Annotated in this window: 46 protein-coding genes and 3 pseudogenes (1 of these 49 running past the window's edge); 29 read left to right on the top strand and 20 right to left on the bottom strand. The window is 56.7% G+C overall.

The window, feature by feature from the left end:
• Positions 1–280, bottom strand: a pseudogene (locus tag CWM52_RS16925) (transposase); the annotation flags it as partial.
• Between the two features lie 193 nt (positions 281–473).
• Here CWM52_RS16925 and CWM52_RS16930 point away from each other — a divergent pair.
• The gene (locus CWM52_RS16930; protein WP_227521308.1) at positions 474–695 is read left to right on the top strand and encodes a DUF1493 family protein; all 222 of its coding nucleotides are present in this window, start codon (positions 474–476) and stop codon (positions 693–695) included.
• Positions 696–876: 181 nt separating this feature from the next.
• Here the strand turns inward: CWM52_RS16930 and CWM52_RS16935 are convergent, their stop codons facing one another.
• The gene (locus tag CWM52_RS16935; RefSeq protein ID WP_100685163.1) at positions 877–1,350 is read right to left on the bottom strand and encodes a GNAT family N-acetyltransferase; all 474 of its coding nucleotides are present in this window, start codon (positions 1,348–1,350) and stop codon (positions 877–879) included.
• 100 nt (positions 1,351–1,450) lie between these two features.
• Positions 1,451–1,978 (bottom strand): cytochrome b561, encoded by a 528-nt coding sequence (gene cybB, locus CWM52_RS16940; RefSeq protein ID WP_100685164.1) that lies wholly within the window; start codon positions 1,976–1,978, stop codon positions 1,451–1,453.
• Positions 1,979–2,200: 222 nt separating this feature from the next.
• Here cybB and CWM52_RS16945 point away from each other — a divergent pair, with 222 nt between their 5' ends.
• Positions 2,201–2,554, top strand: coding sequence for a DUF1294 domain-containing protein (locus CWM52_RS16945; RefSeq protein WP_100685165.1), 354 nt, complete (start codon positions 2,201–2,203; stop codon positions 2,552–2,554).
• A gap of 60 nt (positions 2,555–2,614) precedes the next feature.
• On the opposite strand, the gene CWM52_RS16950 is transcribed toward CWM52_RS16945, so the two are convergent.
• Positions 2,615–3,304, bottom strand: coding sequence for a VIT1/CCC1 transporter family protein (locus tag CWM52_RS16950; protein ID WP_100685166.1), 690 nt, complete (start codon positions 3,302–3,304; stop codon positions 2,615–2,617).
• Positions 3,305–3,459: 155 nt separating this feature from the next.
• On the opposite strand from CWM52_RS16950, the gene CWM52_RS16955 reads away from it, so the two are divergent.
• Positions 3,460–4,368 (top strand): cation diffusion facilitator family transporter, encoded by a 909-nt coding sequence (locus tag CWM52_RS16955; RefSeq protein ID WP_100685167.1) that lies wholly within the window; start codon positions 3,460–3,462, stop codon positions 4,366–4,368.
• A gap of 495 nt (positions 4,369–4,863) precedes the next feature.
• Here the strand turns inward: CWM52_RS16955 and CWM52_RS16960 are convergent, their stop codons facing one another.
• The 3 genes from CWM52_RS16960 to CWM52_RS16970 all read right to left on the bottom strand — a co-directional run bounded on the left by CWM52_RS16960 (position 4,864) and on the right by CWM52_RS16970 (position 7,372).
• Positions 4,864–5,670 (bottom strand): M14 family metallocarboxypeptidase, encoded by an 807-nt coding sequence (locus CWM52_RS16960; protein WP_227521309.1) that lies wholly within the window; start codon positions 5,668–5,670, stop codon positions 4,864–4,866.
• A gap of 382 nt (positions 5,671–6,052) precedes the next feature.
• Positions 6,053–6,463 (bottom strand): DUF2000 domain-containing protein, encoded by a 411-nt coding sequence (locus CWM52_RS16965; RefSeq protein WP_100685168.1) that lies wholly within the window; start codon positions 6,461–6,463, stop codon positions 6,053–6,055.
• A gap of 54 nt (positions 6,464–6,517) precedes the next feature.
• Entirely contained in the window at positions 6,518–7,372 is an 855-nt protein-coding gene (locus CWM52_RS16970; protein WP_100685211.1) for an AraC family transcriptional regulator, read from the bottom strand.
• 301 nt (positions 7,373–7,673) lie between these two features.
• Between CWM52_RS16970 and CWM52_RS16975 the strand changes: the two genes are divergently transcribed.
• The gene (locus CWM52_RS16975; protein WP_100685169.1) at positions 7,674–8,702 is read left to right on the top strand and encodes an LLM class flavin-dependent oxidoreductase; all 1,029 of its coding nucleotides are present in this window, start codon (positions 7,674–7,676) and stop codon (positions 8,700–8,702) included.
• Positions 8,703–8,764: 62 nt separating this feature from the next.
• Here CWM52_RS16975 and CWM52_RS16980 read toward each other — a convergent pair whose 3' ends face one another.
• Positions 8,765–9,100 carry a gamma-glutamylcyclotransferase family protein gene (locus tag CWM52_RS16980; RefSeq protein ID WP_100685170.1) on the bottom strand — a complete coding sequence of 112 codons (336 nt, stop codon included), beginning with the start codon at positions 9,098–9,100 and terminating at the stop codon, positions 8,765–8,767.
• A gap of 254 nt (positions 9,101–9,354) precedes the next feature.
• Here CWM52_RS16980 and gap point away from each other — a divergent pair, with 254 nt between their 5' ends.
• A complete protein-coding gene (gene gap, locus CWM52_RS16985; RefSeq protein ID WP_100685171.1) occupies positions 9,355–10,353 on the top strand; it encodes a type I glyceraldehyde-3-phosphate dehydrogenase in 999 nt (332 codons plus the stop codon).
• 88 nt (positions 10,354–10,441) lie between these two features.
• On the opposite strand, the gene CWM52_RS16990 is transcribed toward gap, so the two are convergent.
• The gene (locus CWM52_RS16990) at positions 10,442–11,236 is read right to left on the bottom strand and encodes a YdcF family protein (RefSeq protein WP_100685172.1); all 795 of its coding nucleotides are present in this window, start codon (positions 11,234–11,236) and stop codon (positions 10,442–10,444) included.
• 547 nt (positions 11,237–11,783) lie between these two features.
• Here CWM52_RS16990 and CWM52_RS16995 point away from each other — a divergent pair.
• Together CWM52_RS16995 and CWM52_RS17000 are read left to right on the top strand one after the other, a co-directional pair.
• On the top strand, positions 11,784–13,058 hold the full coding sequence (locus CWM52_RS16995; protein ID WP_100685173.1) for a Glu/Leu/Phe/Val family dehydrogenase: 1,275 nt from the start codon (positions 11,784–11,786) through the stop codon (positions 13,056–13,058).
• A 326-nt stretch (positions 13,059–13,384) separates the two neighbouring features.
• The gene (locus CWM52_RS17000) at positions 13,385–14,044 is read left to right on the top strand and encodes an O-methyltransferase (RefSeq protein WP_100685174.1); all 660 of its coding nucleotides are present in this window, start codon (positions 13,385–13,387) and stop codon (positions 14,042–14,044) included.
• 605 nt (positions 14,045–14,649) lie between these two features.
• Here the strand turns inward: CWM52_RS17000 and hrpA are convergent.
• Positions 14,650–18,552 (bottom strand): ATP-dependent RNA helicase HrpA, encoded by a 3,903-nt coding sequence (gene hrpA, locus CWM52_RS17010; protein ID WP_100685212.1) that lies wholly within the window; start codon positions 18,550–18,552, stop codon positions 14,650–14,652.
• 201 nt (positions 18,553–18,753) lie between these two features.
• On the opposite strand from hrpA, the gene azoR reads away from it, so the two are divergent.
• On the top strand, positions 18,754–19,359 hold the full coding sequence (azoR, locus tag CWM52_RS17015) for an FMN-dependent NADH-azoreductase (protein ID WP_100685176.1): 606 nt from the start codon (positions 18,754–18,756) through the stop codon (positions 19,357–19,359).
• A gap of 141 nt (positions 19,360–19,500) precedes the next feature.
• On the top strand, positions 19,501–19,836 hold the full coding sequence (locus CWM52_RS17020) for a hypothetical protein (protein WP_416308812.1): 336 nt from the start codon (positions 19,501–19,503) through the stop codon (positions 19,834–19,836).
• Between the two features lie 25 nt (positions 19,837–19,861).
• Here CWM52_RS17020 and CWM52_RS17030 read toward each other — a convergent pair.
• The 3 genes and pseudogenes from CWM52_RS17030 to CWM52_RS17040 form a co-directional block, all read right to left on the bottom strand.
• Positions 19,862–20,149: pseudogene (locus tag CWM52_RS17030) on the bottom strand (phenylacetic acid degradation protein PaaY); the annotation flags it as partial.
• 157 nt (positions 20,150–20,306) lie between these two features.
• Positions 20,307–21,197 (bottom strand): oxidoreductase, encoded by an 891-nt coding sequence (locus tag CWM52_RS17035; RefSeq protein WP_100685213.1) that lies wholly within the window; start codon positions 21,195–21,197, stop codon positions 20,307–20,309.
• A gap of 190 nt (positions 21,198–21,387) precedes the next feature.
• Positions 21,388–22,887 carry an aldehyde dehydrogenase family protein gene (locus CWM52_RS17040; protein ID WP_100685177.1) on the bottom strand — a complete coding sequence of 500 codons (1,500 nt, stop codon included), beginning with the start codon at positions 22,885–22,887 and terminating at the stop codon, positions 21,388–21,390.
• A 231-nt stretch (positions 22,888–23,118) separates the two neighbouring features.
• Between CWM52_RS17040 and feaR the strand changes: the two are divergent.
• The 4 genes and pseudogenes from feaR to CWM52_RS17060 all read left to right on the top strand — a co-directional run bounded on the left by feaR (position 23,119) and on the right by CWM52_RS17060 (position 26,869).
• A pseudogene (gene feaR / locus CWM52_RS17045) lies at positions 23,119–24,030 on the top strand (transcriptional regulator FeaR).
• Between the two features lie 567 nt (positions 24,031–24,597).
• The gene (locus CWM52_RS17050; protein WP_100685178.1) at positions 24,598–24,807 is read left to right on the top strand and encodes a hypothetical protein; all 210 of its coding nucleotides are present in this window, start codon (positions 24,598–24,600) and stop codon (positions 24,805–24,807) included.
• A 192-nt stretch (positions 24,808–24,999) separates the two neighbouring features.
• Positions 25,000–26,445, top strand: coding sequence for a sugar porter family MFS transporter (locus CWM52_RS17055; RefSeq protein ID WP_100685214.1), 1,446 nt, complete (start codon positions 25,000–25,002; stop codon positions 26,443–26,445).
• A complete protein-coding gene (locus CWM52_RS17060; protein ID WP_100685179.1) occupies positions 26,435–26,869 on the top strand; it encodes a PTS sugar transporter subunit IIA in 435 nt (144 codons plus the stop codon). Before CWM52_RS17055 ends, CWM52_RS17060 begins: the two co-directional genes overlap by 11 nt.
• Positions 26,870–26,958: 89 nt before the next feature.
• Here the strand turns inward: CWM52_RS17060 and CWM52_RS17065 are convergent, their stop codons facing one another.
• The 3 genes from CWM52_RS17065 to CWM52_RS17075 are packed head-to-tail and all read right to left on the bottom strand — an operon-like array spanning position 26,959 to position 30,111.
• Complete coding sequence (locus tag CWM52_RS17065; protein ID WP_100685180.1) at positions 26,959–27,282, bottom strand: YdbL family protein; 324 nt, start codon at positions 27,280–27,282, stop codon at positions 26,959–26,961.
• Between the two features lie 7 nt (positions 27,283–27,289).
• Entirely contained in the window at positions 27,290–27,475 is a 186-nt protein-coding gene (locus CWM52_RS17070) for a YnbE family lipoprotein (RefSeq protein ID WP_100685181.1), read from the bottom strand.
• Positions 27,472–30,111: a YdbH family protein gene (locus CWM52_RS17075; protein ID WP_100685182.1), complete on the bottom strand. Its 2,640-nt coding sequence runs from the start codon at positions 30,109–30,111 to the stop codon at positions 27,472–27,474. The genes CWM52_RS17070 and CWM52_RS17075 overlap by 4 nt, the downstream gene beginning before the upstream one ends.
• A gap of 212 nt (positions 30,112–30,323) precedes the next feature.
• Between CWM52_RS17075 and CWM52_RS17080 the strand changes: the two genes are divergently transcribed.
• The 3 genes from CWM52_RS17080 (at position 30,324) to hslJ (ending at position 32,508) form a co-directional block, all read left to right on the top strand.
• Positions 30,324–30,824, top strand: a complete 501-nt coding sequence (locus CWM52_RS17080) for a DedA family protein (protein WP_100685183.1) — start codon at positions 30,324–30,326, stop codon at positions 30,822–30,824.
• A 146-nt stretch (positions 30,825–30,970) separates the two neighbouring features.
• A complete protein-coding gene (locus CWM52_RS17085) occupies positions 30,971–31,960 on the top strand; it encodes a 2-hydroxyacid dehydrogenase (RefSeq protein ID WP_100685184.1) in 990 nt (329 codons plus the stop codon).
• Positions 31,961–32,085: 125 nt separating this feature from the next.
• Positions 32,086–32,508, top strand: a complete 423-nt coding sequence (gene hslJ, locus CWM52_RS17090) for a heat shock protein HslJ (protein WP_100685185.1) — start codon at positions 32,086–32,088, stop codon at positions 32,506–32,508.
• On the opposite strand, the gene CWM52_RS17095 is transcribed toward hslJ, so the two are convergent.
• Positions 32,505–32,771, bottom strand: coding sequence for a DUF333 domain-containing protein (locus tag CWM52_RS17095; RefSeq protein WP_100685215.1), 267 nt, complete (start codon positions 32,769–32,771; stop codon positions 32,505–32,507). The two genes, hslJ and CWM52_RS17095, sit on opposite strands and share 4 nt — an antisense overlap.
• Before the next feature lie 312 nt (positions 32,772–33,083).
• Between CWM52_RS17095 and CWM52_RS17100 the strand changes: the two genes are divergently transcribed.
• From CWM52_RS17100 to ttcA, 8 genes are all read left to right on the top strand, one after another.
• Positions 33,084–34,082 (top strand): LacI family DNA-binding transcriptional regulator, encoded by a 999-nt coding sequence (locus CWM52_RS17100; protein WP_100685186.1) that lies wholly within the window; start codon positions 33,084–33,086, stop codon positions 34,080–34,082.
• A 45-nt stretch (positions 34,083–34,127) separates the two neighbouring features.
• Positions 34,128–35,813: a glycoside hydrolase family 13 protein gene (locus tag CWM52_RS17105; protein ID WP_100685187.1), complete on the top strand. Its 1,686-nt coding sequence runs from the start codon at positions 34,128–34,130 to the stop codon at positions 35,811–35,813.
• Positions 35,800–37,197 carry a PTS transporter subunit EIIC gene (locus CWM52_RS17110; RefSeq protein ID WP_100685188.1) on the top strand — a complete coding sequence of 466 codons (1,398 nt, stop codon included), beginning with the start codon at positions 35,800–35,802 and terminating at the stop codon, positions 37,195–37,197. Before CWM52_RS17105 ends, CWM52_RS17110 begins: the two co-directional genes overlap by 14 nt.
• A gap of 128 nt (positions 37,198–37,325) precedes the next feature.
• Complete coding sequence (locus CWM52_RS17115; RefSeq protein WP_100685189.1) at positions 37,326–38,903, top strand: carbohydrate porin; 1,578 nt, start codon at positions 37,326–37,328, stop codon at positions 38,901–38,903.
• A 265-nt stretch (positions 38,904–39,168) separates the two neighbouring features.
• Positions 39,169–42,696 (top strand): pyruvate:ferredoxin (flavodoxin) oxidoreductase, encoded by a 3,528-nt coding sequence (gene nifJ / locus CWM52_RS17120; protein ID WP_100685190.1) that lies wholly within the window; start codon positions 39,169–39,171, stop codon positions 42,694–42,696.
• 705 nt (positions 42,697–43,401) lie between these two features.
• A complete protein-coding gene (locus CWM52_RS17125; RefSeq protein ID WP_100685191.1) occupies positions 43,402–43,626 on the top strand; it encodes a KTSC domain-containing protein in 225 nt (74 codons plus the stop codon).
• Between the two features lie 66 nt (positions 43,627–43,692).
• Positions 43,693–44,127 carry a universal stress protein UspF gene (gene uspF, locus CWM52_RS17130; protein ID WP_100685192.1) on the top strand — a complete coding sequence of 145 codons (435 nt, stop codon included), beginning with the start codon at positions 43,693–43,695 and terminating at the stop codon, positions 44,125–44,127.
• Between the two features lie 206 nt (positions 44,128–44,333).
• The gene (gene ttcA / locus CWM52_RS17135) at positions 44,334–45,269 is read left to right on the top strand and encodes a tRNA 2-thiocytidine(32) synthetase TtcA (RefSeq protein WP_100685193.1); all 936 of its coding nucleotides are present in this window, start codon (positions 44,334–44,336) and stop codon (positions 45,267–45,269) included.
• Between the two features lie 43 nt (positions 45,270–45,312).
• On the opposite strand, the gene dbpA is transcribed toward ttcA, so the two are convergent.
• From dbpA to zntB, 3 genes are all read right to left on the bottom strand, one after another.
• Positions 45,313–46,686 (bottom strand): ATP-dependent RNA helicase DbpA, encoded by a 1,374-nt coding sequence (dbpA, locus tag CWM52_RS17140; RefSeq protein WP_100685216.1) that lies wholly within the window; start codon positions 46,684–46,686, stop codon positions 45,313–45,315.
• Between the two features lie 14 nt (positions 46,687–46,700).
• Positions 46,701–46,886: a hypothetical protein gene (locus tag CWM52_RS27025; protein WP_100685194.1), complete on the bottom strand. Its 186-nt coding sequence runs from the start codon at positions 46,884–46,886 to the stop codon at positions 46,701–46,703.
• 279 nt (positions 46,887–47,165) lie between these two features.
• Complete coding sequence (gene zntB, locus CWM52_RS17150; protein WP_100685195.1) at positions 47,166–48,149, bottom strand: zinc transporter ZntB; 984 nt, start codon at positions 48,147–48,149, stop codon at positions 47,166–47,168.
• A 474-nt stretch (positions 48,150–48,623) separates the two neighbouring features.
• Between zntB and CWM52_RS17155 the strand changes: the two genes are divergently transcribed.
• The 5 genes from CWM52_RS17155 to CWM52_RS17175 form a co-directional block, all read left to right on the top strand.
• Positions 48,624–49,370 carry a DeoR/GlpR family DNA-binding transcription regulator gene (locus tag CWM52_RS17155; RefSeq protein ID WP_100685217.1) on the top strand — a complete coding sequence of 249 codons (747 nt, stop codon included), beginning with the start codon at positions 48,624–48,626 and terminating at the stop codon, positions 49,368–49,370.
• A 13-nt stretch (positions 49,371–49,383) separates the two neighbouring features.
• Complete coding sequence (locus CWM52_RS17160) at positions 49,384–50,466, top strand: oxidoreductase (protein WP_100685196.1); 1,083 nt, start codon at positions 49,384–49,386, stop codon at positions 50,464–50,466.
• A gap of 453 nt (positions 50,467–50,919) precedes the next feature.
• Entirely contained in the window at positions 50,920–52,599 is a 1,680-nt protein-coding gene (locus CWM52_RS17165; RefSeq protein ID WP_206057721.1) for a ShlB/FhaC/HecB family hemolysin secretion/activation protein, read from the top strand.
• Positions 52,599–53,147: a toxin-activating lysine-acyltransferase gene (locus tag CWM52_RS17170; protein ID WP_100685198.1), complete on the top strand. Its 549-nt coding sequence runs from the start codon at positions 52,599–52,601 to the stop codon at positions 53,145–53,147. Before CWM52_RS17165 ends, CWM52_RS17170 begins: the two co-directional genes overlap by 1 nt.
• On the top strand, positions 53,140–57,671 hold the 5' portion of the coding sequence (locus CWM52_RS17175) for a polymorphic toxin type 25 domain-containing protein (RefSeq protein WP_100685199.1). It continues 3,688 nt past the right edge of the window; 4,532 of the gene's 8,220 nt are visible here — the first part of the coding sequence; the start codon lies at positions 53,140–53,142; its stop codon lies off the right edge, out of view. The genes CWM52_RS17170 and CWM52_RS17175 overlap by 8 nt, the downstream gene beginning before the upstream one ends.

Raw genomic sequence — 57,671 nt, forward strand, 5'->3', positions numbered from 1 at the left:
CGCTTCTGGTCTGTCGTCAGTACTTTCGCCCCAGAGCCACCTGAAGTGCCTCCTTGTCCAGCATGGCTTCGGCAAGCAGCTTCTTGAGTCTTGCGTTCTCTTCCTCAAGCGACTTCAGGCGCTTAACCTCGGGCACCTCCATACCGCCATACTTCTTACGCCATGTATAAAAGGTGGCATCGGAAATGGCGTGCTTGCGGCAGAGCTCACGGGCAGAAACCCCGGCTTCAGCTTCGCGGAGGATACTGATGATCTGTTCGTCGGAAAAACGCTTCTTCATGGGGATGTCCTCATGTGGCTTATGAAGACATTACTAACATCGCGGTGTATTAATCAACGGGGAGCAGGTCATATACAGTGGACTTCGTTCTAATGGAAAGAGACTATGAAGCGGAGGTTATCGGGTACATTATGCAGCGATACCCGATAAGAATTCATTGGTTTAAACCAGGCTTTAAACAAGTTACTAAGGAATGGACTTTACAGGGCGATTTTTGGTTTTTCCTGAAGATGCTGAAGATTTTTTGTCAGACATATTCGAGCATTTCAACATTGACTATTCAACGTTTGAAAGCACAAATTACATCGAATATGAGTACCCTTTCTGGCAAAAAAAAACAGATATAAAAATCAAACCGCTCACTGTTGAGATGATTATAGAATCAGCCAATGCCGGACGCTGGTTATACGACTAATACCCCGCTTTACTGCAGTCATTGCCCGAGGCCATTTACAGCTCGGGCTTTTCCCTTCTCTACGCGCAGCAATCACGAAAATGGTCTATCGATTTTATTCGGAGAGGGACGATATTTTATTAAGCAAAGTGGCAAACTGAAACATCACTTTAAACCGTAGCACAGCGGCGAGCCGTTGCTATCAGTCGAGCTGAAGCACCATCTCCACACAGCGTAACTCCGCCTTCGCCAGCGTTGACGGCAGCAGCTTTTCGCGCACGGCGACAAAACCGTGGCGCAGATAAAAACCGGCCGCATTCGGCGTCGCTTCCAGCGTCAGACGACGGAAATTCCGCCGCCGCGCGTCGGCGATAATGGCCGTCAAAATCATGCCGGCGCAACCTTTTCCGCCCCATTCCGGCAACGTAAAGATGGCTTCCACACTGGCCGCGCGGAGATCAAGATAGCCGGTTGCCACCGGCTGCCCGCCCTCTTCTTCAACGACATAAAAGGGGTTATCGCACACCGCATGGAGATACCCTTCCGGCATCGTATCCGGCGTCCAGGCCTCCAGAACCGCGGCTGCGTAACTCTCGCGACAGCCGTTGCGGATGGCCTGATTGCGGATTATCCATAGCGCAGGCGCCTCATCCGGCGTAGCAAGTCTGACTTTCATATTGTTCCCCTTTTCCTCAGTCCGTATCAGTTCTACCACAGCCTGCGGCGAAAGGAATAAAAAAAACCCGCTCGGAAGCGGGTCAATTGGTCGGGCGTGATTAGCGCTTACGCGGCATCATCCGCAGCAGCGTATTATCTTTCCACAGATAGTGGTGCAGCAGTGCGGCCAGCGCGTGCGCGCCGATAATAAAGTAACCGGTGTTCGCCAGCAGGCTATGCACGCCCTTCAGTGTATCCACCAGCTCAAACTGACTTTGCGCCGCAAAGGGCATGGTCAGGCCGAAGGCGAACCACGGATTGCCGCGGTAATACATCATCACCATGCCGACAATCGGCTGGGCGATAAACAGCAGATAGATAATCAGATGGCCCAGGTGAGCAAAACCGGTCATCATCGGTGACGGTTTTGGCACAATCGGCGGCGCCGGGTATTTCAGCCGGACCAGCAGGCGCGCGATCATCAACACGAGGATAGCTACCCCGCAGGAAACGTGAATCATATTAATGACCGGACGGTCACTGCGGGGGAAAAAGCCCCTCAGCTCCATGGTGGCATAGGCGCCGACCACCAATAAAAAGACCAGCCAGTGGATACCTGTCTGCAGGCCAGTGTATTTATCGCGCATGGTAAACCCTTAACAAAACTGTGATGCCGACAACATAACGACCTTTTATTAAAAATTCATTAACTTTTACGTACTTATAAGAAACAATTGTCGATAAACATATATTCCCAGAAGAAACAATGAAGTCACCTCTTCTCCGCGCCGCTATCGCCGGGGTGTTTTCCGCCCGCCGGTTGCGTATAATTCGCCCTCAACATTCACCGAACGCGGCTGGCTAATGGTATGAATCTCAATCGCTTCTGTTATTTACTCCTGGTCTGCGCGGCTACCGGTAGCCTGTTCGCTCCGCACCCTTACGTCACATGGTTCCTGCTGGTCAGCGTACTGACGCTGGTGATTTACGGCATTGATAAAATGGCGGCGCGCAAGGCCTGGCGTCGGGTGCCGGAATCGACCTTGCTGATATTCGGGTTGGTCGGCGGATGGCCTGGCGCGATAGCCGGTCAACAGATCTTCCGCCATAAAACGCAAAAGCAGCCGTTTAAAACCTACTTCATCATCAGTGTGATATTGAGTCTCCTGGCGACGCTGGCGCTCTGTCAGTTCGCCCCATTCTCTCCTTTTAACGCCTCGTGAACGCCAGCGTCTCACCGGGAGATAAAGCGCGTGTCGGGATAGACGGCGTAGAGGACGCGCTCAGGCCATCACCTGTCCGGCGAGAGAACCGGCCCCCATTGATATAGCCATGGCCATTGCGCTCCAGAAAGTGATTCTTATTATTGCCTTTATCGCAGAGGCATTACCCGCAACGGAGGAGATATAGCCAAGAATAACCAGCGAAAAAAGCGTGGAGAGAATAACCAACGGCAAAACCAGACCTGCAGGCACTAACCATGCGATGATGACCGGTAGCAGCGCGCCGGCGGAAAAGCTGAACGCTGAAAACATCGCGGCCTGCAGCGGCTGCGCAGAATTTGTCTCCGTCAGCCCCAGTTCCTCCCGGGCATGGGCATCCAGCGCATCCTTCGCCATCAGTTGTTCCGCGACCTGGCGTGCCAGGGCCGGTTCCAGTCCTCGCTGTCTGTACAGCGAAGTCAGCTCCTGCACCTCTTCCTCATAATTTGCCGCAAGCTCTCTTTTTTCCTGACTGAGCGCCGCATGTTCGCTATCCGCCTGCGATGAGACGGAAACATATTCGCCGGTTGCCATCGACATCGCGCCCGCAACCAGTCCGGCCACGCCGGCCAGTAAGATCCCCGACGACGATGTGCCCGCCGCGGCGACCCCGAGCACCAGACTGGCAGTCGAGACGATACCATCATTCGCCCCCAGCACTGCCGCTCTCAGCCAGCCTACTTTTCCGATACTGTGTCGTTCCAGATGCATGTTGTTTTCCTTTTACTCAGGAAATGAGTCATTCCGGCATCGCCGATATATAAAAATCGCCTCATCCGCAATTTATTCTTTCATCATTAACCTTACATTAAGATTGCGCCAGTATAATCCCGTACCTGAGATTATTTATTTAAGCGGACTGTTTTATGCGGAATGATAATGGGTATCATGAACGTTCAAAAGTAGCGCAAAAAAGCACATTAATCAGTGCGCTGGTTAATATTATTTTGTCGCTCATGCAAATTCTTAGCGGTATATTTTCCGGCTCTCAAGGTTTAATTGCTGATGGTATTCATTCTCTTTCTGATTTAGTGGCAGATTTTGTGGTGCTGCTGGCCAATAAAAAGAGCCGTAAACCCTCGGACAGTGACCACCATTACGGTCACTGGCGGTATGAGAACGGTGCTTCAATGATTCTCGGCATGATGCTGATGGCCGTGGGCGCCGGTATGCTGTGGTCGGCTGGCGGGAAATTACTCCACCCTGAGTCACTCTCTGAGGTGCATGTTACCGCTCTGTGGGTCGCGCTGACCGCGCTCGCTATCAAGGAAACGCTGTTCCGCTATATGCGCAGGGTGGCCATTCGTCTCCAGTCCTCCCTGCTGATGGCCAATGCATGGCATGCCCGCTCTGATGCCGCTTCATCGGTGGTTGTCGCTATCGGTATTACCGGGACACTGGCCGGGTATCCCTGGTTTGATCCGGCGGCGGCTTTGGTGGTCGGGTTACTGATCCTGCGCATGGGCTACTCATTCGCTGCCGACGCCATGCATGACCTGATGGACCGCGCGGCGGATACCGATAAGGAACATGAAATCAAAGCGCTTCTGCTGTCTACGCCGGGGGTCGCCGGGCTTCACGATCTGAAAACGCGTAAAGTGGGAGATCTCATCCTTGTCGATGTGCACCTGGAGGTGCCGGAACACCTCTCGGTCAGGGATGGTCACGACATAGCGGTAGCGGCACGGGAGCGGGTTTTACACCAGCACGGGGTACTGAATGTGATGGTGCACATTGATCCCTTTCCAGTCGCAAAGTTATATCACGGGGCGTAGTACGCAGACGCGCTCAGGTCTGCTCCCCGCACAGGGTTTCCGAAGACGTGCAGAGCAGGCTCCTGTCCGATTGCGAGGGTATCTGAATCAGCATGACGGAAATCCCCCCAGAGCCGTTACCTTACCGCTCAGGAGTCTGGCCATCACTTTTGCTCACATGGGATTTTATGGCGCGACCCGGGCAATAAAAGTATTAACTGGCACAATAAAGATAAACTGAATAACAGCCGTCATAAATACAGAAATATGAATACCCGAAATCATAATTCATTATCTGTTTATTACCCTTAATAATTGGCTTAAACAGTCGCCATTTGGCCCCGTTGATATCGTCAAAAGCCAGCGTTTGATTTCATAGCAACTGGCAAACGCTGATTATTATCATGACGATTTTATTGTGGTGATGGCAACAGGTCATTTGCGCCAGGCCCCTGCGATAAAGACCAATCAGAAGACCCGCTGGCAGACCGGGCGATATCCGCCCGCTCGGATAAATCACGGCGATAATGCAAATTCGATGGCCCGACGGACGGTGACAACCTGCGCCCGGGTACACTCCTGCGGGGACGTTTTCGCGCTATCGGGATAGACTTCGGTGGTGGTGGTAAACGGCGCGCCGGTCATGGTCGAGCACAGATGCCAGGCGCTATTGTCATACTCTACGATGCCATGACCGATGACCGGATAACCGAGCACGGTCTCACCGGGGAGCGACGGGGCAATGTGCGTCACCTGCGCAACGGCGCAAATCAATGCGCTCTGGAAATCCCGTCTTGAATTGCGCTCGTCGCTGACCAGGTAGAAGCCATCGGGAATATTCTCCGGTGTATACGCCACGCCGTCTCTGGCCGCTCGCGCGGGGCTGAACTCGCTCTCGTCCGTATCGGTCGTTTCATGCAAATCCACATGCACGGCAAACCGCCCTTTCAGCGGGGAAATGAGTCTCATCAATGCCCGTGACTCCTCCGCGGCGCCCTCCGGGAAAAATTGTCGGTTAGGGTCGACGGCATCGTAGTTCCAGCGGGAAATACGCTCATAAGCCCAGGGGCTGACGCAGGGAACAACCAGTAAATTGATTTTTCCCGCATACTCATTCTGATACTCAGTTAAAAACGTCAGGGCGCCCATCACGCCGCTGGTTTCATACCCGTGGACGCCGCCCGTAACCAGCGCCACCGGCAGAGTCTCGTCCCAGTTTGTTGATTTTACCGCCCTCAACGGATAAACATCATCGGCGTAATGCAGTTCGCCATACTGAATGATGTCGTAGCGGTGCTTCAGGCCATCTAGCACCTCTGACACATCGCTCTGATAGCTCCTGGAGCGGGTCTGATTCTGCCGCCACTGTTGTATTTCGTCTGCTGTCCAGGGTTGCCCCGGGGTACCGATTGGATAAAACTGATTCAGGGTCATATGTCGCTCAGAGAACAAGAGTATCGGGTGCGGGAAAAGAGATGCAGCGTACCACCGGGAACCGCCGATGCAAACAGACAGGGCCATCTGGCCGTTGGCTAATTGCTCAATCTCAGAATTAAAGCCCATATCGCCGCACGGGCACCAGCGACTGCGGGCCGCTCAACACCAGATTCCCGGCGCAGCAGACTGAATACGGGGGCGGCCGCGGTTCCTGCCGCCCAGGCGGCAGCGACCCGGGCAATCCGTCCCCGTTGCAACAGCGGACAAACTAACCGTGGAGCGACAAGCCTTTGATCACTTTATCGACCATTTTTTTTGGGCCACGGATCCCGATACCGACCAGATCCAGATTCTCCGCATCGGCGGCCATAAACACCTCACGATTGGCCTCATCATGTCCGGTGGCAAACATGGCGTGAATGTAGGGGATTATCGTGACTTCCCGCTCCAGCGCTTTGCGATGCGCGACCTGTAATTTTTCCCGTCCGCCCTCAAAGATCAGCATCGGCTGGCCGGACATGTTGCCATACTGCCGGCCCAGCGCATCGATATAGGGCTGGCCGAGGATCTCGGGAGCCGCGGAGGCAATCCCCGTCGCCAGAAATGCCACCACATTCAGTCGCTGCCATGTCGCTAAATCATCGCGCACGATATAGGCAATCTTCGTGTCAAACGTCATCAAAATACTCCTGTCTGTTCAGCGAAAAATTTATCTTCGCGCAAGCACAGGGCGTCAGTATAGAACGTTTGAGCAGCGGCTCTGAAAGGCAAGCGGAGACATCCGGTAAGCGCGTCGGAACCAGCGACCTAAATGGCTTTGATCGGCAAAACCGGTCTCTGACGCAACCTGCGACACCGGGAGTCCCCCGGCCAGCAGCCGTCGCGCGGTACGCAGGCGCAACCTGACCAGATACGCATGAGGCGTCTGCCCGAAGGCCGCCTTAAATTGCCGGCTCAGGCGGAAGCGGTCGATACCGCTGATCTCCGCCAGCTCATCGAGACCGGTATTCCAGGCAAGATGGTCGTGCAGATAATCGCGGACCCGGTTCATCCTGACCAGGGAGTCAGTCATCGCCGTTGCCGGCTTCATGGTAATGTGCGGCGTCAGGTGCGCCACCAGACTATCCAGGCTCTCATCGCACGCCAGCCGCCCCTCCCCCTGATGAATGGCGGCAAAGGCCTGCGAGATGGCCATGATCAATGGGCGATCGTCGGTCAGCGTATGGCGAAAGGCGGCTTCCAGTAGAGAGATATCGCCCATGCCGCGCTTATCCAGACTGTCGGCCATCCAGCGCTGCGGGATGTAGAGCATGGCATAGGTGAATCCGCCGGGCTGCGGGGCATGGCCATCATGCACCACCCCTGGCTCAATAAGGATCGCTTTCCCCGGCGAGCTGGTATGCACCGCGCGGTGGCAACTGAACCGCTGTGCCCCCTGCAAAGTGACCCCCAGCAGCAGTTCCTCGTGGTCATGGCTGTCGTAGGCATGGCCTTTAAAGTGCGCGTTAACGCTTTCAATACCTGTTACGGCATCCCGGCGAAAGTCGACCCAATCGCCGGATGTCGCCGGCTCCGTTTTTCCTGACATAAGCACACTCTGGCAGCGTTGGCGGGACCATAAGCTTAACAGGGAACTGAGCGGCGAATTAGCCTGAAATGCGCCGCACATTACCGGGAAGCCTCGACGCACCGCCCTGCCAGTCTCTGCCGGGTAGAGCGTCCGGCGCTTCGTTCAATCAATTTATTTGATGCATTATGTTAAACAAACGTTATTTATTCTCCGCGGGGAATACGTAAAGTAGTGACTATCCTCAACGGGAACCGGTGGCCTTCAACAAGCCCGGCGCCCGTCTGCTAAATATTTCCCTGAAAACCAGGATAACGACGTCATGAAAAAGATTGGATTTTTGTCATTTGGTCACTGGACGCCATCGCCGCAGTCCGCCACCCGCTCGGCCGCTGACGCGTTGCTGCAATCCATCGATCTGGCGGTGGCCGCGGAAGAGCTGGGCGCTGACGGCGCCTGGTTCAGAGTGCACCACTTTGCCCGCCAGCTCAGCTCGCCTTTTCCTCTGCTGGCGGCGATCGGCGCCAGAACCCGGCATATTGAGATAGGCACCGGCGTTATCGATATGCGTTATGAAAACCCGCTGTACATGGCCGAAGATGCCGGCGCGGCGGATTTGATCTCCGGCGGACGCCTGCAGCTGGGCGTCAGCCGGGGCTCCCCGGAGCAGGTGATCGATGGCTGGCGCTATTTCGGTTACGTCCCTGGCGAAGGGGAAAATGAATCCGATATGGCGCGTCGGCATACTGAGGTCCTGCTGGACGTCCTGCGCGGCGAAGGCTTTGCCAAACCCAATCCGCAGCCGATGTTCCCCAACCCGCCGGGTCTGCTGCGCCCGGAACCCCATTCCGCAGGACTGCGCGAGCGCATCTGGTGGGGAGCCGGTTCGAATGCCACGGCGGAGTGGGCCGCCAGACTGGGTATGAACCTGCAAAGCTCGACCCTGAAAGACGATGAAACCGGCGAGCCGTTCCATATCCAACAGGCGAAACAGATCCGCGCCTATCGCGACGCCTGGGCGCAGGCCGGGCATACGCACACGCCGCGCGTCTCGGTCAGCCGCAGCATTTTTGCCCTGATGGACGATCGGGACCGGCGCTATTTTGGCTCCAGCCATGACGACAGCGATAAAGTTGGTTTTCTCGACGAGAAGACCCGCGCCATTTTCGGTCGCAGCTATGCCGCCGAGCCGGACAAGCTGATCGCCCAGTTGCAGCAGGATGAAGCGATTGCCGAGGCGGATACGCTGCTGCTGACCGTGCCGAATCAGCTCGGCGTCGACTACAACGTGCACGTCATCGAGTCCATACTGCGACATGTTGCGCCGGCGATGGGCTGGCGCGACAAGTAAGCCATCTCAACGCCCCGCCCGTTAACAACCTGCGGGGCGTCCCCCTGCGCCGCCGGGATGGCTTACGAACAGGTCGGCGGCTGAAGCTGATAGATCCACGCGATCACGCGCTGCTCTTCAGCCGTCGTCACCTCGACCGCCACGCGGTCGTAGCCCTCCTCAAACTCATCCAGCATCGGCCAGTGCGCGGCAAGTTTATCCGATATAAAGAGATAACCGTCGACCCGGGGACCGTCGGTATCGAGAACGATTCCCGGGAAGTCGGCAGCGGCTCCCCAGCCGCGCGCATAAAACGTGCCGTGCACCCAACCCGGCAACCACTCGCCGCCGATGTTTTCCAGAATGGGGGCATTTTCATGCCCCGGACGCAGCGTACCGTAGACAAATAAGCGTTCCATGATTCCTCGTCGCAAAGTCACTCATGCCCGACGGGCAGTGAAGAGGTTCAAAATACGAGGGAACGCGGCGCTTAGCAAGACGCGGCAACATGGATAGTCCGCCCTCCCGCATTGATTAATTTTTCTACAGCGCTTTTCAAGCGCTTAGCGGACAGACAGGCTTTCCGGGTTGCCGATTCACCATCAGTAGAGTATGCCTGGCGTGTCTTGTCTTATACCTACAACCTCACTCACCATCCTACCGGAGGCTTCACATGAGCAAACTTGGGATTAATGGCTTTGGTCGTATCGGACGCCTGGTATTACGCCGTTTACTGGAAGTGAACAGCCCGCTTGAAGTGGTGGCGATCAACGATCTGACCTCGCCGAAGGTGCTGGCCTATCTGTTAAAACATGATTCAAACTACGGGCCGTTCCCGTGGAGCGTTGATTTTACGGAAGATGCGCTCATCGTGAACGGTAAAAAAATTACCGTCTATGCCGAGAAAGAGGCCCGGCATATTCCGTGGACAGCGGTGGGCGCAGAACTGATTGTCGAGTGCACCGGCTTCTACACATCAACCGCGAAGGCGCAGGCTCACCTCGATGCCGGGGCGAAAAAAGTCCTGATTTCCGCCCCGGCCGGCGACATGAAGACCATCGTCTATAACGTCAACGACGATACCCTGACCGCCGATGACACCATCATTTCCGTCGCCTCCTGTACCACCAACTGCCTGGCGCCGATGGCCAAAGTGCTCAACGACGCCTTCGGCATTAAGCTCGGCACCATGACCACTATTCATGCCTATACCGGCACGCAGTCGCTGGTCGACGGCCCGCGGGGGAAAGATTTACGCGCCTCGCGCGCGGCGGCGGAAAACATCATCCCGCATACCACCGGGGCGGCGAAAGCTATCGGACTGGTTATTCCTGCGCTCAGCGGCAAGCTGAAGGGCCACGCCCAGCGCGTGCCGACCAAAACCGGCTCAGTCACTGAACTGGTCTCCATCCTGGAGAAAAAAGTCACCGCCGATGAGGTTAATCAGGCGATGAAGCAAGCGGCGGAGAACAACGAATCCTTCGGCTATACCGAAGAAGAGATCGTCTCTTCCGATATTATCGGCAGCCACTTCGGCTCGATTTACGATGCCACCCAGCTTGAAGTCGCCGAAGCTGGCGACCTGCAGCTGGTCAAAACCGTGGCCTGGTACGATAACGAGTACGGTTTTGTCACCCAGCTCATCCGCGTGCTGGATAAATTTGCCCGCTAGCCAGCGCGGCGGTGAAACCAGGCGGGTAGCCCGGCTATCCGCTTTTTTGTCGGCCAACATCCGGCGCTGATGTGTAAACGAACGCCCCTCAGCCAGGCGCCCGGGCATTCAGCGCGTCGCTCAGCAGGCTGTCTTCACTCAGTCGTTGTCCAGCGTCAAGGATCTGCGCGGGGATATCCACATGGACGATAAAATCTTTTCCGCGCGGGCCGTATCCCTGAGGCGCATCCAGCAGTCGCGGCAGCTCGCCAAGAATCAGCGACAGATAGCGCCCGACCGGCCACAGTCCGGCAGAATCACCGCAAAAAGCCAGCCCGTTTGCCGTATTGCCCAGCAGCGGCGCGCAGCCCGGCATACTGTACCACTGCGGCATGGCCGCCTCGCCCTGCCAGACGCGGGCAAACGTCGCCATGGTCCGCCGCTGCATCGTCGGATCCTGGAGCACGACGCCAGCGCGAGGAGTCAATCCCGTCGCCGCCAGCCTCTCGCGGGTAAAGCGCGCGTTCTCGCCGCAGTTGGTGGAGCGGTCCTCGACCACAATCTTGTCGCGGGGGATATGCCAGAAACGGTGGGCGATATCGGCGAGGACATGCGCCTCCGGACGTCCGTCGACCGGCACTGACCGATAGCGCGGATCGTTACGTACCGCGTCGTAGAGAAAGACGGTGGAGTGACCGACCCCGCCGCTAATCAGCAGCGGTACCCCGACGTCAGCCGCCAGTCGACAGGCGGCGTCGATGGTCGGGATCACCGCATTGCCCGCCAGCACCACAATATCCACCGCCGACGCCTGGACGGTAAAGTCATCCAGCGCCAGCCACTGGCCCAGGCGGTTGGCCGCCGCCAGCGTGGCCTCCGGCAGGGATGGGAAATGCTCAGTCATACTTGCTCCTTTCACGCCATCGCATCCATCAAGGACGTCCGGCATAGCATAAACCGCCGCCCGCAGCGCCGGGTCATCAACGGTAACAGGTCAGTAAACGACCCTACCATAGCTAAAACGATCGGCTTGCGCCTGATTTCTTCGCCGTAAAGAAAGCCTTTTTATATTTATGGGTATTTGTTAACTCAAGGTTAATATCTTGTGCGCTTCACTCTTCCGCGCATGGCCCTGTCACGTAACAAAGTCAATACCAGCATTATCATTTTATTAACTTTTTGAAGGCCATCAAGATAATGATAAATATGAAAAATTTATTTTATCATTCACTATATAGCATAAATATGCATATAAATGCACAACATGAGCGCATTTTTTGCTGCGTAGTTATGCACTCAAAAAAACCAAATTTCTAACAAAAATTTAAAATTCGCAATGGCCGTCAAATACCGGTTTATAAAATTGGTGATAACATTCATTGCACAGAGTTTACTGCTGTACCTCTTCCACGGTTTCACACGCCATAAATAACATTAAGAACAGGACTCTTATGGAAAAGTTATCTTACGCATCTGAAAGTCATACATCTCCATGGACAACCTACCTGCGCCAGATCGACCGCGTCGCGCCTTATCTGGGCGATCTCGCCTACTGGGTGGAAACCCTGCGTCACCCCAAACGCGCGCTGATTGTCGACATTCCGGTGCAGATGGATGATGGCACTATCCGTCACTTTGAAGGTTATCGCGTTCAGCACAATCTATCGCGCGGACCGGGTAAAGGTGGTGTTCGCTACCATCCGGACGTTGACCTGAACGAAGTGATGGCACTTTCTGCCTGGATGACCATCAAGTGCGCCGCGGTCAATATTCCTTACGGCGGGGCTAAAGGCGGCGTGCGCGTCGACCCGTTCAGCCTGTCAGAGGGCGAACTGGAACGTCTGACCCGCCGCTATACCAGCGAAATCGGTCTGATCATCGGGCCGCAGAAAGATATCCCGGCCCCGGACGTCGGCACCAACGGTAAAGTGATGGCGTGGATGATGGATACTTACTCCATGAACCATGGCACCACCATTACCGGCGTGGTAACCGGCAAGCCGATTCACCTCGGCGGTTCGCTGGGACGTGAAAAAGCGACCGGTCGCGGCGTCTTTATTACCGGCCGTGAAGTCGCCGGTCGTTGTGGCGTTGAAATTGAGGGCGCGAAAGTGGCGCTGCAAGGTTTCGGTAACGTTGGTAGTGAAGCCGCACGTCTGTTCGCCGAAGCGGGCGCGCGTATCGTGGCGATTCAGGACCACACCGCCACCCTGTATAACGAAGGGGGCATTGATATGGCTGCCCTGACCGCATGGCAGACTGAGAAGAAGCAAATTGCCGGTTTCCCGGGTGCCCATGAAATTGATAAAGAGGCCTTCTGGACCACCCGGATGGACATTCTGATCCCCGCCGCGCTGGAAGGCCAGATCACGCGCGAGCGCGCGGAAAAACTGACCTGTAAACTGGTGCTGGAAGGGGCGAACGGCCCGACCTATCCGGAAGCGGATGATGTCCTTGCCGAACGCGGCGTCGTCGTGGTTCCGGACGTTGTCTGCAACGCCGGCGGCGTGACCGTCAGCTACTTCGAATGGGTCCAGGACATGGCGAGCTTCTTCTGGAGCGAGGAGGAGATTAACGCCAAAATGGATCGCATCATGACGGACGCTATCATCCACGTCTGCGAGAAGGCCGCTGACAAAGCGTGCTCACTGCGTACCGCAGCCTATATCGTCGCCTGTGAACGCATCCTGATGGCGCGTAAAGATCGCGGTATCTATCCGGGTTAAGATGCAGCGACCACCGCCCGGGCGATGGCCCGGGCTTTTTTTTGGTTCACGCTTAAGCGCGATGAACCTTTTTTTTGCCCGTGCGCCCGGGCATTCCACTGGCCGTCCCCTGCCCGATAATCCGCTACGCTTATGGAGCCAGGGCGACAGCATTCTTGCGTCGATCCTCAACCGCCAATGCCTGGGTGGATATCTCGACTCCCGGCGCCACGCAAATGAGCGTCGTGCAGGTGAAAAACAATCTGCAGCAGGCGCAGATGGATTGATACCGGTTGCAGGGAGACGGCTGGTCTGACTCATCAGGGATGTAACGCGGGAAATCGCTGATGCAACAAAAATGGTCTGCCGTTGACAGTTATCTGGTTGATGCTTTAATTCCCCACGATCCGCTGCTCGCACAGGTGCTGGCGAACAATCAGCTCGCCGGGCTACCCGCTCACGACGTCGCCGCCAACCAGGGGCAGTTTCTGGCGCTGCTGGTGCGCATGGTGCGGGCGCAACGGGTGCTGGAAATCGGCACGCTCGGTGCATATAGCTCCATCTGGATGGCCCGTGAGCTGCCGGAAGATGGCGAGCTGCTGACCCTGGAAGCCGATGCGCATCATGCCGCGGTGGCGAGGGAAAATCTGCGCCTGGCGGGCGTCGACGATCGGGTCACACTGCGGGAAGGCCCCGCGCTGCAATCACTGGAAGCTCTCGGCGATCGCCCCGCTTTCGACCTCATTTTCATCGACGCCGATAAGCCGAATAACCCGAACTACCTGCGTTGGGCTTTACACTATTCACATCCAGGTACCTTGATTGTTGGCGATAACGTGGTGCGCGACGGCGAAGTGGCTAATCCGCTTAGTCCGGACGATCGCGTGCAGGGCGTAAGAGAGTTTATCAAGATGATGGGCAGCGATCCGCGCCTGACGGTGACGGCGCTGCAAACGGTAGGCAGCAAAGGCTGGGATGGTTTTACCCTGGCGTGGGTGAATGCATAGACGACAGAGGATCCCCCGGGAAAACCGCAGGACGGATAAGGCAACGCCGCCATTCGGCTATCTGCGCAGGACTGCCCGATGGCGCTACACTTATCGGGCCTACAAATATCGTGCAGGCCGTTCACGACCGGGAAGTCCTTTCACGACCGGGGGAGCCCCGGGAAACCCCGTAGGCCGGATAAGGCAACGCCACCATCCGGCTATCTGCACGGGCCTGCCCGATGGCGCTGCGCTTATCGGGCCTACAAACGTCGTGCAGGCCGTTCACGACCGGGAAGTCCTTTCACGACCGGGGGAGCCCCGGGAAACCCCGTAGGCCGGATAAGGCAACGCCGCCATCCGGCTATCCGCGCGGGACTGCCCGATGGCGCTGCGCTTATCGGGCCTACAAATATCGTGCAGGCCGTTCACAACCGGGGGAGCCTCGGGAAACCCACAGGCCGGATCAGGCAACGCCGCCATTCGGCTATCTGCGCAGGACTGCCAGATGGCGCTGCGCTTATCGGGCCTACAATATCGAGCAGGCCGTTCTCAACCGGGGAGTCCGTTCACGACCGGGGGAATCCCGGGAAACCCACAGGCCGGATAAGGCAACACCGCCGGGATCAGGGGACTATCTGCTCCATCGCCTGCAGTACCCGCTTGTCGGAGATGGGATACGGCGTTCCGAGCTGCTGGGCGAAGAAGCTGACGCGTAGCTCCTCAATCATCCAGCGAATCTCCTGCACATCCGCATCCCCACGACGTCCCGGCGGCAGCTTATTCAGCCACTGCTGCCAGGCCTGCTGGATGCTCTCCACTTTCAGCATCTGCGCCCGGTCGCGGTGCGGATCGATAGCCATTTTCTCCAGCCGTTTTTCAATCGCCTGCAGATAGCGCAGAGTATCCCCCAGCCGACGGAAGCCGTTGCCGGTGACGAAACCGCGATAGACCAGCCCGCCCATCTGCGCTTTGATATCCGACAGCCCCAGCGCCATGCTCATGTCGACGCGCCCTTTCAGCCGCTTATTGATGTTGAACACCGCGGTCAGAATCTGTTCGACCTGTTTGGCTATCTCCACCACCGTTTCGTTCAGTTCGGCGCGCACTTTTTCATGCAGCGCGGAAAACGCCTCTTCGCTCCATACCGGGCCGCCTGCTTCATCAATCAGCTTATCGACGCCGCAGGAGATACAGTCATCAATCAGATCCAGCACTTTGCCGTAAGGGTTAAAATAGAGCCCCAGCTTGGCTTTATTCGGCAACTTCTCGTGCAGATACTTAATCGGCGACGGGATATTCAGCAGCAGCAAACGGCGCAGCCCCTGCCACATCGCCTGCTGCTGCTCCAGCGGATTATCAAACAGCTTAATCGCCACGCTGTCGCGTTCATCCACCAGCGCCGGCCAGGCTTTCACCTGATAGTTGCCGCGTTTTTGCTCGTAGCTCTCCGGCAGCTGACCAAAACTCCAGATATGCAGCCCGCTCTGCTCGATGCCATCGTCGGCAACCGCAGAAAGCGTCTCCTGCACTTTACCCTTCAACGCCTCTTTGAGATCCGCTAGCGAGCGCCCTTCCGCCAGCTTTTTGTTCTTGTCATCCACCACCCGGAAGGTGATTTTCAGATGATCGGGCACCTGTTCCCACTGCCAGGCCTCGCGGTCAATGGTCACGCCGCTCATTCGCCGCAGCTCGCGCTCCAGCGAATCCAGCAGCGGCAGCGCCAGCGGCGTCGCGCGGCCTAAAAATGCCTCGGCGTAGTTCGGTGCCGGTACAAAGTTACGCCGTACCGGTTTCGGCAGCGATTTAATCAGCGCGATAACCAGCTCGCGGCGCAGTCCGGGGATCTGCCACTCAAACCCGGCCTCTTCCACCTGGTTGAGCAACGGCAGCGGAATATGTACCGTCACCCCGTCCGCATCGGCGCCCGGTTCAAACTGATAGGTCAACCGCAGCTTCAGGTTGCCCTGATGCCAGAAGTTCGGATAGTCGAGCTTACTGACCTGCTCCGCCCCCTCTTTGATCAACATACTCTTTTCGAAGTTGAGCAGATCCGGCGTTTCGCGGCTGGCCGCTTTCCACCACTTATCGAAGTGGCGCGCGGAGATCACATCGTGGCTGATGCGCTGGTCGTAGAACTCAAACAGCGTTTCGTCATCGACGAGAATGTCGCGGCGGCGCGATTTGTGCTCCAGCTCTTCGATTTCCGTACGCAGCCTGAGGTTGTCGCGCAAGAAGGCATGACGCGTCTGCCAGTCCCCTTCCACCAGCGCGTGGCGGATAAACAGCTCACGGCACAGCGCCGGGTCTATCTGGCTATAGTTCACTCTACGCGCGGCGACGATCGGCAGACCGTAGACGGTCACTTTTTCCGTCGCCATTACCGCCCCCTGCGCCCGCTCCCAGTGCGGTTCGCTGTAGGAGCGTTTAAGCAGATGCTGCGCCACCGGCTCGATCCATTCCGGATCGATGCGCGCGGCAATCCGTCCCCACAGGCGGCTGGTCTCCACCAGTTCGGCGACCATCGTCCACTTCGGCGGCTTCTTGAACAAACCGGAACCCGGGAAGATAGAGAAACGCGCATTGCGCGCGCCGGTAAACTCCTGCTTATCGTTATCTTTCATCCCGATGTGCGACAGCAGACCGGTCAGCAGCGCGGTATGAATTTCGCGATACTCCGCCGGTTCGCTGTTAATCGGCAGCCCCAGCTCTTTCACTACCTGGCGCAGCTGGGTATAGATATCCTGCCACTCGCGCACTCGCAGATAGTTGAGAAAATCGGTGCGGCACTGGCGACGGAACTGGTTCGAGGAGAGCGCCTTTTGCTGCTCGCCGAGGTAGTTCCACAGGTTAACAAACGCGAGGAAGTCGGACTCTTTATCATGGAAGCGGCGATGCTTCTCATCGGAGGCCTGCTGCTTGTCCATCGGGCGTTCACGCGGGTCCTGAATCGACAGCGCCGAGGTGATGATCATCGCTTCACGCACGCAGCCATGCTGTTGCGCTTCCAGTACCATCCGCGCCAGGCGTGGGTCCACCGGCAGCTGGCTGAGCTGACGGCCCATCGGTGTCAGCTTATAGGCGGTCTGCTGCTCGTCGGTGGTAATCGCCCCCAGCTCTTCCAGCAGACGCACGCCGTCCTGGATATTGCGCTTATCCGGCGCCTCAACGAACGGGAAAGCGGCGATATCGCCCAGCCCGAGGGCGGTCATTTGCAGAATAACCGACGCCAGGTTGGTACGCAGAATTTCCGGGTCGGTAAATTCCGGGCGCGAGAGGAAATCGTCTTCCGAATAGAGACGAATACAGATCCCTTCGGAAACACGACCGCAACGCCCTTTACGCTGGTTAGCGGAGGCCTGCGACACCGGTTCAATCGGCAGCCGCTGCACTTTGGTACGGTAGCTGTAGCGGCTGATGCGCGCGGTACCGGGGTCGATAACATACTTAATGCCCGGCACGGTCAACGAGGTTTCGGCGACGTTGGTCGCCAGCACGATCCGCCGCCCGCTGTGGGACTGGAAGACGCGGTTCTGCTCGCTGTTCGATAAGCGCGCATACAGCGGCAGCACTTCGGTATGGCGCAAATTAAGCTTATTGAGCGCATCGGCGGTATCGCGGATTTCCCGCTCGCCGCTCATAAAGATCAGAATGTCGCCGGGGCTTTCACGCCCCAGTTCATCAACGGCGTCGAAAATTGCCTGCAGCTGATCGCGTTCGCTGTCGTCGGCCTCTTCAACGATTGGCCGATAGCGCACTTCCACCGGATAAGTCCGACCGGACACCTCGATAATCGGCGCATTGTTAAAGTGGCGCGAAAAGCGTTCCGGGTCGATGGTCGCCGAGGTAATAATAATTTTCAGGTCCGGGCGACGCGGCAGCAGTTCTCGTAAATAGCCGAGCAGGAAGTCGATGTTCAGGCTACGTTCGTGCGCTTCATCGATGATGATGGTGTCGTACTGCATCAACAGCCGGTCCTGCTGGATTTCCGCCAGCAGAATACCGTCGGTCATCAGCTTGACCATGGTGTTGTCGCTAACGTGGTCGCTAAAACGGACCTTATAGCCGATGCAGCCGCCCGGCTCGCTTTGCAGCTCTTCGGCAATGCGGTTGGCGACAGTGCGCGCCGCCAGTCGACGCGGCTGCGTGTGGCCAATCAGCCCTTTCACCCCGCGCCCCAGCTCCATGCAGATTTTCGGCAGCTGGGTGGTTTTACCGGAGCCGGTCTCCCCCGCCACAATCACCACCTGATGGTCGCGAACCGCCTGCAAAATCTCATCTTTTTTCTGGCTAACCGGCAAATTTTCCGGGTAGGTAATCGTCGGGCGCGATGCTTCACGCAGCAGGACTCTCCCTGCGGCTTGTTCGATCTCTTGCGCCATCTCCTGAAGAATGGCCTGCTGGGATTCAGGATTTTTAACCTTCTTCACGCCATGCAGGCGACGGGAGAAGCGTAACTTGTCGCGCAGCATCAGGCCATCAAGCTGTTGGAATAGCAGAGAGAAGGTGAACTTTTGTTGTTCTGTCATAGCGTTATCGGGCAGCGCACTGCCGGGAAAAATCTCTTTTGATGTATTGCTGTATATTACCACATCTGCGAATCGCATGCCTTGTTCAAAAAAATTGAATACAGAGTTCGATTTATTGCGCTTTCTCTGTGGCATGATTGTGAATAAAGTGTCGACAAGCACCAGGGCATCGACCCGTCAACCTCATATAAGGAAACACCCATGAGCAAAGTATTAGTACTGAAATCCAGTATTCTGGCAGGGTACTCACAATCTGGTCAGCTGTCCGACTATTTTGTTGAACAATGGCGTGAGCAGCACGCTGATGATGTGATCACCGTGCGTGACCTGGCAGCCAATCCGATTCCGGTACTGGATGGTGAACTGGTTGGCGCGCTGCGTCCGAGCGACACGCCGCTGACTCCGCGCCAGCAGGAAGCGCTGACGCTGTCTGACGAGCTGATCGCCGAGCTGCAAGCGAATGATGTGATTGTCATTGCGGCGCCGATGTATAACTTCAACATCCCGACCCAGTTGAAAAACTACTTCGACCTGGTGGCTCGCGCCGGTGTAACCTTCCGCTACACCGAAAAAGGACCGGAAGGTCTGGTGACCGGTAAACGTGCGGTCGTACTGACCAGCCGTGGCGGTATCCATAAAGATACCCCAACCGACCTGGTCACGCCGTACCTGTCTACCTTCCTCGGCTTCATCGGTATCACCGATGTGAACTTTGTCTTCGCAGAAGGCATTGCTTACGGCCCGGAAGTCGCAGCCAAAGCACAGTCCGATGCCAAAGCGGCCATCGACAGCGTGGTTGCCGCGTAATATAGATTGCCACTCCCACCGCCCGGTGGGAGTGTCTTCTCCCCGTCACCCACCTTACGCGACGCCTCGTAAAATCAGCCGCCCAATCTGCCTGTCAATCCTCCAACATATACGATAGCGCTCACGGCTTGAGGCCTACTCATGTGCTGTGCGATTGGATTTATCGAAACGCCGCTGGTTACCCGGCAGATAAAACCGCTTGCTACTGACGATGAGCTTCGGGCGCTGCAGAAAGAACGCATTGGCAATCCGGATGCCGGGGATATCATCCAGAATACGGGGGCTACGGAAAATCAGGATGGCGACAGGTGCTCAGGGGAAAAGCGGCAGCGCGAGGGTGATTTATTTCCTCGCAACCGCAGAGAACCAGCGTGGGTACCATTAAAAGCCCGACGTAACCCAACGGGACATGCGGCAAAAGTGCTGGCGGCGATTCAGGCCAACCCGGCACTCTTTCGCGAGATGGCTAAATATTAGGCCCTCAATGCCGGAGGGCTCTGATTCAGGATGATGATTTCGGCCGCAGGTTTTCATCAAACTCCAGCCGTTTCCTCTGCGGCTCCACCTGACGCAGCGTCTGCTGGCAGCGTTCAACCAGCACCTGATACTCCCGCGTCCCCTGCTTTTTCCATGCGATCTCCTGCTCGCTCAGGGTGCGGATCGCTTTTGCCGGGCTGCCGACAATCAGATGATTGGTGGGCATCTCGGCTTTCGCCTTCACAAACGCCGATGCGCCGACAATGCTGTTTTCGCCGATGGTCGCACCGTCGATCATCTCCGCGCCCAAGCCTCGCGGAATGCCGCCTGCTATCCGGCGGCTGAAAGCACCACTGTCTCCGGGAGCCGGGTACGGTGGCAATACGCGCTGGTCACCGGGATAAGATTGGTCAGGTTAATCGGGACCTGCGCATTTTGAAGCGCCAGATCCTCGCCGCCGCGTTCCCCCGTCAGCCGGGTCCGTCGCTGGCGGCCGCCAGCAGCGGTACGATAAGATCGCTCAGCGGCGTCGCAATGCCGTGCAGGCGCCCGCGGCGCTGTACCACGCCGTTACGAATCGCCCATTCCAGCGGCCGCCCGCTTTCGCGGTCAATCAGAATCGAGGTACTGAGATCGGGCGGCGCACGATGGAATCCTTCGACAATTTCCTGCGGCACGCTGTCGCTCAGCCTGGCGCCTTCCGCGCGCGCGACGAGCAGGCATTCGCGTAAATAGGCCAGCGCGATGTCGGTGATATCGTCACGGGCGAACATACCGGCCCGGCGGCCCGTCAGCACCATCAGGCCAGCCACCGCATTTTGCAACAGCTTACGCCAGGCGACGGTGGTGAAGTCATCGGCCAGCTCCACCGCGCAGCGGGTGCCTTGCAGCGTTTGCTGTACCAGCCGGGCCTGCGGCAGATCCGGCAAGGTCAGCCGGGGCGTCGCTCGCAGCCAGACGGAGGCATCGGGTTCGCGCTGCGCCGGAAACCACACCACCGCGGGCAACACCGTCGCTCCCGCGACGTGATCGGCAAACTGCGCCTGCTGTTCGACGCCGTTTTGCAACACGCACACCACCGTTTTTTCATCGCACAACGCGGTCAGCCACGGGGCAATATCGGGGTTCTGGGTCGCTTTGACCGCAACGAAAACCAGCGAAAACGGCCGCACAATGGCCGTGGGGTCGGTCAGTACCGGACCGGGGACCGTAATCTCTCCGCCATCGAATTTAAGCAACAGCTGCGCATGAGATGTTCGTCCGCACACCACCGGCGTGCGCCCCACCTCATGTAGCGCTGCGGCTATCGTGGTGCCAATCGCGCCGGGGCCAAGAAGGGCAACGGCAGGCTCCTTCGACATCATATCCGCCTCCTGATGATAAGCTCCGCCACCATGGCGGGAAGGCATTAACAGTAGCGATAAATGTGCTGATTCAGCAACCCCTGTTCGCGGATAACGACGGGCACGCTGTACAGAACAGAGCACAAAGAGAAGTGGAGAGCGCCCGACGCCGCGGTTCATTGCCGGGCGTCAGGCGCTGGGGTGGGAATTAATAACGCACGCAGACCGATTTCGTTTCGCACCAGTCGTCGAGCCAGTCGGGGCCAAAGTCGCGCCCGGTTCCGGACTGCTTCATACCGCCAAACGGCAGGTTGGCATCGATAAGCGTATGGCTGTTGACCCACACCGTCCCGGCCTGCAGGCGTTCGGTGTAGCTCAGCGCCTGCGTCAAATCGCCGGTCCAGACGCTGGCGGTCAGACCGAAATCACTGTCGTTAGCAAGGCGCAGCGCCTCTTCGCCATCGGCGACGCACACCAGATTGACCACCGGCCCAAAGACCTCTTCCCGGTTCAGGCGCAGCCCGGCGTCCGGGTTAATGACCAGCGTTGGCGCAATGTAATAGCCCTGCGGATTCGGACCGAGCTGGCCGGAAATCAGCTCCGCATTTTGCTTACGCGCCTCATCGAGATAAGCCGCCACTTTCTCGCAGTGCCCTTTCGAGACCACCGGGTTAATCTGGGTCGTTTCCAGCATCCCCGGTCCCACCTGTAGCGATTTCACCGCCTGTTCAAAACCGCTCACCAGCTTATCGAACAGCGGGGCTTCAATATAGATACGCGAGCTGGCGGCGCAGACCTGGCCCTGATTGAGGAAGCTGCCGGTCATCAGCCCTTCGATTACCCACTCCGGGTTGGCATCTTTCAGCACAATTGCCGGGTTTTTCCCTCCCAGCTCCAGCGTCACGCGGGTCAGACGGTCGGCGGCCACTCTGGCGATATGCTTACCGGTCGCGGTGGAGCCGGTGAAGCTGACTTTCGCCACCTGCGGATGGGAGGTTAGCGCCGAACCGCATCCGGCGCCGCTGCCGGTCACAACGTTAAATACCCCGTCCGGGATCCCCGCCTCGCTGGCCAGTTCGGCAACGCGCAGTAGCGTCAGCGGCGTGGTCTCCGACGGCTTAATGACAATAGAGCACCCTGCCGCCAGCGCCGGCATCACTTTCCACATGCCGATCATCAGCGGGAAGTTCCACGGCACGATACCGGCGACAACGCCCACCGGCTCTTTTCGGGTCCATGCCTGATAGCGCGCTCCCGGCGGGAACGGAATCGACACATCGAGCGTGCGCCCGCTGATTTTGGTCGTCAGCCCGGCGGTATAACGCATCCAGTTCAGCGTACAGCCCACTTCAAATGCGCGAGAAATCTGGATGGATTTCCCCTGCTCCAGGGTTTCCAGCTGCGCCAGCTCTTCGCCATGCTGTTCGACCAGATCGGCAAAACGCAGCAGGATGCGCTCACGCTCAGCCGGCGTGCGCCCCGCCCAGCTGCGGGCGACAAAGGCGCGCCAGGCCGACATCACCGCGCGATCGACATCGGCCGCGTTAGCATCCGCCGTGCTGGCGATGGCCTGCCCGGTTGCCGGGTTCCAGACGGTCAGGCGCTGTTCGCTCTGCGACGCCTGCTGGTGACCGTCGATATATAAACCATGCTGTCTGTCTAAAAACTGTTGAACGCTGGCAAGCAGCGCTACCTGTGCTGTGGACATATCGCCTCCCTATTGCTCACGGATCGTGAATTCAGTCTACGACGCGGCTGACGATCGCGCTTTTTTCTCTGTGACATTCGTTTGTGCCGCTGTGACAGCCGCCGCAATTCAACATATTGCGGCGGCAGAAATGTGCCTCAGGTAATAGTTCTTTCATATACCCGGCGCCTCGCTCTTGCCTGCCGCCGTTAAAATGCAACAATACAAAAACATTATGTTTACATGAGACGGATTATGGCGACGGCGGAGTACGGACAGGACTACCAGCGTTGGTTGGCAAAAATCAATCAGGTCTGCGGCCATTTTGCCGCTCGTCCGCTGAAAGGTCGCTTTCACGGGGAGATTGACGCCAGCTATGCGGGCACTCTCAAAGTCAGCACCGTCACCGCCAGCAGCGTCAATCTGTTCCGCACCCGCAACGAAATTAAACGCAGCAATGACGACTGGTTTTATACCGTCTTCCAGCTCTCCGGCCAGGCGGCCATTGAGCAGGACGATCGCCAGGTGGTCCTTGACGCCGGCGACATCACCCTGATTGATGCATCGCGCCCCTGATCTCTTTTCTGGCAGCAGACCTCGCGCCAGGCCTCCCTGCTGCTCCCTCGTCAGTTGCTTGAACAACAGCTGCGCGGCAGTGAGATAAGCATCGCCACGCGGCTGGAAAAATCGCTGCCGATGGTCCAGCTCAGCCAACGGCTGTTGCAGGAGAGTATGTGCAGCCCGGGGCTGTCGGAAAGTGAGAGTGCCGCGGCGCTGGAGGCCAGCGTCTGTCTGCTGCGACCGATGCTGCATCATCACGACGCCCAACCGTCGCGCAGGGAGAAGCAGTTTCAGAAGATTATGGATTTAATTGATGAGTCGATACAGGCGGAACATCTGCGCCCGGAATGGCTGGCCAGCGAGACCGGGATGTCGGTTCGCAGCCTGTACCGGCTGTTTGCCGATAAGGGTCTGGTGGTCGTACAATATATTAAGAACCGGCGTCTCGATCTCTGCGCGCAGGCGCTGCACAATGCCCGCGATGACGAAAAGCTGGCAGGAATTGGCTATAGCTGGGGATTCAGCGACCACAGCCACTTCTCTACCGCCTTCAAACAGCGTTTTGGCGTGTCGCCTGGGGAATATCGCAAGCGCTGCCGCTGACATTTATACGGCAATGGACCGGAAACCCGCCATAGCCTGCCCCTCGCGGTGACCGTCGCTCAATTAGCTCAAGCCGCTTTATCCGCTGCTGGCCCCGCCTCTGGCGTTTCCGAGGCCTCACCCCACGTATTCCCCCTGTTCCCGCATGGCCGGGCTCTTGCCCTAAAAAACAAAAGTGTATAAAAAATATAAAATGGAATTTTAATTTCATTAACAAGCGCATGGGTTTAAAAGCGTGACTCGAATCAAAAATTTAACTTTTAATTCAATAGCTTATTTTTGAAAAATCCGCAAAAGCCACCGACAATTATCATTGTAAATCAATCATATACAATCACATCTTTTTACCTCTAAAGGCAAAATTCGGCGCCTTACGAATCAAGATAAATGAAATAAAATTTCCAGTTTGTGATCTGTTTGTGATTTTATTTCATTATCAACTGTCATAGTAGCCTTCGATAAACGCAATCTGTCCACTCTCGGCGGTACGCAAACCCGCAAGCACGGAGGAGACCATGAAGGAAACAGAACGAAGATTTATCACCCCGGACGCCAGGATACGCGGTCATGCCAGTGACCACGTTGCGGCCGCGGCGGTTGCGCCACAGCAACGAGCTGGCGATGAAAGAAAACGGGGCGGCACGCTACTCCGTACCGCAGGTTGGCTTCTCTCGCTTCTTGCGCGAGGCGCAAACCCGGTGTCGGATTCGCCCAGCCCGCTCGATGCAAAAAGCGCTGTCGGCTAACCGTGTGAATATCGACAGCCTGCATCACTGATGCCACACACCACCCAGAGACACTGATAACACACCGTTAATCAAAAACACGCCTCATCGCCCGTTGCTCCTCAGCCTATGGCGATGAAGACGAATAATCGCACCACCCGTCTCGTTTCCCACCGTAAAACGGTCACCGTGGCGAAGAGAAACGGCATAACCGGTGCTGTTAATGAAAAGAAAAGGTATGAAAATGTCAGCTATCATGAAACTGAACGTACAGCAAAGAAAGCGGCTTCACCAAATAACGCTCGTGGCAACATTTGGCGGCCTGCTTTTCGGCTATGACACCGGGGTTATTAATGGTGCATTTTCTTCACTGAAACAATATATGAGCCTGACGCCGACCACCGAAGGTCTGGTGATGAGCGTATTACTGGTGGGCGCGGCTATTGGCAGCGTTTTTGGCGGTACCCTCGCCGACTATTTTGGCAGACGAAAATATCTGCTTTGCCTGTCATTTATTTTCCTTGTCGGGGCATTAATGTCGGCCCTCGCGCCGGATATTACCGTATTACTGATATCCCGTTTTCTGCTCGGATATGCCGTGGGCGGCGCTTCCGTTACGGCGCCGACCTTTATTTCTGAAGTCGCGCCCACTGAAATGCGCGGTAAACTCACGGGGCTAAATGAGGTCGCCATTGTTATCGGGCAGCTTGCCGCATTTGCCATCAATGCCGTGATTGGCATCCTCTGGGGACATCTCCCCGACGTCTGGCGATATATGTTAATGGTCCAGGCCATCCCGGCCATCTGTTTATTTGTCGGAATGTTGCGTTCTCCGGAAAGTCCGCGCTGGCTGGTCAGCAAAAACCGTCATCAGGAAGCGCTGGAAGTCTTAAAACAGATTCGCTCGCCGGAACGCGCAGCGCAAGAATTCGCCGATATATCCACCCTTATCAAAGTTGAAGCCGATCGTAAATTCAGTACACAAAGCGCATTTGTCACCATTCTCAGTACGCCGTGGATTTTTAAATTACTGCTGGTGGGCATCATTTGGGCCGCGTTGCAACAGACCACCGGGGTCAATGTCATTATGTACTATGGCACCGAGATCCTCAGTACCGCCGGGTTCTCAGAAAGAACCTCTTTAATATGCAATGTGCTCAACGGTGTCTTCTCCGTAGGCGGAATGCTGGTTGGGGTCTTTTTCCTTGTTGACCGCTTTAAACGCAAAACCATCATTATTTACGGCTTTGCGATTATGGCGACGCTGCACCTGATTATTGCTGGTGTCGATTACACGCTGGTTGGCGATGTCAAAGCGACGGCCATCTGGCTGCTTGGCGCGATGTTTGTCGGGGTGATGCAAGGGACGATGGGCTTTATTACCTGGGTGGTGTTGGCCGAACTATTCCCGCTGAAATTCCGCGGCCTGTCGATGGGTATTTCAGTGTTTTTCATGTGGATCATGAATGCCATTGTCAGCTACCTGTTTCCGCTGCTCCAGGCCAAACTCGGCCTTGGCCCGGTATTCCTGATTTTTGCGGCCATTAACTATATGGCAATTATCTTTGTGGTCACGGCGCTCCCGGAAACCTCGAACAAATCGCTGGAACAATTAGAAGCAGAGTTATCGTCTACTAAATATGATACGCGGGTGAATAACGGCGCGGAGGTCGCTCACAATGATCGCTAATATTACGCAAGAAAACCTTCACCTTGGCTACAAGGCAAAAAATAAGGCTGAAGTCCTCGCCCTGCTCGGCGCGGAATTTAAACAGAAAGGCTACGTCAGCGCAGACTGCGTCGCTTTTCTTGATGAAAGGGAGCGTCAGGTTTCCACCTTTTTAGGCAATGGCATTACCCTTCCGCACCTGCCGAAATCCGCGACCCATATCATTCTCAAAACCGGAATAGAGATATTTCAGTTCCCGGACGGGGTCATCTGGGACAGAAGCAACGTCATGTTTATCGCTATTGGCGTGATTGCCAGAGAGAAGGAACATATTGATGTTCTGAAGGACATCGCCTCTATTTTCAGTGATGAAATCATTGCCAATGCGCTGTCATTGATCTCCAGTAAGCAGGACTTTCTGACGATTCTACAACAACGCCGCTAGCCTTCCATTATGGCCATCCGGCCTCGCCGCCGCTGATGAAAGGGCATCTCATCAGCGGCCGCTTCTGCCAGGCAAAAGCGGCGGGCGCGCTATTTCCGCAGCCATTTGCCGTTCAGTCCCTGAACATACTCGCCGGGTTGCGCCCGGGAGACCAGTTTTTGCCCGGCCATTTTCGCCACTTCATCAACCGGCAGGTTATTATCATCCGCCAGCTGCTGATAGCTTTCACTTCTGGCCGCATTGATCTGTTTGACCAGATCCCGAGTTTCCTTGTCCTGACGCAGCGGCGCCAGGTAGCCATTCAGCGTTTCACCGACCCGCCCTTGTTGCCGCGCCTCACCCAGCGTCAGCGCCAGCGCCGATGAACTGAGAAGGCCCAGCGCCAACGCCGCCGTTAACAGTCGTTTTTTCATCGCCACCTCAGAATAGATCGCTACGCGACTTCAGTAACTGTTCGACATCCTTATCCACTTTGATATGAATCTCATGCTCGATTTTGACATTCATATTGATGGTGATCGGCTCTTTTGACGCCGCGATTTCAATGCGCGGCGTACAGCCCGCCAGCAGCATGGTCATCAGCACCGGCGTTAGCAATTTCATCATTGTTGTTCCTTACACTTTTTACTGTCCGTACAGCTGCGCACGGGGAGCACGGCATTTTGCTCAAACCATGCCTGTAAATTGTCGCCAAAACGTAAACTGCGCCACAGGTCAAAAATATTCTCTTGATGAGAATAGTTTAAATGCACCGTATTACTCTGCTCCCCGACGCGGCTGGTTCCGCTGATGGTCGCCTTCAGCGTCAGCATGCCCAGATTATCGAGATCGATGCGCGTCCATGAGCGGGAGATCTCCATATAGCGCAGCCAGTTAATCGCCGCCCCGGCGGAAATATTGTCGTTAACCATCGCATCCGCCATATCCTTATCAAGACGTAAGGTCATCGGCCCCGGGTTACCCAGCCAGCCGTCTTTAATGATCCATTTGTCATTGTTCAGCCACAGCGGCAGCGCACCGTTAAAGGCGCCGGACATGGCAAACTGCTTAATATTTATCGCGCTCACCAGTTCGCTGCTGGAGATGTGCTGTAAACGCAGTAGCGCCGGGTCATGCTGCGGCATCCGCAGCTGCTGCATGGTCACCTTACCCCCGAGAATGTCCACGCTGACGTTACTCAGTTGCAGCGGTTCGCTCTCGCTCCAGGGCCAGGAGCCCTGCAGATCCGCCGAGAGGTTTTTCGCCGTCACCTGGTTGACGACTTCGCCGATACGCAGCGATACCGGACGCCGGGTCCCCAGTTGCCAGGTCCCCTGACTAAAGCGGAAAGGCAGAACAAAATCTACGCCATTAATCTGATTATCAGGCATCCAGGCGCTGCCGCCTTTTAAGACGCCGTGGCCGCCGGCTTCAAATCCCTGGTCTGCCGCCGCGGAGAAGGCCACCTGCGCATACAACATGCCTTCGCGCAGGTTCATTTTCCAGTCTGGCGGCACCAGCGGCTGAAACACGGTTAACGACTGTTTCGGCCACCAGGCCTGGCCCCGCAGACGTTCGCCGTCCCAACGCCCGGTGACCCGCACGGGACCTATCTTATTGGCGTGGAGCGCCCCGTTGAACTGAAACCAGGTGGGATCCCGTCCATCTATCTTGAACTTTAAGGTCGAGGGAGGCAGTTCGCTGCCGCTGCTAAAGCTGGTTTTACCCGCATCCAGCGACAGCGTGCCGGTCAGTTTCGGGTGCTGCTCGCCGCGCAGCCAGTGAACCGGTTCGTCTAAGGTTAACCGCGGCGTGCTGACCAGCATCGTGCCGTACTGCAGTTTATCGAAGCCCGTCGACAGGCTGTTCAGCACTATCGAATTGTCTATCCACGCCCCGGCCCCTTTGACGTCCCACTTCGCCTGCATCGGCGTAAAGCGGCCCTCGCCCCAGTAGCGCCACTGCCAGCGGCCGCTGTCGGGCATAAAGTTGTCGGCCTGGCCGTCAAGGTGCAGCGTGAAGTCGCCCATTTGCTGTTCGTGGGCGCGCAAAATGGCCTGCAGACGGCCGTCGATGCCCTGCTGAGTGACCTTCACCCCGGCCAACGGCAGGCGGACTTCATCAATATTGAGCGTGTCAATGACCCGGCCGCGGGAGCGCAGCAGCGCGCCGGGATGGAACGCCAGTATCGGCGCGGTCAGCGGCCCGTTCAGGTTCGCCGGCAGCCCGGCATAGACAATCAGATCGCCAAGCTTGGCTTCCCCGGTTAGCTGCAACGGCATGTCGCTGTTGTCCATGCTCAGTTTGCCAGGACCTAGCGTCAGCACGGCGTTGCCCTTCCCGGCGTCGCCGTGGGTGAGAACGTTGAGACGACCGCTGACCCGCATCTGCTCGGTGCCCTGTTGCCAGTTGCCAACCGACAAGGCCACCCGGCCGCTCAGCGGATACCCGGCATACTCGGTGCTCCAGCGGCCATCGCTGATGGCAATACGATCCGGGGTGATTTCCCAGGGCAAATCGAGCATCGGCTGCACATCGCCGCGCGGCGTAACCAGCAACTGTCCACGGTTTTTCTGCCACTCCAGCTCCGCATCAACCAGCCCTGCCGTCTGCGGAAATTCGAGCGTGGCGATCAGATGACCATCCACCGGCAAACCGTCCGGCACCAGCGGCATATGAAACTCGCCCACCAGCTTCACTGGCGCCTGTCCCTCGATCAGCTGCGCGGAAAAGTCGCTCACCGTCAGCGCCTGTCCACGCAGGCGCGCCTGCAGCGTCAGCTCTTTACCGCTGTAGCCGATATCCTGCTGCTGCGGAGTCAATGACATCGCCAGCCGTCCCTGCCACTTTTCCCACGGCGAGAGACGCAGGTTCTCAATCGTCAACCAGCTATAGGGAAGCATGGACTGCCATTCCGCCAGCGTGCGCGGCGCGCCGGATGCCGGTTCGCTTTCAGGCAGCTTGCTCAGGCAGGCGCTGTTGATATCAAGTTCGTCAACCTGCAACCGCCAGCGGCTGGGATGGGAGAGCCGGGCGTTGGTTATCCGGGCCAGCTCGCAGTCGCCGACCAGATAGCGTAAATCGGGAATGCGCAGCGCAGAACGCGTCAGGCGCGGACTGTCATGCAGCGCAATGCGGGTTCCCTCAGGCAGCCAGATCCCTGCCAGGGTAGGAACCCAATGGGTAAGCGTCGACAACAAGGCCAACGGTAGCAGAATCAATGCTAACAATAGCGCGATGGCGGCTTTATATTTACCCCTCATGGGCAGTTAATATCCTGATTCAACAAAAGTAAAAGCCGAAAGTAGCGCGTATTGTGGCACGTTCGACCAGCGAGTTAAAGTTTCTATCCAGCCTAAGAATAGTTGCTGAGACATCATCGTTATGGTGAATTTTTGCCATTCGCTTATTTAACCGCCATTTAGCCAGCGCCTGTCACACTCGCTGGAATCGTTCAAACAAGTGGGTGGACCTCGTGGAGTTTTTTGTTTCGCTTATTGACTATGCCCAACGCCACTATTTCTTCCTGCTGCTGCTGGTCTTCCTGCTGACCTTCAGCAAATCCTGTGCGCTGATTTCCCTGCTGGTGCCAGGTACTTCCGGACTATTGCTGCTCGGCCCGCTCGCCTCCGCCAGCCTGAATCACTTCTTATTTATGTGGCTCAGCGCCAGTCTGGGGGCAATCGGCGGATTCTGGCTCTCCTGGTGGCTGGGACGACACCATCAGCATCGACTGCTGCAGCTTCGCTGGTTGCGCGGCGAACGGCTGGCGCGTAGCCTGGCTTTTCTTCATCGCCACGGCGCATGGGCGGTGTTTTTCGGGCGTTTTCTCTCACCGCTGCGCGCCACCCTCCCCCTGGCCAGCGGCGTCAGCGGCACTCCGTTCTGGCGTTTTCAGTTGGCCAATGTCAGCTCGGGATTCCTCTGGCCACTGCTCCTGCTGGCTCCCGGCGCCTTCAGCTTCAGTTTTTGGTAAAATACATTGTGTTTTAAAGAGATACCTCAATTCAGCGATATGCTCTAGAATTAAGGTTATATCCGCCAGGTTAAACTAATTTTTAAGATTTGTACGAATATTTTAAATATGCTACCGTGACGGTATAATCACTGGAGAAAAGTCTTATGAAAATCGCTGTGTATAGTACAAAACAGTACGATAAAAAGTACCTTCAGCATGTTAATAATACATATGGCTTTGAACTCGAATTTTTCGACTTCCTGTTAACCGGGAAAACCGCGAAAACGGCCAACGGTTGTGAAGCCGTGTGCATATTTGTCAACGATGACGGAAGCCGTCCGGTACTGGAAGAGCTGAAAGCCTATGGCGTGAAATACATCGCCCTGCGCTGCGCCGGGTTTAACAACGTCGATCTGGATGCGGCCAAAGAGCTGGGTCTGCGCGTTGTCCGCGTTCCCGCCTATTCGCCGGAAGCGGTCGCTGAACATGCCGTCGGTATGATGATGTCGTTGAACCGCCGCATCCACCGCGCCTACCAGCGTACCCGCGATGCTAACTTCTCGCTGGAAGGCTTAACCGGCTTTACCATGCACGGTAAAACTGCCGGGGTGATCGGGACCGGCAAAATCGGCGTTGCCACGCTGCGTATTCTGAAAGGGTTTGGCATGCGCCTGCTGGCGTTCGATCCCTACCCAAGCGCCGCAGCGCTGGATCTTGGCGTCGAGTATGTCGATTTGCCGACGCTGTATGCGCAGTCCGATGTTATCTCCCTGCACTGTCCGCTGACGGAAGAGAACTACCATCTGCTGAATCATGCGGCGTTTGAGCAAATGAAAAACGGCGTGATGGTGATCAACACCAGTCGCGGGGCGCTGATTGATTCTCAGGCGGCTATCGATGCGCTAAAACACCAGAAAATCGGGGCACTGGGCATGGACGTGTATGAGAACGAGCGCGATCTGTTCTTCGAAGACAAGTCCAATGATGTGATTCAGGATGACGTTTTCCGTCGCCTCTCTGCCTGTCATAACGTGTTGTTCACCGGGCATCAGGCTTTCCTCACCGCCGAAGCGCTGATCAGCATTTCACAAACCACCCTTGATAACCTGCGCCAGGTCGATGCTGGCGAAACCTGCCCGAACGCGCTGGTCTGAAAATCCTTCCCCTTTTGTGCCCTCCTTCCACGGGGGGCACATTCAGATAACCCCGACAGAAATTGCCCGCAGTAAAGTTAAACTGTGCTCATTCAATAGATGTGATCAATGTTTCTGGAGGAAAAATGAACAAGTTTGCTGCACTGCTGGCGGCAGGAATGCTGTTATCTGGCTGCGTCTACAACAGCAAGGTCTCCACCGGCGCGGAGCAACTTCAGCACCATCGTTTCGTCCTGACCAGCGTCAATGGCCAGGCGCTGAAGACGGGAACCAAACCGCTGGCGCTGAGTTTTGGCGAAGATATGTATGTTTCAGGCAACATGTGCAACGGCTTTAGCGGGAAAGGTAAAATCAGCGACGGCGAGCTGAAGGTCAAAACGCTGGCGATGACCCGTCAGCTGTGCGCCGATTCCCGGCAGAATACGCTGGACAGTACGCTGAGCAAAATGCTGCGCGATGGCGCACAAGTCGACCTGACGGAACATCAGCTGACGCTGGCCACCGCCGATCAGACCCTGGTCTATACCCTCGCCGACCTGGTCAGCTAGTAGTTGCCGCAGCTTCCACCCGCTAACGCCTGCTCGCTGCAGCGCTTGCCGTTAGGTAACGCGCACATGCCGATTGTCGAACCGTCAAGCTGTCGTGCCACGGACAATGAGCCGCCAATCATCGCGCAGTTCGCCTGCCCTGAGCTGCTCATCGCGGCACGCATTCCCGGTGACACGTGTGCCGCCGTCGCCTGTTGAACCGGTTCGCTACTACAGGCCGACAATAATAACGCGGCACACCCTACTAAAAACGCAGCTCGCATCGTCTCTCCCCTCAGAAACTTCCCAAAATAAACAAACCCCAGAATAATAGGCAGCGCAGCGCCTGACGTCGAGAGGCGAAATACGTATTTATGCGCCTCATTAACATTTCTTAGCAAATTTTCCGCCCAAATGTTGATCTTGTCAGGGGGGCGAACTCGTTTGCGGAAAACGCGGCGAAGATGAGCGGCTATCGCGACAAGCGGCCGCTCGCATTTTGTTGTGAAGCCGATCATGTTTTAAAAAAAGGTTGTTGACTTAATCACCTGCTGAAAATAGCTTACGACACTATGATAACGATTTCATAAATTCATATGGCAACGATAAAAGACGTAGCAGAAAAAGCAGGACTATCCGTCACGACGGTCTCCCGCTTCCTGAATAATCATCCCTATATCTCCGATGATAAAAAAGAGAAGATTCTGGCGGCAATGAAGGCGCTGGATTACGAGCCAAGCACCGTTGCCCAGCAGATGCGCGGGGTAAAAACATACCGTATCGGCGTGCTTATCTCGCGGATCACCAACCCGTTTTTCGCAAGCCTGGTCGACGCGCTGGAGGTCACCGCGCGCAAAAATGGCTATTCGGTACTGATCGTGCAAAACCACGACAGCGCGGGTGAAGAAAAGAATTGCCTCGATCTGCTGAAGAAGAAAATTATCGATGGCCTTATTTTATGCGCCGTCGAAAACGATAAAAATGTGCTGGAAAAATATCAGCAATATGGCCCGATCCTGCTGTGTAATACCAGCGTTGATAATATCAGCCTGCCGGTAGTAAAAGTTGACGATCGCCAGGCGACCTATAACGCCGTGATGTACCTGATTAACAAAGGCTATAAAAAAATCGCCTACTCCACCGGCGGCGCGTTTCAACAAAAAGGTCACGGCAGCAGAAGAAATAACGGCTTTAGCGAAGCCATGCAGGCGGGCAAGCTGACTATTGATCCCGCGCTGATTTTCCGCCAGATGCATACCTATAAAGACGGGCAGCGTCTTGCCGATAACATTATGCAGATGGATATCGATAAACGTCCCGATGCCATCTTTGCCGGCAGTGACGAGGTGGCGTGCGGTTTAATTGCCAATCTGACCGCCAGGGGTATTAAGGTTCCGACCGATCTTGCGGTAATGGGTTTCGATAATTTACCGGTCGCGGAAATGATTAACGTCCCTCTCACCACCGTCAGCCAGCCTGTGGAGCAGCTGGGGCGAATTTCGATTGAGCGTCTGCTTTCGCTCATTAACGGCACACGGTATCAATACGATGAAAAAGATCTGCAATCTGAATTGATTATCAGAGCGTCCGCTTAATTTTTTTATCTCAATATGGTATCGATTTCATATCAAGGAGAAGTTATGAATATTCCCCGGCAATCCGCATGGTGGAAGGAATCTGTCATCTATCAGATCTATCCAAAGAGTTTTTATGACAGCAACAATGATGGGGTCGGCGACATTCGCGGCATCATCGAGAAACTGCCTTATCTCAAGACGTTAGGTATCACTGTGATTTGGGTATCACCATTCTATCGCTCGCCGATGGCGGATAACGGATACGATATTGCCGATTATTTTGCTGTGAACCCTGACTTTGGCAGCATGCAGGATGTCGATGAACTGATCGCCCGGTCGGGAGAAATGGGCATAAAAGTGATGATTGATCTGGTCGTCAATCATACCAGCGACGAGCACGCCTGGTTTCAGCAGGCGCTGGCGGATCCTGACTCCCCCTATCGCGACTATTACATCTTTAAACCCGAAGTTAACGGCGCGCCGCCGAATAACTGGCGTTCCATTTTTGGCGGTAGCGCGTGGGAAAAAGTCCCCGGCGAAGCGATGTACTACCTCCATGTGTTCCATAAAAAGCAACCTGACCTGAACTGGGAAAATCCGGCATTACGTGAAAATATCTATGCAATGATTAACTGGTGGCTGAATAAAGGGATCGCGGGTTTTCGCATCGATGCAATCACCTTTATCAAAAAGGACCAGGATTTCGGCTCTCTTCCGGCGGATGGTATTGATGGCCTCGTCTCCATCAAAAATAAAGCCCGTAACAGACCGGGAATTGAGATTTTCCTGAACGAGCTAAAAGAAAAAACCTTCAGAAAATATCATTGCGTAACCGTTGGGGAAGCGCCTGGCGTGCCGCTGGATGAGTACGAGCGCTTTATCGGGCCCGAAGGATATTTCGACATGATCTTTGATTTTCATGCCGCCGATATTGACGTGGAAAATGGTTCTGAATGGTTCCGGCAATGCGACTGGGGTGTCAAAGAGTTCAGAGAAACCCTGTTTGCCAGTCAGCTTGCGTTTATCCGCGCGGGATGGGGCACCTCGTTTATCGAAAATCATGACCAGCCTCGCGCTCTGTCTAAGCTGGTCAAGGACGTTAACTACCAGAACGACACCGGCGCCACGGCGCTGGCGGCGATGTACTTTTTTATGCACGGCACGCCTTTTATCTATCAGGGGCAGGAACTGGGGATGAAAAACTTCAGCCGCAGCAATATTAGCGAGTTTGATGATATTTCCAGCCTCGATAACTACTCTCGCTCGCTGGCGGAAGGTTTTAGTGCAGATGAGGCAATGGCATTTATTAACCGACGTTCGAGAGATAATGCGCGCACGCCATTTCCGTGGTCCAACGGCAGCAACGGCGGGTTTAATCAAGGGGCTAAACCGTGGCTGGCGTTTACATCCGACGATTTTTCGCTGAATGCGCAAGAGCAGATCTCGCGGGAAAACTCCGTTTTTTCGTTTTATCAGCGCATGATTGCCTTGAGAAATATCGCGTTTCCCGAGACGCTTATTTATGGCCAGTTTACGCCGCTGAACAACGTTGCCGATGACATTATCGCTTATGAGCGATGTTCCGCCGACGCGCGTATTCTGTGCATCACTAATCTGAGCAGCAAAGCGCAGCCGTTTGCCTTACCTGACGGCGAAATTTTACTCAGCAATAACGACAATATGACTTCTCCGTTGCAACCCTACCAGACCCTTCTCATTAAGGTACATGCTAAAAATGAGCAAATATAAAAATATCGCTGTTGATATCGTCAATACGATTGGCAAGGATAACATCGCTTCGGCGACCCACTGTGCGACACGTTTGCGCTTACAGGTAAAGGATCGCCAGAGTATTGATGATGAAAAAATACGTAATATTAGTGAAGTGAAAGGTGTCTTTTACCATTCCGGCCAGTATCAGATCATTCTGGGTACCGGCATCGTCAATAAAGTTTATCAGGCATTTATGGCCGAATTTCAGGTGGCGGAGGTCAGTAAAGACGAAATGACCCGGCAGCATGCCGGGAGACTACAGCGAGGGATCAGAAACCTTTCTGACGTCTTTGTTCCCATCGTGCCGATACTGGGTGCCACCGGGCTGTTCCTGGGGCTGAAAGGGGTCATGTTTAATGATACCGTGCTGTCTCTTTTTGGCAGCAGCGTGCAGGATATTCCCGTTTATCTCAAGACCCTGACGACGGTACTGTGCGATACCGCGTTTGCTTTTCTCGCCGCATTTATTTGTTGGTCGGCCTTCAAGAAATTTGGCGGCACGCCGATTATCGGCTTTCTCATTGGCCTGATGCTGGTCTCTCCGGCACTCCCCAATGCCTATGACGTGGCGTATGGACATGCCTCGCCGATTTACGTATTGGGTTTTATCCCGCTGGTTGGCTATCAGGGTTCCATTCTCACTGCGCTGATTACCGGTATTATCGGGGCAAAGCTTGAAATCTATTTTCGGCGAATCATGCCAAACGCCATGGATCTGATATTCACTCCGTTCATCGTGATCCTGATTGCTATTGCGATAGCGCTATTCATTTTAGGTCCACTGGTACACGGGTTTGAACATTATGCGGTGATGGCAATTGAGCAATTCCTTGCCCTGCCCGCCGGAATTGGCGGTCTGTTGATCGGGTTTATTTATCCCATCGCGGTCATGACCGGCATGCATCATATGTTCATTATGATTGAAACATCCCTGATTGCCGGGACCGGCTTTAATCCGCTGATCACCGTTTGCGCCATGTATGGTTTTGCTAATGCCGCCGTATGCCTGGCGATTTCGTTGAAATCAAAAAATACGGCCTTTAAAACCGCCGGGATCTCGGCCACGATAACGCAGCTACTGGGGGTGTCTGAGCCAGCGCTGTTCGGTATTGTCATGCAGTCAGGTATCCGCGCGATTGCTGTCATGCTCACCAGTTCAGCATTAGGCGGAATGATACTCTCTCTTTTATCAATCAAAGCTAACTCGTATGGACTGGCGGTACTGCTCTCGCCGCTGATGTATATATACGATAGCTATCAATTCGTGAGCTATATCATCGTGGGTGTTGCGGTATTTATCTTTGCATTTATTACCGCCACGCTCTTCGTCAATACAAATAATCCGATCGCAAAAAAATGAGATAAATAAACCGCGATATATTTAATGTCCTGACTCGTCAACTTAAATAGCTCCACTTTTTAATGGCACCTTCCCCGTGCGCCAGGCGCCCTTGCGCCTTGAACACGGGGGATCCGTACAGGTTATTAATGATGAAAATTTATGCCCTTACCCTTTGCGCGCTGACGTTGCCACTCGCTGCACACAGCGCCGATATGACGCTGAAAGAAATCAGTGCCCGGCTGGAAAAACTAGAAACGGAATTAAAACTGTCGAAAATACAGTTACAGCACGCCGAACAGAAAATTGATAATGCAGAAAAAAGAGCGGCTGCCGCTGAGCATAATGCGATGCTAAGCCGCCAGCAGTTGCAGGCCGTTGAACAAGCAACGCCGGCGGATCGGGTATTAAGCAAAAACCCGACCGTCAATACGCCGCCGAATAGTGGCGATAATCACGAGATTAAAATCGGCGGCTATGCGCGCAGCGGCATTTTGACCGGGCGACAAGGAACCACCAGTACCATTGGCCCTTCGCTGACGCCGGCCGGCAGCACCGGCGGTAGCGTCGGGCGTCTGGGTAATGAATCGGATACCTATGTCACCGCCGACATTAACTATATACGTCAGTACGATAATAACGCCCGGCTGCGCTATTACATGAAAATCGCCGAATGGGATAAAACCTATAACACCGACAGCGCCTTTAACGGCCAGATGAATTTACGTCAGGCCTTTGCTGAAATGAGCGATCTCCCCTCGTTCACCGGCGCATTTACGCACGCCACCCTCTGGGCAGGAAAACGAGAAGACCGCGATAATTTTGATATTCACTGGCTGGACTCCGATATGATGAATTTGATCGGTACTGGCGCCGGTATTTATGATGTTAATTTCTGGGGGGATGTAAAAACCAATCTTTCGGTCTACGGACGTAATTTTAATGATATTGATAGCATGGAAAATGTTGAATATAACAACATGACCGGGGCTACCAATACCTATATCCAGAACTATACCTTCTCTGTCAATAACAAATCAGGCCCGTGGCAGTGGATGGTTAACGGTCTTTACTCCAAAGACAACGACAAGCGCATTAATGACGGACTGGCATCCGATAAAGCGGCATCGCAGGGTTTCAATACGATGCTGGCGTATCACGGCGACAGTTTTTACGGGTTACGTCCCGGCCTGTCTAAAACGGTGCTGCTCTATGGTCAGTCGCTCGGCGCGGAGGTCCGGGGGCCAGGGTCAGATGGCTACCTCATTAATAACGCCTGGACCCTTAAATTTGCCTCCTATGGCATCACCAGCCTGACCGACCGGCTGAGTCTGGCGCCGCTCATCGTTGCCCAAAGCAGCAACAACCGCTATCTGGATTCGGATCATTACGACTGGTTAACCCTGAACGCCCGCCTTATTCAGGAGATGAATCAAAACTTCGCGCTGCAGTATGAGGCCAGCTATCAGTATATGGATATCGACCCGAAAGGGTTTAACGGCAACCGGCCGGTCAGCGGCAGCTATTACAAACTGACCTTTGCTCCCACCTTCAAAATGCACAATGTGACTGACTTTTTTGAGCGCCCGGAAATTCGCTTTTTCGCCACCTGGATGAACTGGGACAAATCGCTGGATAACTACTCCACCAGCGATACCTTTGGCAGCGCAGGCTACCACAGCGGGGGGACCTTAGTTTTCGGCGCGCAGCTTGAAACCTGGTTTTAAGCCCATTCCAGCGCCGCCTTTAGCGTTTGCCAAAGGGGCGCTGTCGTCATAACGCCACCGCGGCTGCGGCTAAATAATCCGTGCAATATCATGGCGATTTATCCGCAGCCCGGCCCGCAACACCAGAAATCGTGGATCAATTTGTGCACTTGAAAGCCTCACAACTTCAAGGGTATAGATAATGCCCGTATACTAGCCGCTATAATTACAGGACCTGTAGCCGTTTGTCAGGTCTCTTCTTTTGCGCAATGTTAGGGTGTCTTTTATGATTACTATCGACGGTAATGGCGCGGCCGCTTCAGTCGCGTTTCGCACGAGCGAAGTTATCGCCATCTACCCGATTACGCCCAGTTCAACGATGGCGGAACAGGCGGATGCCTGGGCGGGTAACGGGCTGAAAAACGTGTGGGGCGATGTCCCTCGCGTTGTCGAAATGCAGTCGGAAGCCGGGGCGATTGGTGCCGTACACGGCGCGCTGCAGACCGGCGCGCTCTCAACCTCCTTTACTTCATCGCAGGGTTTGCTGCTGATGATCCCAACGCTGTACAAACTGGCCGGTCAGCTGATGCCGTTTGTTCTGCACGTTGCCGCCCGTACCGTCGCCACCCACGCGCTGTCGATATTCGGCGATCATTCCGACGTCATGGCCGTGCGCCAGACCGGTTGCGCCATGCTGTGCGCCAGCAACGTCCAGGAAGCTCAGGACTTTGCGCTGATTTCCCATATCGCCACGCTTAAGAGCCGGGTGCCGTTTATTCATTTCTTCGATGGTTTCCGCACTTCGCATGAAATCAATAAAATCGCCCCGCTGGCGGATGACACGATTCGCAGCCTGCTGCCTCAGGACGAGATTGACGCGCACCGTCTGCGCGCGCTGAACCCGGAACATCCGGTGATCCGCGGCACGTCGGCGAACCCGGATACTTATTTCCAGTCCCGCGAAGCCACAAACCCCTGGTACGACGCGGTCTATGATCACGTTGAAACGGCGATGAATGATTTCGCCACCGCGACCGGCCGCCAGTACAAACCGTTCGAGTTTTACGGCCATCCGCAGGCAGAACGGGTGATTGTGATTATGGGCTCGGCTATCGGCACCTGTGAAGAGGTGGTAGACGAACTGCTGAGCCGCGGCGAAAAAGTCGGCGTTCTCAAAGTTCGCCTCTATCGTCCCTTCTCGGCCGCCCATCTGCTGGAGGCGCTGCCGGAAAGCGCGCGCGCGATCGCCGTTCTCGACCGCACCAAAGAACCGGGCGCCCATGCCGAGCCGCTGTACCTGGATATCATGACCGCGCTGGCGGAAGCCTTTAACCGCGGCGAACGTGAAACCCTGCCCCGCACCATCGGCGGCCGCTACGGTCTTTCATCCAAAGAGTTCGGCCCGGAGTGCGTGCTGGCTATCTTCAATGAATTACGCGAAGCCCGACCCAAACCGCGGTTCACCGTCGGCATTTACGATGATGTGACCAATCTCTCCCTGCCGCTCGGGGAGAACACCCTGTCGTCAGAAGCCAAACTGGAGGCGCTGTTCTACGGCCTCGGCAGCGATGGCAGCGTATCGGCGACGAAAAACAATATCAAAATTATCGGCAACTCCACGCCGTGGTTCTCGCAGGGCTATTTTGTCTATGACTCGAAAAAAGCCGGCGGTTTGACCGTGTCGCATTTGCGGGTCAGCGAGAAACCGATTCGTTCCTCCTATTTGATCTCGCAGGCCGATTTCGTTGGCTGCCATCAGCTCCAGTTTATCGACAAATATCAAATGGTTGAGCGTTTAAAGCCCGGTGGGATCTTCTTGCTCAATACGCCTTACGGCGCCGATGAAGTGTGGTCGCGCCTGCCGCAGGAAGTACAGGCGACGCTGAATCAGAAAAAAGCGCGCTTTTATATCGTCAACGCCGCGAAGATTGCCCGGGAGTGTAGCCTCGGCGCGCGAATTAATACCGTCATGCAGATGGCATTCTTCCACTTAACGCAAATTCTGCCGGGCGACAGCGCGCTGGCCGAACTGCAGGGCGCCATTGCGAAAAGCTACGGCAGCAAAGGCCAGGATCTGGTTGAACGCAACTGGCAGGCGCTGGCGCTGGCGCGCGAATCGTTGGCCGCAGTGCCGTTGCGCCCGGTCGATGCCTCCAGCCCGAACCGCCCGCCGGTGGTCTCCGACGCCGCGCCGGACTTTGTCAAAACCGTCACCGCCGCCATGCTGGCCGGACTCGGCGACGCGCTGCCGGTCTCCGCTCTGCCGCCGGATGGCACCTGGCCGATGGGCACCACGCGCTGGGAAAAACGCAATATCGCCGAAGAGATCCCTGTCTGGAAAGAGGAGCTGTGTACCCAGTGCAACCACTGCGTCGCCGCCTGTCCGCACTCGGCGATTCGCGCCAAAGTTGTCCCTCCGCAAGCGATGGACGCAGCGCCGGCCAGCCTGCACTCCCTGGATGTCAAATCGCGCGATATGCGCGGGCAAAAATATGTGCTGCAGGTGGCGCCGGAAGATTGCACCGGCTGTAACCTGTGCGTAGAAGTGTGCCCGGCAAAAGACCGGCAGAACCCTGACATCAAGGCCATCAACATGATGTCGCGCCTTGAGCATGTGGAAGAGGAGAAAGTCAACTTCGACTTCTTCCTCAACCTGCCGGAGATCGACCGCAGCACTCTGGAGCGCATTGATATTCGCACCTCGCAGCTGATTAGCCCGCTGTTTGAATATTCCGGAGCCTGCTCCGGCTGCGGCGAAACGCCGTATATCAAACTGCTGACCCAGCTGTACGGCGATCGGATGCTGATCGCTAACGCCACCGGCTGCTCGTCCATTTACGGCGGCAATCTGCCCTCTACCCCGTACACCACCGACGCCAACGGCCGCGGCCCGGCGTGGGCGAACTCGCTGTTCGAAGACAACGCCGAATTTGGCCTCGGCTTCCGTTTAACCGTCGACCAGCACCGCCAGCGCGTGATGCGCCTGCTGTCAACGTTTGCCGACAAGCTGCCGCCCGCATTGAACGACGCGCTGCATGCCGACGCCACGCCGGAGGCGCGCCGTGAACAGGTAGCCGAGCTGCGTAAAGTTCTGGCTAATGAAGAAGGCGCGAAGGAGCTCTTAACCGATGCCGATGCGCTGGTTGAGAAATCCATCTGGCTTATCGGCGGCGATGGCTGGGCCTATGACATTGGCTTCGGCGGTCTCGACCACGTCCTGAGCCTGACAGAAAACGTCAACATTCTGGTCCTCGATACGCAGTGTTACTCCAACACCGGCGGCCAGGCGTCGAAGGCGACCCCGCTCGGCGCGGTCACCAAGTTTGGCGAGCACGGCAAGCGCAAAGCGCGTAAGGACCTCGGCGTCAGCATGATGATGTACGGGCATGTTTACGTGGCGCAAATTTCGCTGGGCGCACAGTTGAATCAGACGGTGAAAGCGATTCAGGAAGCGGAGGCCTATACTGGCCCGTCGCTGATTATCGCCTACAGCCCGTGTGAAGAGCACGGTTACGATCTGGCGCTCAGTCACGATCAGATGCGTCAGCTGACCGCCACCGGCTTCTGGCCGCTGTACCGCTTCGACCCTCGTCGCGCGGATGAAGGCAAACTGCCGCTGGCGCTGGACTCTCGCCCGCCATCGGACGCGCTGGCCGAAACGCTGCTTAACGAGCAACGTTTCCGGCGCCTCAATGCCCAGCAGCCTGAAGTCGCGGAGCAGCTGTGGAAAGATGCGGCGGAGGATTTGCAAAAACGCTATGACTTCCTGGCCCGGATGGCTGGCAAAGCGGAGAAACCAGCAACCGAGAGTTAACCCGCTCCTTTAAGCGTAGCCATAAAAAAAGCCCGAATATTCATTCGGGCTTGTCATTTCTATCGTCAAAAAAATATCATGCGTGAATATAATATGTGACGATCATAATAAAAGCTGACAATAATAAAAGGCATCTAACGCGCGCAGAATACACCCTTCATGTCACGATGTATAATTTTTATTTGTCATGCTTCGGCTTGATATATTCATAGAAACTATAACTTTGACGGAACGACTTTATCACTCACATTAAAAAAGCCAATTTAAACCATATTTATCAACATCTTAACCCTAATCATGAGTGAAGAGATTTGTTATTATCCCGTCATTGGCTACACTCCCCGAACATTAATCCGGCCAGCGAAATAACAATCCATCGACAACTTTCCCAGCGCGTTATAAATAAAATCCCGATCGGGTCCGCTGACGATGAAAGCCGTGTTAAATATCTCAACATGATGACGCTTTATTCATCCACGCAGAATATGCCCCCCGCTGTCGGCTCGAAAGCCGGTTTCCAGGGCCAGAAGGACAACGTTTATCTCAGTCACGGCGCCCCTGAGCACCGCTGGTGCGGACTTAGCCGCGCGGACAGGCGGGAGCCGGCAACATCAATCAAATCAAAACAATATACCTGGCGTATTAAAACCGTTACCCGATAAATGATATATTGCCACTAAAGCTTTGTCGTAAAGGACGCCTGCCATGCAACATCAACCTGTAAAATCATCCCGAATCGCCTCCGTCGCCTATGACGAAGCCTCTGGCCTCCTCGAAATCCGCTTTCACGGCGATATCACGCTGCGTTATGAGAAGGTGCCGGAGCGCATCTATCGCCATTTTTTGCAGGTGGTGTCCAAAGGGCGTTTTTATGATGGCGTCATCAAAGGGAAATTTACCGAACACCGGGTGACTAACGCGAAAATGTGACCCGTCAAGGTACATCGCACCGCAAAATGACGTACCCTTTAAGAGGTTACTTAAACAGGAGGTTTTATGGCCAGAATCATTCTTGTACCTATTGATATTTCTGATAAGGAATTAACGCAGCGTGTTGTCAGTCACGTTGAGGCAGAAGCGCGCATTGATGATGCCGAAGTACACTTTCTGACCGTGATTCCATCCCTTCCCTATTACGCCTCGCTGGGGATGGCCTATACCACCGAACTACCGCCGATGGACGAGTTTAAAGCAGAATCGGCAACGCGCCTGAAAGAGATTGCCGCCCAGTTCGCCATTCCTGAAGACCGGGTGCATTTCCATGTTAAGGAAGGTTCGCCGAAGGATAACATTCTGGAACTGGCGAAAACGCTGCCGGCTGAGCTGGTGATTATCGCCTCTCACCGCCCGGATATTACGACCTATCTGCTCGGCTCCAACGCCGCGGCCGTGGTTCGTCATGCCGACTGCTCCGTACTGGTTGTGCGTTAATCCCCTTCAGCCCGCCGCTATGGCGGGCTTTTTATCTCAATCTCTGTCGGGCTAAACTACCTGAAATGTGCTGACATCCCCACCGCGAATCCGTACCATACACGCCACAGACTGAGACTCATCAAGGTCCAACGTCATTAATTGCGATTATCCGCCGTGCCGCGAGCAGCGTGCGTGTGCCACACTATGAATTGAGCTATTATTAAATGCTGCAAAATCAAGAAATTAGCAAAAAAGAAAAGTACAACCTCGATAAATTGCAAAAGCGCCTGCGCCGTAACGTCGGCGAAGCCATTGCCGATTTCAACATGATCGAAGACGGCGACCGGATTATGGTTTGCCTGTCCGGCGGTAAAGATAGCTACACCATGCTGGAAATCCTGCGCAGCCTGCAGAAAAGCGCGCCGATTTCATTCTCAGTGGTCGCGGTCAACCTCGATCAGAAACAGCCGGGCTTCCCCGCGCACATTCTGCCGGAATATCTGGAGCAGCTGGGCGTCGAGTATAAAATTGTCGAAGAAAACACCTACGGGATCGTCAAAGAGAAAATTCCTGAAGGCAAAACCACCTGCTCGCTCTGTTCGCGCCTGCGTCGCGGGATCCTGTACCGTACCGCGAGTGAACTGGGCGCGACTAAGATTGCCCTCGGCCATCACCGCGACGATATTTTGCAGACGCTGTTCCTGAACATGTTCTACGGCGGCAAAATGAAAGGTATGCCGCCGAAGCTGATGAGCGATGACGGTAAACACATCGTGATTCGCCCGCTGGCATACTGCCGCGAAAAAGACATTGAGCGTTTTTCGCAGGCGAAAGGCTTCCCGATCATTCCGTGCAACCTGTGCGGCTCGCAGCCTAACCTGCAGCGCCAGGTCATTGCCGATATGTTGCGCGACTGGGATAAACGCTATCCTGGCCGTATCGAGACCATGTTCAGCGCCATGCAGAACGTGGTGCCGTCTCATCTGAGCGACACTAACCTGTTTGACTTTAAAGGGATTAACCACAATTCCGCCGTGGTTGACGGCGGCGATCTGGCCTTTGACCGGGAAGAGATCCCGCTGCAGCCTGCCGGCTGGCAGCCGGAAGACGATGCCGCGCCGCTGGATGAACTGCGTCTGAACGTGGTGGAAGTGAAGTAATCTCACGCGTCTCAGAGTCGCCTCTGAGACGCCTTGTCATCGCTTATTTCAGCAGGCGGACGCGGCAGTTTTTGCCTTTAATCTTGCCGTTTTGCAACTGCTTATAGGCTTTCTGCGCGACGCCCTGGCGAATCGCTACATAAACATGCGCAGGATGGACGTTAATCTTGCCGATATCGGCGCCGTCAAAGCCCATATCACCGGTCAATGCGCCAAGCACATCGCCAGCGCGCATTTTCGCTTTCTTCCCGCCATCGATACACAGCGTCGCCATCTCAGCGTCAAGCGGTTTGATGGTGCCGTTGGTCGGCGCGTTCACCCAGTTCAGCTTCAGCTGCAGCATTTCGGCCAGGATATTGGCGCGCTGCGCCTCTTCCGGCGCGCAGAGGCTGATAGCCAGACCGCTCTCACCGGCGCGGGCGGTACGGCCGATACGGTGCACATGAACCTCCGGATCCCAGGCCAGCTCGTAGTTAACCACCAGCTCCAGCGATTTAATATCGAGGCCGCGCGCGGCAACGTCGGTGGCGACCAGCACGCGAGAGCTGCCGTTGGCAAAGCGCACCAGCGTCTGATCGCGATCGCGTTGTTCAAGATCGCCGTGCAGCGACAGTGCGCTCTGCCCTGCGGCATTCAGCGAATCGCAAACCGCCTGGCAATCCTTTTTGGTGTTGCAAAACACCACGCAGGAGGCCGGCTGATGCTGACTGAGCAGCGTTTGCAGCAGCGGGATTTTTCCGCGCTGGGAGGTTTCGAAAAACTGCTGCTCGATTGCCGGCAGCGCGTCGACGGAATCGGTCTCAATGGTTAACGGATGGTTCTGCACCCGTCCGCTAATCGCCGCGATCGCTTCCGGCCAGGTGGCGGAAAACAGCAGCGTCTGGCGTTCAGCCGGGGCAAAGCGGATCACCTCATCGATGGCCTCGCTGAAGCCCATATCCAGCATCCGGTCAGCTTCATCCATCACCAGCGTCTGCAGCGCATCCAGCGACACGGTGCCTTTTTGCAGGTGATCCAGTAAACGACCTGGGGTGGCGACGATGATATGCGGCGCATGCTGCAGCGAATCGCGCTGCGCGCCGAAAGGCTGGCCTCCGCAGAGGGTCAAAATTTTGATATTCGGTAAAAAGCGCGCCAGACGACGCAGCTCACCCGCGACCTGATCGGCCAGCTCGCGGGTCGGGCACAGTACCAGAGATTGTGTCTGGAACAGGGTCGCATCGACGTGTTGAAGCAGCCCCAGACCAAATGCCGCTGTTTTACCGCTACCGGTTTTGGCCTGCACGCGCACATCTTTACCCGCCAGAATCGCGGGCAAGGCGGCGGCCTGCACAGGGGTCATCGTGAGATAACCCAGCTCATTGAGATTGGCGAGCTGGGCTGCGGGTAAAACGTTCAGTCTTGAAAAAGCGGTCACAATTTTTTCTCGAATTAACAGGCACACAAAGGGCAGGCGCGTATCCTCGCAGATCTGCGCCTGCGATGCGACAATTTAATCGGCTCATCATCGGGCGGCGGATCGGGTAACGGATGCGGCCGCGGTCGGGGATCGGGCACCGGTATGGGATCGTTAGGTTCTGGCGGAACAGGGATCGATGTCAGGGGCTGATAGCGCATATTGGCTCTCCCGGTAGTCAGCGGGTACACCCATTAAGCGTAGAAGCTGCTAACCAGAGAGCAAAAAAAAGCCGACTTAATCAAGTCGGCGTCGTACGAATCAATTGTGCTATGCAGTAATTCAAAAAAGGAAGTAAGACAATATGGAGCGCAACGCCCATCGCTTGACGTTGCATTCACCTGCGAGAGAGATATTGCCCCGAATGGGTAGACGGTTTATTGATTTCGCTCAAACATTCCCGGGTTTTCGCGCTACGGGCGGCAATGAAAAACGATTATTTACAACCATTTACTACGATGCAACCACCATGTAACACCGCCAATGAGAACGACTAACATTATGCAGAAAATAGAAAAGCCTAGATGCCACGCATTGCCGGGGATCCCGCCGAGGTTAACGCCAAACAGACCGGTCAAAAAGGTGCTGGGCAGAAACACCATCGCCATCAGCGACATCGTATAGGTACGCCGCGACAGCGCCTCCTGCATAATCTGGGCAATCTCATCGCTCATAATCGCCGTTCGGGAAATACAGCTGTCAATCTCATCCAGGCCGCGCCCCAGTCGGTCGGCGATATCCTGCATTCTGCGGCGGTGGTCGTCATTCATCCACGGCAGGCGTTCGCTGGCAAGACGGGAGTAAACATCGCGCTGCGGTGACATATAGCGGCGCATCACAATCAGCTGTTTACGCAGCAGAGCCAGAAACCCCCGCGGTGGCACCTGCTGATCCAGCAGGTTATCTTCGAGGTCGATAATCCGGTCATGCAGCTGCTCGATAAATTCGCTGGCGTGGTCGGTCAGCGCATCGCAAATATCCACCAGCCAACCGCCGCAGTCCACCGGACCGGTGCCCTCACGCAGATCGCCGAGCACATCATCCAGCGCCAGCACCCGACGCTGGCGGGTGGAGACGATTAAGCGCTCGTCCATATACAGACGCATCGCCACCAGCTGGTCCGGCCGCTCATCGGTACTGCCGTTGATGCAGCGCAGGGTAATCAACGTCCCGTCGCCCACCCGGGTGACCCGAGGACGGGTACTTTCCCCGGCCAACGCATCACGGACGCTGTTGGGTAACAGCGGCGTCGATGCCAGCCATTCGGCGCTGTCGGCGTGGGTATAGTTCAGATGCAGCCAACAGGGGTGATCCTTATCAATAGCATCACTGTCAGTCAGCGGCTTGACTCCGCCCTGCCCGTCGAATTGCCAGGCAAAAACCGCATCCGGCACGTTCAATTCCGATCCCTTAATGGCGTCCACCGGACCTCCGTCAGTCAGTACTTATTTTTGCTAGTCTAGCCTGACGCATCGGTTAATCAAGGGGGAAAGTCAGCAGGGCGCTGAATTTACTAATGAAAAGCGGGGGTAAAAATGGGAAAAAAGAACCCGCCGACGGCGGGTGATGAGTGCGTTTCACAAGAGTATGTCCGGCCCGCTGAATGAACCAGCGCCAGAATGAATGGCGGCAGGATGGCAGGCCAGCTGGCGCCGCTCATTTTTTCTCTTCTGCGTACCGACGCGCGTTGTCGTGCAAATGTGTACACATGTTTTATCTCCTTGATTGTTATGCGCAGGGATAAGCGTAGACCGCTGTTGCCGTTTTGCAAGCCGCCCCTGACAACGTTTCGGGCCGCGCCTGCGCTGCGCTCCTCGACGCGGTGCAAGGAAGATTTCTTTTCCTGCGAAATGCTGTATTATGCGAGTTATTGCAGCATTTTGCAGGATTTCATCACCATGCATAAAACCGCCAGACAAAAGTACCTGGTTGAACTTATTAGTGAAAATGGGCAAGTCAGCATCAGCGAACTGGTAGAAAAGCTGCAGGTTTCCGCAGACACCCTGCGTCGCGATCTGGCCGATCTTGAAAAGCAGGGGCTGGCGCAGAAGAACCACGGCGGCGCAATCGCGCTCGATATTTCCGCGATGAACCGTCAGGGCAGAAACGCCCTGCTGCCGCAGACTAAACAGCGTTTAGGCCGTATGGTCGCCAGCAAAATACCCGCCGGTTCGACCCTCTTTTTAGATGCCGGCAGTACCGTTCTGGCCGTCGCTAGCCAGATTCAAGGCCCGATGACGGTCATCACCCCGTCATTAGATATTGCCGCGCATTTCAGCACCCGCCCGGATATCCAGCTGATCGTGCTGGGGGGAACATGGGATGCGCGGCAGCGACTGTTTGCCGGCAGCGCCACTCTGGCCTTGCTGGCGCGCTATCGCGCCGATATCGCTATCCTCGGCGCTTGCGCCATCCATGCGCAACTCGGTTTAAGCGCCAGCCAGGAGGCCGATGCTGAAATTAAACGCGCGATGCTGGCGGCAAGCACCGGGCACTGGCTGGTGGCCGATCATCTGAAGTTGAACCACTGCGAGCCGCATCTGGTGGCCGAATTGACAGACATACATCAGTTATTTTTAGACAAGCCCTGGGAAGAACTCGGGGATACTGGCGCGCTGCAGGTCAACATTGCTGACGCTCAATAACGTGGAGAGGGTAATGAATAAAGTCATCGCAGGTGAAGGTAAAAACATGAATATTGCGCTGATCGGCTATGGCTTCGTCGGCAAAACGTTTCACGCCCCGCTGATTCAGTCAGTGGAAGGTCTCACGCTGGCGGTCGTGGCGTCCGGCGACGAAGAGAAGGTGAAGCGCGACCTGCCGGATGTCACCGTCATCGGCTCGCCAGAACAGGCCGTTCAACACCCGGATATTGACCTCGTGGTGATCGCCTCCCCTAATGCCACCCATGCCCCGTTAGCCAAGCTGGCGCTGAATGCCGGGAAACATGTGGTAGTGGATAAGCCGTTTACCCTGGATATGCAGGAAGCGCGCGAGCTGATTGCGCTGGCGCAAGAGAAACAGCGGCTGCTTTCGGTCTTCCACAACCGTCGCTGGGACAGCGATTTCCTCGGCATTAAACAAGTTATCGAACAAGGGCTTATCGGCAACGTTAAGCACTTTGAGTCGCATTTTGACCGCTTCCGCCCGGAAGTTCGCGTGCGCTGGAGAGAACAAAATGTCCCCGGCAGCGGCTTATGGTTCGATTTGGGGCCGCACCTGATCGATCAGGCTTTACAGCTGTTCGGCCTGCCGCAGTCGGTACAGGGCAATATCGCCACCCTGCGCCAGGGCGCGGAGATTAATGACTGGGCGCATGTGGTCTTAAACTACGCGCAGCATAAGGTGATTTTGCACTGCAGCATGCTGGTGGCCGGCGGCGTATCGCGCTTTACCGTCCACGGAGACCGGGGCAGCGTCGTGAAATCGCGAGCCGACCAGCAGGAAAGCCAGCTGCTGGCCGGGGTGGTTCCGGGCAGCGAAAGCTGGGGACATGATGACGACAATCTGGTGGTGTTTGATGCCAGCTCGCAGCCGCGCGAAATCCCCACCCCACAGGGCGACCAGCGCCAGTACTATATTAATGTGCGCGATGCGCTAACCGGCAAGATAGAGAATCCGGTCCAGCCGCTACAGGCGCTGGCGGTAATGGCGGTCTTAGAAGCAGCGGTACGATCGGCGGAATCGGGTACGGTGCAGAGCGTTGCCCTGACCGCAGATGAGCTGGCGGCGTTGCAATAACTCGCGTTCCCCCATGACCGGCGCTTTTCCACCGGTCATGGGCCGCCGGACGGGGCGGCTCGCGGCATTTGCCGGGCCAGCCTGCTCACACTCTGGCGCATTGTGGCGCTGATTGCCCGCCGTTCAACGGCGTCGAGGCCAGGCGGGATGCACTAGCCCGCAGCCGGGTATGGTTTCGGGTAAATTCTTATCCCTTTTCTCCTACGAACGGCACCCTCTGCAGCCTGCGGTGCTTTTTCTGGTAGTTCTGCCCCCATCCGCGGCGCGAAAAAAAGCGCGATACTTCATAGTTTTAAATTAAAATACAATAAATTAGATTAATTTTATTTCCCCACCTCTCGCGACGGGAACGATCGCGTTTTCGGAATAAGCCTAATTCCCTTTCCTTGACGATAGCTGAACAATTTTACACAAATTCACAGTTGTTCATTTTCTAACATTGCAAGGATGCCAATGAGCCGCGAAGCAATACCCTGCAAAGCGATCGCCTCGGCGATCGGCCTGTTTTTCCTGCTACCGGCCCACGCCGCAAGCTCTGACGACCAGTTTATTATTCAGCAGCAGCGGCAGAAGGCGCTGGAGCAACAGTTGACGCCGCCGACGCCGGACGTCCGACTGTCCGGGCCCGCCTCCGGCTTCGGTCAAATTCCCTTCCCGACGGAAACGCCCTGCTTTACCATCCACCGCGTGGCGTTAAGCGGCCAGCAAGCGCTCCCCCGCTGGCTGCCGCTGCAGCGCATCGCCGACCAGGCGCAGGGGCATTGTCTGGGGGGCAAAGGGATTAACCTGCTGATGAGCACTCTGCAAAACCGGCTGGTCGATCATGGCTGGATAACCACCCGCGTGCTGGCCCCCTCGCAGGATTTGAAAAGCGGGACGCTGAAACTGACGATTGTGCCAGGCTACGTGCGCCATGTACGGCTGACGGAGCAGAGCGACGACTATATCCGGCTGTACAGCGCCTTTCCGGCGCATGAGGGCAATTTGCTCGATCTGCGCGATATCGAACAGGGGCTGGAAAACCTCCAGCGCCTGCCCACGGTTGAGGCCAGTATGGAAATTGTGCCCGGCGACAATCCCGGCGAGAGCGATATCGTTATTACCCGCAAGCAGGCGAAGATGTGGCGCCTGGGGCTGTCGCTGGACGATTCCGGCACCGAAACCACCGGCCGCTATCAGGGAGGCGTGACACTGTCACTTGATAATCCCTTTTCACTCAGCGATTTGCTCTATTTTTCCGCCAGCCACGATCTCGACAATAACGGCGGCAAGAAAAGCCGCAACTACGTCGGCCACTATTCGGTACCGTACGGCTACTGGATGCTGGGGGTAACCGGCAGCGACTACGACTACCACCAGACGGTGGCTGGCCTCAACAGCGATTACCGCTACAGCGGCAAAAGTAAAAACCTCGACGTACAGCTAAGCCGGGTCCTGCACCGCAGCGGGACGCAGAAGACGACCTTTACCTATGATGTGCTGGCGCGCGAAAGCCGCAACTACATCGACGATACCGAAGTCAACGTACAGCGTCGCCAGACGGCAGCCTGGCGCGTGGGGCTACAGCATCGTCATTATATCGGCCAGGCTGTCCTTGACGTCGGCGCCAGCTACCAGCGCGGCACCCGCTGGTTTGGCGCGCAGCCGGCGCCGGAAGAGTTCGTCGGCGACGCCACCGCGCTGAGCAAAATCACCCAACTTAACGCCCAGCTCGACCTGCCATTTACCCTCGGCCGCCAGAATTTCCGCTACAACGTGCAGTATCTGCGCCAGATCAGCAACACCCCGCTCACCCCGCAGGATCAGTTCGCCATTGGCAACCGCTGGACGGTACGCGGGTTCGACGGCGAGCGCACCCTCAATGCCAGCCACGGCTGGTACGTGCGCAACGATCTGGCGTGGCGTACGCCGCTGGAGAATCAGGAACTCTACCTCGGGGCGGACTACGGTGAAGTCGGCGGCTACAGCTCTGATTACCTGATCGGCCAACACCTGGCGGGCGGCGTTATCGGCGTGCGCGGCAACGCCTTGCGCACCGGCTATGACCTGTTCGCCGCAACACCATTGTCGAAGCCGGATGGGTTCCACACCAGCGCCGTCTGCCTGGGCTTCAACCTCAACTGGAGCTGGTGATGCGCGTCGGACAATACGAAATTAAAGCGCCGCTGATGCTCGGCGGCACGGACAACGAAGCCGAAGTACTGGGGGCCAGCGTCTGGCTGTGGATGCACTCGCCGATGCACCGGGACGCCCCGCTGCACGCCCTCCCCACGCTGCTGCTGCCGATTATCAAGCGCCGCCAGTATGTGCTGATTATTGAAAACGAACGGCCGGTATTTTTCCTCAGCTGGGCGTGGCTCAACCCGGAGTCAGAAGCCCGCTATCTCACCCGCCCGGCGATTGACATGGCGGAGGCTGACTGGAACAGCGGCGACCGGATGTGGTTTTGCGACTGGATCGCGCCATTCGGTCATACCGCCGCCATCAACGCCCTGATGCGCCAGGACATCTTTGCCGATCACTGCGCGCGGGCGCTGTATCACCGCGGCGCACAGCGCGGTAAACGGGTGGTGATGTTCCACGGCCGCCGCGTCAGCCGCGAACAGGCCAGAAGCTGGCGGCAGGCTCACCCGCTCGCCGTCGACCTGCCGGAAGCGTTTAAAGGACTAAACCATGAATAAGAACCTCTACCGTATTGTCTTCAACAAAGCGCGCGGCATGCTGATGGTGGTGGCGGATATCGCCCGTTCCGGCCGCGCGGGCTCCGCACGCTCCTCCGCGCCGGGAGTCCTCCCGCGCCAGCTGTGCGGCAAAGTCAGCACCATCAGCTTCAGCCTGTGGCTGGCGCTGGGCGTGATACAGCCGGCGCAGGCCAATATCGTCGCCGATGCCGGGGCGCCGAATAATCAGCAGCCCACGGTAATGCAAAGCGCCAACGGTACGCCGCAGGTCAATATTCAGACCCCGTCGGCCGCCGGGGTATCGCACAATACGTACAGCCAGTTCGACGTCAACCAGCAGGGGGCGATCCTCAATAACTCGCATCAAAACGTCCAGACCCAGCTGGGCGGAATGGTGGCGGGGAACCCCTGGCTGGCGAAAGGCGAAGCGAAGGTCATTCTTAACGAGGTTAACTCGCGCGACCCCAGCCATCTGAACGGGATGATTGAAGTGGCCGGGAAAAAAGCCCAGGTCGTCATCGCCAACCCGTCCGGTATTACCTGTAACGGCTGCGGCTTTATCAATGCCAATCGCGCCACGCTGACCACCGGCCAGGCGCAGCTCACCAACGGCAATCTCACCGGCTATCAGGTCGAACGCGGCGAAGTGACTATCGAAGGCGCCGGGATGGACAGCTCGACCGCCGATTACACCGATATTATCGCCCGCTCGGTGAAGGTTAACGCCGGGCTGTGGGCGAAGGATCTGCAGGTCACCACCGGGCGCAACCGGGTGGATGCCGCCCATCAACGCATCGAAAAAACCGGCGATGACCCGGCAACCCGCCCGCAGCTGGCGGTGGATGTCGCCAGCCTCGGCGGCATGTACGCGGGTAAAATCCGCATGGTCGGCACCGAGCGCGGCGTCGGGGTGCGTAACGCCGGGGCGATTGGCGCCCAGGCCGGGAGCGTGACCCTCACCGCCGACGGCCGTATTGAAAACAGCGGCACACTGCGCGCCAGCGAAGACGCCGCCGTCCGCACCGCCGGCGAATTCAGCAACAGCGGCGCGCTAACCGCCGGTCGTGATGTGGATATTCAGGCGGCAAGCCTCGCCAGCACGAAAAACAGCGTGCTGGCCGCCGGGGTAAAAAGCGACGGTAAGCTGGCGGAGAGCGGCGACCTGCGGCTGCATGCCGACGGCCAACTGAGCGCCCACGGCCAGACGCTGGCGGGCGGAAACCTGCGCGCCAGCGGCCAGGGGATAGACGTCAGCGGCAGCCGGACCCAGGCCCGGCAGGTCACGCTGGACAGCGGCGCGGGCGACCTGACGACGTCCGCAGCCCAGGTCAATGCCAACGCGCTGACCCTGCGCAGCGGTCAAACGCTCAACAACGACGGCGGCATGCTCAGCGCCGACGCGATAACCCTCTCCGCTCAGCATCTGTCGAACCGCAAAGGCAAACTGGTGCAGACCGGCGACGGCGCCCTGGCGGTGAAACTGGCGGGCAACATCGATAACCGGGAGGGGGAGATTGCCGCCAATGGCGATATTCAGCTCGCCGCGCAGTCTGTTGATAATCAGGGTGGGAAAGTACTGGCGGCGCAACACGGCAGCCTGACGGCGCACGCCCGGGCAACGCTGGATAACCGTCAAGGCACCCTCGCGGCGGCAGGCGATACGCGGATCGACGCCGGGATGCTCAACAATGATGGGGGGCTGATCTCCGCCGCCACCGGCAGCGGCGACATCCGCAGCGCGCAGGCGGTCAGCAACCGCCAGGGACGTATTGAGGCGGCCAAAACGCAGACGCTCAACGCCGCCGGGCTGGATAACCAGCAGGGCGTTATCGTCGCCGATGGGGCCACGCTGGCGCTCGCCGACGGCCTGCTCAACAACCTGTCCGGTTCACTGTACTCGCACAGCGCGCTGGCTATTCGCAGCGGCGCGCTCAACAACCAGCAGGGGTTCCTCGCCAGCGGCGGCCCGCTCACCTTCAAAGGGAGCGAGGTTGATAACCGCGACGGCCAGTTCGCCACAGCCCAGGCGCTGGACGCCAGCTTCAGCACCTTCCTCAACCAGAACGGCAGCCTGAAGGCGCAGGGCGCGATGACGCTGAACGGCGGCACGCTGGACAACGCTCACGGAACTGTCGGCGCAGGCGGCGGGCTCAACATCGGCGTCACCGCCCTCGACAACCGCGAGGGCACCCTGGTCAGCAGCGCAGACGCCCTTCTGCGCGCCGACCGGCTGGATAATCAGGGCGGCCAGCTGGCGGCACAGCGGGCGCTGAGCGTTAACGGCAGGCAGGTGATCAATGATAACCGCGGCCTGATCCAGAGCGGCGATAGCCTGACGTTAACCGCCGACGACATCAGCAACCGCAGCGGCGGCAGCATTATCAGCAGCGCACAGGCCAGCCTGCATACTCAGCGCCTGCAAAACGGCGGCGGCGAGATTCAGAGCGTCGGCGATCTGCTGATCGACAGCGCCCACGGCGTCGTGGACAACATTTCCGGGCTGATGCGCAGCGGCGCGACCTTAACGCTCAATGCGCTGAACCTGATCAACCAGCATACCTCCGGCGACAATAAAGGGCTGGAGGCACAAAACATCGCGCTCACCACCGACACGCTCGATAACCAGCACGGGATAATTCTGGCCGATAAGTCGTTGACGGTGCGCAACAGCGGCGAACTCAACAACCGCAACGGCGGGCTGGCGGCCTCCGGGACGGTGGATCTTCGCGGCGATAAACTGGCGCTGTTTAACCAGGATGGCACGGTGAAAGCCGGCAAGCTACTGCGCATCGAGGCGGATACGCTCGACGGCGACGGCCAGCTGCTGTCGCTCGGCGATATGGCGCTGAGCAGCCAACGGTCGCTGAATAACCGCGGCACGATGGTCGCCAACGGCCGCTTCACGCTCACCTCCGCGGGGGATATCGTCAACAGCGGTAAGCTGCTGGCGGGCAGCCGTCTCGACCTTACCAGCCGCAACCTGAACAACGGGGTAAACGGCGAAATTAATGCCGGGCAAAACACCCTTAATGTCAGCGACACGCTGTTCAACACCGGGCTGATTGACGGCGGCTATACGCGGATTAACGCCGATACTCTCACCAATAGCGGCAGCGGGCGCATCTACGGCAATGCGATTGGCGTCAACGCCCTCACCTTCAATAACCTGGCAGAGCACGGTACGGCGGCGACCCTCGCCGGGCGCGAGCGCGTCGACCTCGGCGTGCAGACGCTGAACAACCGCGATCACGGGTTAATCTACAGCGGCGGCGATCTGCTGATTGGCGGCGCACTGGCGGATAACGGCGCGGCCAGCGGCCGGGCGGGAACCATCAACAACCACAGCGCGACCATTGAATCGGCAGGCGATATGACCCTCGCCGCCGGGCAGATTAACAACATCAACGATCGCTTCACCATCGGCCTGGTCACCGTTTCTCAGCAGCAGGTGACCGAATATCAGCATACCGGCTCCCCTACCCGCTGGAACGCCACGGACAACGGGGTGTTTGTCGACGGTAACTCCGCCGATGGCCTGCGCAATCTCAACACCCCGGACGACACCGGGAGTAATAACGACAACTTCAACCAGTTCGACTATACCCGCACGGTGGAAGAGACGCGGATCCTCGAATCCGACCCGGCGAAGATCCTCGCCGGCGGCAATATAACCCTCACCGGCGACCGCCTGTTGAACGACAAAAGCCAGGTCATCGCTGGTGGCACCCTGGCGATAGCCGGTCTGCAGGAGGTGAAAAATGACGATGTGCCGGGCGAGCGGCGAACCACCGACGTCGGGAGCGCCACCCATTACTACCGCATTCGCCACAAAGGGGGCGATGAGCAGGGCCGCGACCGTACTGACTATACGCCGCCGACCAACATTCAAAGTATCGCCCTGAAGCCAGGGCAACTGATCAGCGGCGGCAGCGTCGAGGGCACGCCGCTCACCATTGCGCCGCTGACCCCGCAGGGCACGGCGGCGGCCATCGGCGTGGCGGGCGCCGTCGCCGGTCAGCACACCGTCTCGCCCGGCGAGCCGGTCACGCCGCCCGCGGGCCAGCAGTTTGAGGTCACGCCCGCACAAGGGACGATTCGCATAGTCGGCCCGAATACCACCCTGCCGGATAACAGCCTGTTTACGCTTAATCCCGCCAGCGACGTCCCCTATCTGGTGGAGACCGATCCGCGCTTCACTAACCAGAAACAGTGGCTTGGCAGCGACTATATGCAGCAGGCGCTGGTCGGCAACGGCGACACGACGCTGAAACGGCTGGGCGATGGCTACTACGAGCAGCGGCTGATCCGCGAGCAGGTCATCGCTCTGACCGGCCAGCGCTACCTTGACGGCTACACCAGCGACGAAGCACAGTTTAAAGCCTTGATGGATCAGGGCATAACCTTCGGCAAACAGTATGCCCTGAAGAGCGGCGTGGCGCTGACCCCCGAGCAGATGGCGCTGCTGACCGGCGATATCGTCTGGCTGGTGAACACCACCGTGAAGATGCCCGACGGCTCACTGCA

Origin of the sequence: Raoultella sp. T31 (assembly GCF_002806725.1) — a bacterium.
GTDB classification, from domain to species: Bacteria; Pseudomonadota; Gammaproteobacteria; order Enterobacterales; family Enterobacteriaceae; genus Klebsiella; species Klebsiella electrica.

Coding starts and splice junctions, on each gene's coding strand:
- CWM52_RS17060 (WP_100685179.1), top strand. CDS start 26,435: ATGATCGCTAATATTACGCAAGAAAACCTTCACCTTGGCTACAAGGCA.
- cybB (WP_100685164.1), bottom strand. CDS start 1,978: ATGCGCGATAAATACACTGGCCTGCAGACAGGTATCCACTGGCTGGTC.
- CWM52_RS17085 (WP_100685184.1), top strand. CDS start 30,971: ATGAAAATCGCTGTGTATAGTACAAAACAGTACGATAAAAAGTACCTT.
- CWM52_RS16980 (WP_100685170.1), bottom strand. CDS start 9,100: ATGGAACGCTTATTTGTCTACGGTACGCTGCGTCCGGGGCATGAAAAT.
- CWM52_RS16930 (WP_227521308.1), top strand. CDS start 474: ATGGACTTTACAGGGCGATTTTTGGTTTTTCCTGAAGATGCTGAAGAT.
- hslJ (WP_100685185.1), top strand. CDS start 32,086: ATGAACAAGTTTGCTGCACTGCTGGCGGCAGGAATGCTGTTATCTGGC.
- CWM52_RS16965 (WP_100685168.1), bottom strand. CDS start 6,463: ATGACGTTTGACACGAAGATTGCCTATATCGTGCGCGATGATTTAGCG.
- nifJ (WP_100685190.1), top strand. CDS start 39,169: ATGATTACTATCGACGGTAATGGCGCGGCCGCTTCAGTCGCGTTTCGC.
- CWM52_RS16935 (WP_100685163.1), bottom strand. CDS start 1,350: ATGAAAGTCAGACTTGCTACGCCGGATGAGGCGCCTGCGCTATGGATA.
- CWM52_RS16955 (WP_100685167.1), top strand. CDS start 3,460: ATGCGGAATGATAATGGGTATCATGAACGTTCAAAAGTAGCGCAAAAA.
- ttcA (WP_100685193.1), top strand. CDS start 44,334: ATGCTGCAAAATCAAGAAATTAGCAAAAAAGAAAAGTACAACCTCGAT.
- CWM52_RS17155 (WP_100685217.1), top strand. CDS start 48,624: ATGCATAAAACCGCCAGACAAAAGTACCTGGTTGAACTTATTAGTGAA.
- CWM52_RS16970 (WP_100685211.1), bottom strand. CDS start 7,372: ATGTCAGGAAAAACGGAGCCGGCGACATCCGGCGATTGGGTCGACTTT.
- hrpA (WP_100685212.1), bottom strand. CDS start 18,552: ATGACAGAACAACAAAAGTTCACCTTCTCTCTGCTATTCCAACAGCTT.
- CWM52_RS16990 (WP_100685172.1), bottom strand. CDS start 11,236: ATGACTGAGCATTTCCCATCCCTGCCGGAGGCCACGCTGGCGGCGGCC.
- CWM52_RS17035 (WP_100685213.1), bottom strand. CDS start 21,197: ATGTCGAAGGAGCCTGCCGTTGCCCTTCTTGGCCCCGGCGCGATTGGC.
- CWM52_RS16950 (WP_100685166.1), bottom strand. CDS start 3,304: ATGCATCTGGAACGACACAGTATCGGAAAAGTAGGCTGGCTGAGAGCG.
- CWM52_RS17100 (WP_100685186.1), top strand. CDS start 33,084: ATGGCAACGATAAAAGACGTAGCAGAAAAAGCAGGACTATCCGTCACG.
- CWM52_RS27025 (WP_100685194.1), bottom strand. CDS start 46,886: ATGCGCTATCAGCCCCTGACATCGATCCCTGTTCCGCCAGAACCTAAC.
- CWM52_RS17065 (WP_100685180.1), bottom strand. CDS start 27,282: ATGAAAAAACGACTGTTAACGGCGGCGTTGGCGCTGGGCCTTCTCAGT.
- CWM52_RS17040 (WP_100685177.1), bottom strand. CDS start 22,887: ATGTCCACAGCACAGGTAGCGCTGCTTGCCAGCGTTCAACAGTTTTTA.
- CWM52_RS17105 (WP_100685187.1), top strand. CDS start 34,128: ATGAATATTCCCCGGCAATCCGCATGGTGGAAGGAATCTGTCATCTAT.
- CWM52_RS16995 (WP_100685173.1), top strand. CDS start 11,784: ATGGAAAAGTTATCTTACGCATCTGAAAGTCATACATCTCCATGGACA.
- CWM52_RS17170 (WP_100685198.1), top strand. CDS start 52,599: ATGCGCGTCGGACAATACGAAATTAAAGCGCCGCTGATGCTCGGCGGC.
- CWM52_RS17160 (WP_100685196.1), top strand. CDS start 49,384: ATGAATAAAGTCATCGCAGGTGAAGGTAAAAACATGAATATTGCGCTG.
- CWM52_RS17125 (WP_100685191.1), top strand. CDS start 43,402: ATGCAACATCAACCTGTAAAATCATCCCGAATCGCCTCCGTCGCCTAT.
- CWM52_RS17000 (WP_100685174.1), top strand. CDS start 13,385: ATGCAACAAAAATGGTCTGCCGTTGACAGTTATCTGGTTGATGCTTTA.
- CWM52_RS17070 (WP_100685181.1), bottom strand. CDS start 27,475: ATGATGAAATTGCTAACGCCGGTGCTGATGACCATGCTGCTGGCGGGC.
- gap (WP_100685171.1), top strand. CDS start 9,355: ATGAGCAAACTTGGGATTAATGGCTTTGGTCGTATCGGACGCCTGGTA.
- uspF (WP_100685192.1), top strand. CDS start 43,693: ATGGCCAGAATCATTCTTGTACCTATTGATATTTCTGATAAGGAATTA.
- CWM52_RS16975 (WP_100685169.1), top strand. CDS start 7,674: ATGAAAAAGATTGGATTTTTGTCATTTGGTCACTGGACGCCATCGCCG.
- CWM52_RS17115 (WP_100685189.1), top strand. CDS start 37,326: ATGATGAAAATTTATGCCCTTACCCTTTGCGCGCTGACGTTGCCACTC.
- CWM52_RS17020 (WP_416308812.1), top strand. CDS start 19,501: ATGTGCTGTGCGATTGGATTTATCGAAACGCCGCTGGTTACCCGGCAG.
- CWM52_RS17095 (WP_100685215.1), bottom strand. CDS start 32,771: ATGCGAGCTGCGTTTTTAGTAGGGTGTGCCGCGTTATTATTGTCGGCC.
- CWM52_RS17075 (WP_100685182.1), bottom strand. CDS start 30,111: ATGAGGGGTAAATATAAAGCCGCCATCGCGCTATTGTTAGCATTGATT.
- CWM52_RS17055 (WP_100685214.1), top strand. CDS start 25,000: ATGTCAGCTATCATGAAACTGAACGTACAGCAAAGAAAGCGGCTTCAC.
- CWM52_RS17110 (WP_100685188.1), top strand. CDS start 35,800: ATGAGCAAATATAAAAATATCGCTGTTGATATCGTCAATACGATTGGC.
- CWM52_RS17050 (WP_100685178.1), top strand. CDS start 24,598: ATGCCAGTGACCACGTTGCGGCCGCGGCGGTTGCGCCACAGCAACGAG.
- azoR (WP_100685176.1), top strand. CDS start 18,754: ATGAGCAAAGTATTAGTACTGAAATCCAGTATTCTGGCAGGGTACTCA.
- CWM52_RS16945 (WP_100685165.1), top strand. CDS start 2,201: ATGAATCTCAATCGCTTCTGTTATTTACTCCTGGTCTGCGCGGCTACC.
- CWM52_RS17165 (WP_206057721.1), top strand. CDS start 50,920: ATGAGCCGCGAAGCAATACCCTGCAAAGCGATCGCCTCGGCGATCGGC.